Here is a 40,406-nt window from a genome sequence, read left to right on the forward strand (position 1 = left end):
TCAGGAGCTTGTGCTTCCTTAGCTGCAAGGGCACGGAACACCGGGTCCAAGTCATCAACTGTGACGGCCTCTCGCACTACGACTGCCATCGGGATTAATCGGCCAAACAAGCGCAGATGCACTTGCTCGCTGGTCAACAGGAACCATGACACTGCCCAAAACGCCCCGCGGTTTTCTGCCCACAAGCGCGTGAAGTAGTAGTTGATGCTGGGCCTCAAAAAGACCGGACGCGCGGGTTCGGCTGCCAGAAACTCGGCGACTTGCGCTGGTTCGTCCTCGATCAACAGGACGCTAACAGCAAAGTCAAAAAGAATGTTGTGAGCGAACGCCACGCGCTGCCCAGCCGTTCCAACCTGAGTAAGGATTTCCGCGCTGAAAAGGTCTCGCCATACTTCGTCGTCTTCGCGCTTGTACGCCGCGTCAAAGCGTACCGACAGCTGATGGGCTTCCACCATTGCTCTTGCGAGCTCCGTCAACACCGAACGGCGTCGCAAAGCCATCAGGCCCGATGCCACTCGCTGGTGCCAAAACAGTGAAAGCAGCTGAACTTCGGAAGACACATCACTCAGGGTGTCGGGATTGACACCGCCGCCAAGCAACTTCTCCGCAAGCCACAAATTGAATGGAGTCCGAAGCAACCACCGAAATTCTGGCGAGCTGCGCTCAAAGATCCTGTCGAGCCCGGGGATGCTGGCAACCGCTTGCAGCGTCTCGTCATCCGAGAGCGCTGGGACGACGAAGTGCCGGCATAGCACGCCGCGCATCTGGAATTCAGGAGCCGGTGGAGCTCCAGGCGGAAACATTGCAAGCAACATTTCGGACCGCAGTGCATCAAACGTACGGACCGCGACAATGATCCGCCAGCTTGCCTGCAGAACGTTTTGCGCACGCCGAATGAGCGTCCGTACGTACTTCTGAGCGTCTTCGGAGCGCAGCGAGTCGTACGAGTCAATGATCAGCAAGCCTGGCGCCGCCGGTGTAGCGCGGACGTCATCGCGCAGCGTGTCAATCAAATCGCGATCGAGCCCGAGTTCTGTCTGAAGTTCGAGATCGTTGTGAACGGAGTGCTTGTCCAACGACAGCAGATACGCTGGCCGATGATCGGCGTGCGCCGCGCGAAAGTGTGTGACGAGCAAGTGCGTCTTGCCCACGCCGGGAGCTCCAAGCACGACGCCATTGCCCTGGCGTTCGAATTTGGCAAACTCCGTTGCAAGACGATCCCGCCGGATTTCCATTTACAGCTCCTCTAGGGCTCGACGGGCGAGTCGATCAACGGCTGATTCCGCAGGGGCTGTCGCCCCAGCCTTGGCACCGAGATCCTCAATCACTGAAGCCAGCCCAGTATGGTCTTGAAGACCCGTCGCGGGATCACGTGGCGCGTGATAGAAAATGGGCACGAGCCAGGGCGGAAGTCTTTCGCGGAACTTCTGTTTGGCTTCTTCGTGCGCTGCTGCGGGATCGAGCACGCCGGCAGTGGCCGTTAAGTCGACGTCGTAAGGGATGATCGAAAAATGCGCCGGTTCGTCGGTCAGGACGAAGTCGCTCCTCAAAAGATCCAGCGCCTTGTTAAAGAACGGATCTGTCATGCTGAAACCGACGAACAGCACTGGTCGTGTTGCGAGCAGCGTCCAGATGACCTTTCGGGGAAGGGTTCGGAGCGCCGCATCAGGCGCAGACAAATCGTGCCCGTACGCAGCAGCGTAGTCGCGGGCACCCAGTATTAGTCGCTTGGGCAAACTGTGAAAGCCGTGCAAGTGCAACACTCGATCGTGGCGAAGACTCGCACCAAGGTTCCGCAGGAATTCAAAGACGCGGTACGATCGGTCGTCCCTCAAGTCGACCGGCTCGCAGCGATGAACACCAGCCGAGCCCGAATACTCGGCGATGCATGCTTCCTCGAGCGTCGGATCGAAATTTGGGGTGATGAGCCCGGAGAATCCGAGGGAAATCAGCCGCCGATGAAACCGCAGATCCTTACGTGGAGCGCCGTCGAAACAGAAAGTGCGGTCGAGCCGCTTGAAGTACTCGTCGGCGCGACCAACAGCCGCTGCGGCGTCGGCGATCTTGTCGACGTCACCTAGGTAATCGTCTGAAACAGCTAGGGCAGGGGCGAACTCGTCGGCGAGTTGTCTTACCAACCCGCGCCACAGCGGGTAACCCATCACCGCGCTTGCGCCCGCCCCGGCCAAGAGGAGAGGCCGGCGAGCTGCCAGAAGCGGGACGAGAAGCGCAGCACCGTGGCGAGTCGGCGGCATCGACGCCTCATCTTAATCGCCGCCGCCGCGGCGGACCGAACCGGCGTCAGCCAGTGTGACCTATATGTGACCTACAGATCGGAAAAGTGGTCGGGGCGACTGGATTCGAACCAGCGACCCCCTGCGCCCAAGGCAGGTGCGCTACCAGGCTGCGCTACGCCCCGACGCGTCAATTATACGGGTTCAGAGGGACATGGGGCAGCCCCGCCTGCCGACGCCACGCGAAATGTTGCGCAACAAAAAGTGTTGCGCTATCCTGATCGCATGCCCGTCGCCACCGCACGCAAGGTCGAGGCGCTCCGGCATGACTTCCGCTCGGCCGCGCGGCTGGCCGACATGCTCGGCGTCAGCCGTTCGCAGGTCACACGCTGGCTGCAAGGCGCCGGGATCGACCCCCTGAACGCCGAGAAGGTCGACCTGCTGGAGCTGGTCTGGTCCAGCGTGCTGCGCCTCTACGAGCGCGATGCCGCCCTGGAGTGGCTGTTCGGCATCAACCCGCGGCTGGGCGACCGTCGTCCGATCGATCTGGTCCGCTCGGGGCGCGCCGAGGAACTGATGCGCGCGCTCCGCGCGGAACGCACCGACTCCTTCGCGTGATCCTCCACCGCTGCTTCGCCTGGAGCCGGGCCGCGCGCGGCGACGCGCCCGACGGACCGCTCTGGTTCCCCCGCGTGCTCCAGGGCGAAGGACGCCACGACAACCCCGAGACGTACGGCTGCCTGTATCTGGCCGACCGCCCGGTGTCCTGCGTCGCCGAACAACTGGCGGCGTTCCGGGGTCAGCGGCTGATCGCGCCGCTCCTCCGGCGCCGGGGCCTGCCTCTGGCGCTCGCCGACATAGAGCTGGACGACGGCGCGACGCTGATCGATCTCGACGATCCCCTCGTCCTGGGCCGCGAGCGGCTGCGCCCGTCCCGTGTCGCGACCAGGAATCGCTCTGTCACGCAGCCACAGGCGCTCGCCCTCTATCGGTCGCATCCCAGTGCGGCCGGTCTCCGGTGGTGGTCGAGCTGGGAGGCGCTGTGGGCCAACATCACGCTGTTCGACCGCGCGATGCCGCTGCTGCGGCTCGTGGCCGTCCGGGAACTGACGCTCGAGGATCCGGCCCTGCTGGAGGCGGCGGAGTTGTTCGGCCTGCGGGTGGTGTAATCGACGCCTGGCGCGCTTGACCCTCGTCGCCGTTCGTGGATAACATGCGCCCCTTAATCCACCGGATTTCGTTCGCTGCCGCTGCGGCGAAACTCCTGGGGGAGGCGCGAGGATGTGGCAGCAGAGCTCCATCGCTCACTCGCGGTCGGGACAACTGTCCTCCAGCGAGACGGGGTCCTAGCCATTGGCCCAGATTTTCCCCCCCTGGTGGAACAAACTCCCGCTCGCCGCCGCCCTTGCGGGCAGCCTCGGTGCGGCCCTCGCGATCGCGGGCGTCTGGTACTACTTTTCTCCGTGGTACACAGACGTCGGCTACCGTCCCGTTCAGCCCGTCCCCTACAGCCACAAACTTCACGCCGGCGAGCTGGGTCTCGATTGCCGGTACTGCCACGCCTCGGTCGAGATTTCCGCGGTCGCGAACGTTCCGCCCACACAGACCTGCATGAACTGCCATCAGACGGTGAAGAGGGACAGCGCGAAGCTCGCACCGATCCGGGACAGCGCCGCCAGCGGCCGGCCGATGCGCTGGATCCGCGTCCACAAGCTTCCCGACTACGCCTATTTCGCCCACAGCGCGCATGTGGCGGCAGGAATCGGCTGCGTCACCTGCCACGGCCGCATCGACGAGATGGAAACCGTCACCCAGACGACGCCGCTCAGCATGAGCTGGTGCGTCGACTGCCACCGGAACCCCGGTCCCTACAGACGCCCCGTTTCAGAGGTCACCAACATGAAGTGGACCCCTCCCCGGGACGTCCGGATGCTCGCGGCCGTGCTCGGCGACCGACCGGTCAATCCGCCGACTGACTGTTCGGGGTGCCACCGGTGAGCCGGACCTATTGGCGAAGTCTCGCGCAGATCGAGGACCGCCCCGAGGCGCGCGCGTTGCTCGAGCGGGAATTCCCGGAGGGAGCCTCGGAGCTTCCCGAAGGGGTGACCCGGCGCGAGATGATGATGCTCCTGGGCGCCTCGCTGTCGCTTGCGGGGCTCGCGGGGTGCCGGCGCCCCGTCGAAGAGATTGTCCCGTATGTGACCGCTCCCGAGGAGATCGTCCCGGGGATCCCCCGCTACTACGCGACGACCATGCCGTTCCGCCGGAGCGCCTACGGCCTGATCGTCGAGAGCCACGAAGGGCGGCCGACCAAGATCGAGGGAAACCCTTCGCACCCCTCGACCCTCGGGGCCTCGGCCTCCCTCGTCCAGGCGTCCATCCTCGGCCTCTACGATCCCGACCGCTCGCAGTCGGTCATGCTGCGGAGCACGCGGAAATCCTGGAGCGATTTCGTGACGGCCTGGGGGCAGCTCTCCGCGGCTCATGCCGCGGATGGCGGCGCCGGCCTTGCCGTCCTCTCCGAGTCCTTCTCTTCGCCAACCCTGGCGCGTCTCGTCTCCGAGCTTCGTGCCCGCTACCCCCGTTTGCAGTGGGCGACTTACGACGCGGTCAGCGACGAGAGCCGGCTCGCGGGTCTGCGGCACGCCACGGGACGCGACCTCGATCTCATGCTCCGGCTCGATCGAGCCTCGGTGATTCTCGCCCTCGACGCCGACCCGTTCCTCACCGACCCGGAGACGATCCGCCACGCGCGAGGCTTCGCGGACGGCAGGCGTGCCCTTTCGACAAGCTCAGGGCAGGCCTCCGATGCCTCGATGAACCGGCTCTACGCGGTTGAAGGGGTCTACTCGCTGACGGGAGCCATGGCGGATCACCGGCTCCGCCTCGAGAGCCGGCAGATCGCCCCCTTCCTCGCGGCCCTCGCGGCGCGCCTTGCGGCGCCCGGCGCCGGAGCGACGGGCCCGGCCCACGTCCCGGGTGTCGACCCGCGCTGGATCGACGCCCTTGCGAAGGACCTTCTGGCGAACCGAGGCAAGGGGTTGATCGTGGCGGGGGAGCGCCAGCCGCCGGCCGTCCACGCGGCGGTCTGCGCCCTGAACACGTATCTCGGCAACACGGGCAGAACGGTCACCTACTACGAGACGAAGGACGCTGCGCTTCCGAGCGCGAGCTCGCTGGCCTCGCTCGTAGCATCGATTAAAGAGGAGGCGGTCCGGACGCTCGTCATCCTGGGCGGCAATCCTGTGTTCGACGCCCCCGCCGACCTCGACTTCGCAACATATCTCTCCAAAGTCCCTCACACGATCGCGCTCGGGCACGCGGTCGACGAGACATCCTCCAGGGCGGAGTGGCATATCCCTCGCGCTCACTATCTCGAATCGTGGGGAGACGCGCGCGCGGTTGGAGGCACGCTCAGCGTCATCCAGCCGCTGATCCTCCCCCTGTTCGGCGGACGAACCCCCGTTGAAGTGCTGGGGCTGATGGCCGGGGGCAAGGATCGTCCCGGCTACGAGATCGTGCGGGAGACGTGGAAACCGATCCTGGGCGAGGCCGAGTTCGACAAGAAGTGGAACCGCGTCCTCCACGACGGGTTCCTTTCCGGCAGCGAGCTTCCCGAAGTCGTTCCCGATCTGACAGGGGAGCCCATTGCGGACCTCGCGCGCTTGACAGGCGGGCGATCTCCGGACGGCCTTCGACCGGGCTCAGGCCAGGGCCTGGAGATCGTGTTCCTCCCTTCACCCTCGCTACACGACGGCCGGTTCGCGAACGACGGGTGGCTGCAGGAGCTTCCCGATCCCATCACCAAGCTCACCTGGGACAACCCCGCACTCGTGAGCCCGAAGACCGCCGAGACACTCGGTCTTGCGAGCGAGGATGTGGTCCGCCTCGATTACGCGGGCCGCTCGCTCGAGCTTCCCGTCTGGATCCTCCCCGGAATGGCAGACGATGTGGTGGCCCTCACCTTGGGATACGGCCGTCTCCGCGCGGGACGGATCGGGTCCGGCGTCGGGTTCAATACGTTCACCGTCCGGGCGTCCAACGCACCCGGCTTCGACAGCGGCGCCAGACTCACCAGGCTCGGGCGCGCGTACCCGCTCTCGGCGACGCAGAGCCATGGCAGCATGGAGGGGCGCCCCATCGTCCGCGAGTCGACTCTCGCCGAGCTTCGATCGGAACCGGCCTCCGCGCCGGAGGAGGCCCCGCATCACTTCTCCCTCTGGAAGGAGCACGCCTACGATCAGGGGCACCAGTGGGGGATGACGATCGACTTGAACGCCTGCATCGGCTGCAGCGCGTGCATGACGGCCTGCCAGAGCGAGAACAACGTGCCTGTCGTCGGCAAGACCCAGGTCGCGAAAGGGCGCGAGATGCACTGGCTGCGGGTGGACCGGTACTTCTCGGGCGAACCCTCCGGCAGCCCGGAGATCGTCTTCCAGCCGGTTCCCTGCATGCACTGCGAGGATGCCCCCTGCGAGCAGGTCTGCCCCGTGGCCGCAACCGTTCACGACGGGCAGGGCCTCAACGTGATGGTCTACAACCGGTGCATCGGGACCCGCTACTGCTCGAACAACTGTCCCTACAAGGTGCGCCGGTTCAATTTCTTCAACTTCACCAAGGACACACCCGACATTCTCCGGCTCGCGATGAACCCGGACGTCACCGTCCGCGCGAGGGGCGTGATGGAGAAGTGCACCTACTGCACGCAGAGGATCAATCGGGCGAAGATCGATGCGAAGCTCGCGGGGCGCGAGCTTCGTGACGGCGACGTCAAGACGGCCTGCCAACAGGCCTGCCCCGCCTCGGCCATCGAGTTCGGCGATCTTCGCGACCGATCGAGCCGCGTCGTGAAGGCGAAGGCCGACCCGCGCAACTACGCGCTCCTCGAAGAGCTGAACACCAGGCCACGGACGACCTATCTGGCCAAGGTGCGCAACCCCAACCCGGAGATGCCGGCATGAGGGGGCGGAATCGCGTGTTCGCGTTCCTCTTTCTTGCGTCCGCCGTGGGTGCTGCGGCGGGCTGCGCGCGCGGCTGCACGTCGAGCCGCCCTCCCATCCATCTCAATCCGAGCATGGACGACCAGCCGAAGGTCCGCGCGCAGACGGCGAGCAACTTCTTCTACAACGGCGCGTCCATGAGAGAGCCCGTTCCCGGAACGGTCCCGATCGGCGGGCTGAAGGAAGACGTGCCCTTCTTCACCGGAAAGGAGGCGGACGGGCCGTTTGTCGCGACGATTCCCGTTCCCGTGGACGAGACGCTCGTCGAGCGCGGGCGCGAGCGGTATCGCATCTACTGCCAGCCGTGCCACGACGCCCGGGGGGAGGGCAAGGGGATCCTGTTCCAGCGAGGCAACGTCCCCACCGCCTCCTTTCACCAGGACAAGATCCTGAAGTACCCGGACGGGCAGATCTTCGACGTCATCACGAACGGGAGCGGGCTGATGGCCGGATACCGCTGGCCGATCCCTCCCGCGGACAGGTGGGCGATCGTCGCCTACGTGCGGGAGCTCCAGCGCAAGCGGCCGGCAGGCGTCACGGGCATCCAGGGGAAATGAGGGAGGCGTCGTGCTGAACGGCGTGATGAACCGCAAACTGCTCGTCGTTCTCGGTCCCCTCACCGTACTCGTGATGTTCGCGGGGACGGTCAAGATGGCCTCGTTGCTATTGGACCGCGAGTACAAGGAGCCTTACCGGGCTCCTTCCGCGGCCGTTGACGCGACGCCCCGCGCGCAGGGACTCGCCGCCGAGAGGGCCGATGCGGAGAGCAAGGCGCGCGCGAAGCCCTACGCGGAGGCCGAGTACCGTACCTTTCCGGTCGTCGGCAGCCGCGTGGCCATCTGGGCGGTCGCGCAGCTTCACCTGCTGTTCGCGGCGTTCGTCCTGGCCATCCCGATCTTCGCGTTCATCATCGAGGTGATCGGCTACAAGACCGGAGATCTGCGTTACGACCGGCTCGCGTACGAGTTCACGAAGCTCCTCTCCGTCTCCTTCTCGCTCACCGCGACCTTCGGGGCGTTCCTGACGTTCATGCTCATCATCCTGTATCCGAAGTTCACGAACTACCTGATGAGCGTGTTCTCTCCCACCTTTCTCCCGTACGTCCTGCTCTTCTTCCTCGAGGCGTTCTTCCTCTACACCTACTATTACGGCTGGGGGAAGTTCCATCCCCTGGTTCATCTCGGCCTGGGGCTCGGCCTCAACGTCGCGGGCACGGCGATCATGATGATCGCCAATGCCTGGCTCACCTTCATGATGTCGCCGCGCGGGGTCTCGGACACGGGGGCGGTGATCTCCGTCTGGGACGCGGTCACCAACCTCACCTGGATGCCGATCAACGTCCATCGATTCATCGCGAACATCGCGTTCGGCGGGTCGGTCGCCGCCGCGTATGCGGCGTTCAAGTTCCTGCAGGCTGAAACAGACGAGGAGCGGGCGCACTACGACTGGATGGGATACATCGGCAACTTCGTCGCGATCAGCGCCTTCCTCCCGCTCCCCTTCGCCGGCTACTGGCTCGCGAAGGAGATCTACGCGTTCTCGCAGACGCTCGGGCTCATCATGATGGGCGGGGCCTTCTCGTGGCTCTTCATCATCCAGGCCGTCCTGATCGGGAACCTCTTCCTCGCCGCCAACTACTACCTGTGGCTCGGGATGGGGCGGGTCGAGGGAGTGCAGCCGCTTCAGAAGTTCATCAAGTACCTTCTCATCGCGATCGTGCTCTGCTTCATGGTCTGGGCGACGCCGCGATCGATCATCGCGACCGTCTCCGAAATCCGGGCGATGGGAGGATCGTCGCACCCCATTCTGGGCTACCTCGGTGTCATGTCCGCCAAGAACACCGCCGTGAACATCCTGATCCTGACGACCTTCATGAGCTTCCTCCTCTACCGCCGGACGGGGAAGGTCGCAACGGTGGCCTGGGCGAAGACGGGCCATGCGGCGCAGCTCTCGATCTTCGCGGCCGCCGCGTTGTTCGTCATCTTCCTCGGCGTCTACGGGTACTTCGTCGAGGCGACGGTCCGGATCCGGCTCTCGGTGCCCCAGGTCGGCTCGGTCCTGCTCGCCATGGCGTCGATCACCGCCATCGACATCTTCCTCTTCCGCGGGGCGAGGAAGACCGAGGTGCGCTGGGGAAGAATTCCGGCGATCTCGCAATACGTGCTGATCTTCATCGCGGTGACCTTCACCTGGCTCATGGGGCTCATGGGCTACGTTCGATCCGGGCTTCGCCAGCACTGGCATGTGTACGGCGTCATTCGGGACCAGTCGGCCGACGCGTTTACACCCACGCTTGGCTTCGCGACCGAGGTCGTCTCGGTGACCGTGCTCGGGTTCTTCCTCCTGATCGGCGTCGTGTTCTGGATCACGAGCCTGCACGACCGGCCCGATTTCAAACGGGAAGCCGCCCCGCGAGCCCGGCGACGGCTATCCCAAGTGGTGGTCGGGTCGGCCGGCACCAGGGAACAGAGGTGAGCGGTTGTGAAGCAATCCTGCCGCGAGCAAGCGCAGCGAGCGAGCCACGCGACCGGAGCGGGGCCTTGGGGCCACCGCGAGGGAGCGTGTAGCGGGGTCCCCGCCGCGCGGACTGTGCGCGCGACCTGCCACACGATCGGCAAGACGGGGGCGCTCCGGTTCCCCGACCTCGAGGGGGTCGGTGTCCGCGCGAAGACCCGCGTCCCGGGCCTGAGCGACGTCGAGTACTTCGCGCAGTCGATGTACGAACCTGACGCCTTCATCGTGCCGGGATTCAATCGGGGGATGCCCGTCATCAACAAGCCTCCGATCGGCCTCACCGATCAGGAGATCCTCTGCGTGATCGCGTACCTCCAGACTCTTGGCGGCACGCCGACGGTGACGCTCCAGACGACCCACCGTTACCGCGCGGCGCCGGCTGCCTCCCAGGAGGCGGCGCGGCCCGCTGGAGCGGTGGCACGATGAACATTCCGATCGTCCTGGCCGTCGCTGCCGCGTTCGGGCTCCTTCGCCTCCGTCGGGCCAACCTGCTGATATGGGCCGTCGCGTGGTGGGCGGGGATCTACGTCCTGCTCCGGTTCGGATTCACTGCCCCGATTCCCTCCTCCGTCGTCTCGCTTTACATGGGAATCGTCTCGATTGCGATCCTGGCGTACGTGTCCTCCAGTCAGGAGCGGCGCGAGGAAGCCTCCCGCCCGCTCGTCCGGTTCATGACGGAGAAGCGGTACACGGCGCTCCTCGGCGCGACGGTCGTCGCCCTCCCGGCGCTCGCGGCCGCGAACGTCTACGTCCAGATGAGCGTCCCCATCGAGCCCCCGCTCTTCCCGCGAACGGTCCACCCCGCCTCCCCGACGGAGGTGACCGTTCACGAGAAGAGGATCGACCTGGACGCCGGAGACAGCCCCTTCCGGCACCTCGAGTCTTCGAATCCGGAAGAGTTCCGCAGGCACGTCGAGAACGGGCGCCAGGTCTACTACCGGAACTGCGTCTTCTGCCACGGCGACGACCTGTCCGGCAACGGCATGTTCGCCCACGCGCTGGACCCGATCCCGACCAACTTCACCGACCAGGGGACGATTCCGAACCTGCGGGAGACGTTCCTCTTCTGGCGGGTTTCCAAGGGGGGACCGGGACTTCCCGAGGAAGGGGGTCCCTGGGACACCGCCATGCCGGCCTGGGAGAAGTTCCTGAAGGAAGAAGAGATGTGGGAGGCGATCCTCTTTCTTTACGATTTCACGGGCCACAGGCCTCGCGCCAGGGAGGAGGTCGCGAGGGAATGATCTCCCGCCCGATCGGCCCGCGCTGGTCTCTCGCTGCAGGTCTCGCGGTCCTGATTGCCGCGGTGTGTCTCGCGCTGACGGGATCGGCGCGGGTGACGGCTCAAAACGTGACCGAAGCGCAGCGCGAGTCCGGCAGGACGCTCTATCTCAAGTACTGCGCGCAGTGCCACGGCGAGAAAGGGGACGGCGAAGGCTACGCCACCCCACACCTGCGCCCCAGGCCCCGCGACTTCACCCAGGGCAAGTTCAAGGTCCGCACGACTCCCAGCGGGGCGCTCCCGACCCATCAGGACCTCGTCGACATCATCAGGCGCGGCATGCCCTACACCTCGATGCCCGCCTGGCCCAACCTCTCCGGCCAGGAAGCATCGGATCTCGCGCACTTCATCACGACGTTCTCCGCCGACTTCTCCAAGGGCGAGAACGCCCCCCAGCCTGTTCCGCTCCCGAGTGCGCCGAACGCCACGAGGGAGTCGATCGAGCTTGGGAAGAAGCTCTATGTTGAAAGCGGCTGCGTGCGGTGCCACGGGACGCTCGGCCGGGGCGACGGACCTTCCGCGCCAACCCTGGTGGACGACTGGGGGCATCCGATACGCGCGGCGAACCTCTCGCAGAACTGGACCTTCCGGGGCGGGTCGTCGCGCGAGGACATCTTCCGGACGATGAGCACGGGGTTCAATGGGACGCCCATGCCGTCGTTCCTCGAGGCGCTGACGCCCGAGCAGCGATGGGCGATCACCGACTTCATCGTCTCGCTCTCGGGCGGCAAGGGGCCTGGCTATACCAACCTGGTCGTCGCCAGGCACGTCCAGGATCCGATCGATCTGAAGAGGGGGGCTGCGAGCTTCGAATCCGCGCCGGTCGCCCGCTTTCCGATCATCGGACAGATCATGGAGCCCGGACGCGCGTTCCATCCTCCCGCCACCTCCGTGACCGTTCAGGCGATCTACGACGCCGAGTCGATCGCCCTCCTCGTCCGATGGCACGACATGAGCGCGCAGAAGACGGGGAAGAACGGGCCGTCGCTTCCCGTGCCTCCGGAGGAGGAAGAGGAGTCGGCGCCGGGAGCTCCGCAGGAGACCGGACAGAGCCCCTTCGGCGAGGCGGAGTTGCCGCCGGCGGCGGACCCCTTCGCCGAGGAGGAAGCCGCGCCGGCCGTCCAGCCGTCCGAGTTCTCCGACGCCGTCGCGATCCAGATTCCTTCGCAGGTGCCGGCCGGCGCGCGAAAGCCGTACTTCATCTTCGGCGACGCCCAGAACCCGGTGGATCTCTGGTTCTTCGATCTGGCCCGCCCCGATCCGCTTCAGTTCACCGGCCGCGGCAGCGCGGACATCGCGCCCGACGACACCGGGGAGCTCACGGGAGTCGCGAGCTACGACCAGGGAGAGTGGTCGGTCATCTTCAAGCGGCCCCTTCGCGCAGGCTCGGGCGCCTCCTTCTCGCCCGGACAGTTCCTGCCGGTCGCCTTCTCGGTCTGGGACGGGTTGTCGCGCGAGCGTGGCAACAGGCGAGGTCTCACGGCCTGGTACTCCCTCTACGTCGAGCCAGAGGTGGTTCCATCAGCCGTCGGCCCGATGGTGAAGACGGCGTCGCTCATTCTCGCCATCGAGCTGGCCGTGATTGGCTGGGTGCGGCGGCGCTACGGATCTCGCGCCGGCGAGGAGTCCGGCGGTCGGCGGAGGCAGCAGGCGGCCACCAGCGCATGAACGGCCTGGGGCCATCCGGAGAATCCAATGTACAAGAGCATCTACGTTCCCGTCGATAACTCGGACTACTCCAACCGCGCGTCCGCCTGCGCCATCGCGTTGGGCAAGGCGTTCTCCGCGAAACTGGTCGGCTGCCATGTGTACGCGGCAAGCCTGCACGACTATCGCTTCAGGCAGATGGAGTACACCCTGCCCGAGGAGTACCTCGACGAGGTGGAACTGGAGCGCCAGCGGAAGATCCACGACAGCCTCATCACGATGGGCCTCAAGCTCATCTCGGACAGTTATCTCGATGGCATGTCACGCCTCTGCGTGGAGTCGGGCCTCGCCTTCGAGCCGCGGATGATGGACGGGAAGCATCATGTCGAGATCCTCAAGGATCTCGCCGGCTCCGAGCACGACCTGGTCGTGATCGGCGCCCTGGGGATCGGGCGCGCCCGGGACAGCGTGATCGGCTCGGTCTGCGAACGCGTCGCCCGCCAGTGCGATCGCGATGTCTGGGTGGTCAAGCACGTCCCGGAGTCGGGCCCCGAGTTGGGCGATGCCGAGCGGGACACGATCCTGGTCGGCATCGACGGAAGCCCCCAGTCGTTCGGCGCGCTCATGACCGCGTCCGAACTGGCCCGCGCGTTCGGCAAGAAGGTCGAGGCGATCGCCGTGTACGATCCTTATCTGCACTACTCGGTCTTCAACGGCATCGTCAACGTCCTCACCGAGCAGGCGGCGAAGGTGTTCCGCTTCGAGGAGCAGAATCAGCTCCACGAGGAGATCATCGACACCGGGCTCGCGCAGATCTATCAGTCTCATCTCGAGGTGAGCGAGCGTATGGGGAGCGAGATGGGCATCGCGATCAAGAAGACGCTCCTCGACGGCAAGCCCTTCCAGAAGATCCTCGACCACGCGCGCAAGACGAATCCCTGGCTCATCGTGCTTGGGCGGATCGGCGTTCACAGCCCGAAGGACGAGAAGGCGCTGGGGAGCAACGTGGAGAACGTGCTGCGCGCCGCGACCTGCGACGTCCTCCTTTCCACGCGCCTCGAGGTGCCCAGGCTCGACGTGCGCGCCGAGGAGACCGTCCGGTGGACGCCCGAAGCCGAGGAGCGGATGAAGCGCGTGCCCGAGCAGGTGAAGGGGATTGCCCGCACCGGCGTCCTTCGCCTGGCGCTCGAAAAGGGGCATTCGGTGGTCACCAGCGCGGTGATCGACGAGGCGATGGATCGCTTCATGCCGAAGAGCGCCTCGACCGCCACCAAGGCGCTGGCCGAGGCGGTGGCGCTCGAGCGGGCGAAGTCTCGCCCGGTGTCGATGTGCCGGGCGTGCGGCGTTGCGGCCACGCAGAGCGATCCGGTGAGGTGCACCGTGTGTGGCGCCTCGGACTTCGAGGTGATCTCCCCGGAGATGATCGAGAAGATCGCGGCGGTGGAGGGAGGGCTCGAGGAGGAGACCACGTACGACGGGCGCAAGCTCCGCTGGACGGAGGATGCGAGGCGGGGCCTCTGGACCATGAAGAACGCCTATCAGCGGCGCCGCGTCAAGGCACGCGTCGAAAAGCGCGCGCGCATGATGAGGCTCGACGCGATCACGCTCGAGTTCGCCCGCCAGGTGATCGAGGAGGAGACGGGGGCGCCGCTGGAGATTCAGGCACCGTCCGGGGAGAAGGCCGCCACCGGCACAGGAAGCGACGCGAAGCTCGTCGCGCGCGACGACAAGAAGAACCCGCTGATCTCGACGTTCGACTGGACGGACGAGGCCGCGCAGCGGATCTTCCGGGTCCCGGCCGGGTTCATGCGGAGCCAGACGCAGGCGCGGATCGAGGAGCTTGCGCGCGAGCGCGCCGCGGCGACGATCGACCTCGCCCTCGTCGAAGAGGGAATCGAGTTCGGCAAGCGGATGATGGCCGAGATGATCGCGAGCTACTCGGCGCCAGGCGCCGGCGCCGCGACGCCGGCGCGGGATTCGGCGGCCGCGAGCTCGACCGCGAGCGCGCCCGCAGACGGTAACGCGGGCGGCTACCTCAACGAGGTGACGTAAAAGGGGGACAGTCACACTTCTGCTCCGCCCTCCTGACAGCAGAAGTGTGACTGTCCCCCTTCCGAAGAATGCCCGCATACCGTTTCTGCCGCACGGACGACATCGCGCTTCTCGTCGACGCGCTCAATCGCTGCTGGTCTCCGTACTTTCCCGGCGAGCCAGCCGTGACGCCGGCTGCGTTCAAGCGGTCGATCCGCGACCTTCAGGTCTGGTGCAGCAGCTGCATGGTTGCCTTCTCGGGTTCCGACGCGATCGGCGTCCTGATCGGCGCCAAGCGGCCGTCCGGTACCCTCGTTCACACGATCGCCGTCCATCCGGATCATCGGCGACAGGGTCACGGCCGTCACCTGCTCGCCTCGCTCGGGTCGAAGCTCGCGATTCTCGGCCCTCCCCGGATCGCCGCCGAAGTCCCCGAGAGCCTCGCCCCTGCCTGCGGGCTGTTCAGCGCAAGCGGATACGTCCAGGAAGCGCTGCTGACGGACTTCGTCCTGCAGCGCGAAGAGAACGATGCGCGCGAGGCAGCGTCAGAGGATCACCGCGGCCGGTTCGTGATTCCTGTCACCGTTGACGATCTCGCCGCCAACGGTCTCCTCGGGGAGGATCATCCGCAGGTGTGCTGGGAGCGTTCGGTCGAGACCCTCACCGCGAGGAAGGACGACATCGCAGGATTGGCGGTGGCCTCCGACGAGCGAATCGAGGCGTACCTTCTTTATGTAGATTCGGGGGGCTTCGCCCCAGCGGCAGAGATTGTGTCGCTCCGCTCGTTCGTGGAGGACGGTGGAGCCCGTTTGAAGCAACTCCTGTCGCGACTGCGCGCGAAACGCACGGGAACCTTGCAATTCCCGAAGGTTCATCCGGCGGAGATCTCGAAGGAGTGCCTGGAGGCGCTGGGGTTCCGCGCGGCCGGTGCGCATCGACTCTATGCGGCGAGGGCGCGCGCCGACCTCGAACGCCCATTCGGCCGAGACGTCACCTTCCGTGGCCGATGCGGGACGGTGTAAGCTAAGCGGCCTCGGAATAGCGGGTTAGCCGCGGGCCCTTTAGCGAGCGCAGCGAGTGAGCCACGCGAGCGGAGCGGGGCAGTGGGTCCCCGCGAGCGAGCGTGTAGGGGGTCCGGCGGGGCGAAGCCCCCCGGTCCAACAATGAAGCACTACCACGACATCGCCGGCGACGGAGGATCCAGAATCCTCGAGCAGGTCGCCGAGCAGCGCGACCGCATCACCGACGGGCTCGCCGGGGTGCGCCATCTCGTCGCCGTCGGCTCGGGCAAGGGGGGAGTCGGCAAGAGCACCCTGACGCGGCACCTTGCGGGCGCCCTGCGCGCCCGTGGGCTTCGGATTGCGATCCTGGACGCGGACTTCAACGGCCCCTCGCAGGCGCGCATGGCAGGGATCCAGGGGGCCTTGTTCGTTCCCGGCAGCGACAAGGTCCCGCTCCCGCGGACCAGGGACGGGATCGCGGTCTTCTCGATGGGGTCGCTGATCCCGGAGTCGGAGGCGCTCGAGTTCGAGAGCGCGGCGCGCGGAGAGTCCCATACGTGGCGCGCCACGAAGGAGTTCGCGCTCCTCGGCGAGATCCTCGGTGCCTTCGAATGGGGCGCGCTCGATCTACTGCTTTTCGATCTGCCGCCCGGAGCCGAGCGGACCGTCCAGTACGCTGATTTTCTCGGGCCGCGGACCTCGTTCCTGCTCGTCACGATCCCCTCCGAGGTGGCGCGGGGCGTAGTCGCGCGCTCGGTGGCGGCGCTGTCGAAGAGACCCAATCGGCTCCTCGGGTACGTCGAGAACATGAGCGGCTACTACTGCCGCGACTGCGACGCCATCAAGCCGCTCTTTGCGCCATCCTCAGGCCGGGGGGCTTCGCCCCGCCGCCCCCCCCTGCGCGCTCTTGGCGCGCCCGAGCCCTCAGATCTCGGAATCCCGTGCCTGGGGACCGTTCCGTTCGATCCGGAGCTTGCGCGGCACTGCGACGAGGGAACGCCACCCGGGGCACTCGACGAAACGCCCGTGGGTCGGGCGCTGGACGAGATCGCGCAGCGCCTTCTGGAGTCTGTCCAATGAAATTCCTTTGCATCCCGTGCGACACGCCGATGACGCTCCAAACCGTCGGCCCGCCCGAGGGCGGCTCGCTCTCGGTCGTCTACTCGTGCCCCGAGTGCGGCTACGAGATGGCGATGCTGACCAATCCATTCGAGACACAGCTCGTCCAGTCGCTCGGCGTGCGGATCGGCCCCTCGACAATGCTCGGGGCGGGCCCCTCGACCGAAGAGCGCGAGCTCACGTCGGGCGCCAAATGCCCGTTCCCCGCGATGATGCCGGCGACCGGCACCGAGGCGCGACACGTCCGGACCGAAGAGCCGATCCCGATCCGGTGGACCTCCGCCGCCGAAGCGCGGCTCGCGAACATTCCCGCGTTCGTCCGCCCCATGGCGAAGATCGGCATCGAGAAATTCGCCCGGGAGAGGGGGGCAGAGGAAGTGGACGAGAAGATCCTCGACGCGGCGCGCGAGTTCTTCGGCATGTAATTCGATCGAGACGAACATGCCGCTTGTCAACGCCAGCGCGTTCCACCGGCCCTACGTCATCTCCTGGAACCTGACGTACCGCTGCAACCTCGCCTGCGAGCACTGCTACCTCGACGCCGGCGGCACGCTTCTCTCACCCCAACGCGCAACAGACGCGCGCCGGGGGCCCCGGCTGGTCGGCACGGAGAACTTCGCCGATCGGAGCGAGCTTGGCACCGAGGAGTGCTTCAAGGTGATCGACGAAATCGCCGCCTTCGCGCCCGAGTGCCTGACGATCCTGACGGGCGGCGAGCCGCTCCTGCGGCGCGACATCCTCGAGATCGTCCATCGCGCGGCGGAGCGTGAACTCTGGGTCGTTGTCGGCACCAACGGCGTGCGCATCACGGAGAACCTGGCGCGGCGCCTGGCGGAGGCCGGAGCACGCGGCCTGTCCCTTTCCCTCGATGCGCTCGACCCCGATCGTCACGACCGCTTCAGGAAGGTGCGTGGCGCCTGGCGAAACACGGTCGGGGGAGCGGAGATCCTCAACCGGACCGGGCTCCCCTTCATCGTGCAGACGACCGCGGGCTCGCACAATCTCGGCGAGCTCGAAGCGATCGCCGACTTCGCGCACGAACGCCTCGCGGCGAAGGTCTGGAACCTCTACTTCCTGGTGCCGACGGGACGCGGGCAGTTCGTGTCGGACATGACCCCGGCGCAGTACGACGAGGTTCTCGCCTCTCTCTACCGGATCCAGCGGAAGTACGACCGCCGGATGCTCGTGAACGCGAAGTGCGCTCCGCACTACATCAAGACCGTTCTGGAAAATGCCGAGACCGATCCGATCCCGGCGGCTGCTGAATCGTGGCCCGACTTGTCCCGCATCAGGATCTACTCCGGAGGGGCGGGCGGGTGCCCGGCCGGGACGCACTACATGGGAATCCGGCCGAACGGGGATGTCACCCCTTGCCCATATCTCCCGGTCTTCGCGGGCTCCCTGCGCAGCGCAAGTCTCGCGGACCTCTGGACCTCGTCGGGACTGTTCACCGGCATTCGGCGCCGCACCTCGCTCGGCGGGCGATGCGGGGAATGCGAGATGAACGCCCACTGCGGGGGCTGCCGCGCGCGGGCCTACGGGATGACCGGCGATCTGATGGCCGAAGATCCTCTCTGCACCCACACCCCCGGCAGGTTCGCCGGCTCGCCTCTTCTCGTCCTCCGCGACCCTGCCGCCGCCTCCGGGGCGCCCCCTGCCATCTATTACGGCGCCGAGTCGCCGGCAACGATCGCGTGGGACGATGCGGCCGCCGCGCGCATGAAGAGGATTCCCGCGTTCGTCCGGGGGATGGTCGTCCGGGCCGTCGAGGAGTCCTGCCGCAGGAACGGCCTCGACCGCGTCACCGTTGAAGAGCTCGAGCGGATCCGAGCGCGGATGCCCACCCCAAAACTTTTCGGCTAGGCGCGCGGCTTATCCATTCCGGCGGAGTCTCTCGAACGAGTGACGGCAGGCCTCAAAGGCTCGCGCCACAGGTCGAGCGGCGGCCCTACCGCCAGATGGCGTCCGCTTCGCCCTGCTCCTTGAGCTTCGCCCCTTCGGCCTCCATCCACTGCCGGAACTCTTCGGCGCTCTGGACGGTGACGAAGCCCCGCATCCGGTAATGGCCCAGACCGCAGAGCTGCGCGCAGGCGATCTCGTACTGGAACTCGGGATTCCCCGTTCGAGTCCGCATCTCTGCGGTCGTGACGTCGGGGACGAACCAGACGGGGATCGTGAAGCCGGGGATGGCGTCCTGCTTCACGCGAAACTCGGGCACGTTGAAGCTGTGGATGACGTCCTTGCTCCTGAGCTTCACGATGATCGGCTTGTTCGCGGGCAGATAGAGCTGATTGAGCGTCGTGATGTCGTCTCTCGCGGCAGGATCGGAGCGATCGAGTCCAAGGGGGTTCGACTGGAGGTCCATCAGCTTGATGTCCGCGCGGCCGAATACCCCGTCAGGGCCGGCATAGTGGACGTTCCAGGCGAACTGCTCGGCGGTGACCTGAACGACGAGCGCTTCGCTCTCCGGGGGAATGCGATCGACCCTCGCCGCCCAGATCGGAATCGAGAATCCGAACAGGAGAATCCCTTCGACGAGGGCCACGCCGATCTCGAGATAGTTCGATTTGTGCGACTTGACCCCCGTGTAGTTCGCCACCGGATGCCGCGATCGGCGGAAGCGGACCAGGGTGTAGGTGAAGAACCCTCCCCACCCGACGAACAGGATGAGCATGAACAGGTGCGTCCAGCCCATGAGGCCGTCGATTTGCCCGCCGTGAGCCGAGGCGAGCGCCGGGAGCCCGAGCCACTGAGTCATGATGTTCTCGACGCGTTCTGGAGCTCCGACCATTCGGAGTCGGGCTCGACTTCGGCGATGCGCTTCGCGCGCTTGCGGAGATAGAGGAAGAAGCCCACGAATCCGCCCTGCACCGCCAGCGTGAGGGCCAGCATCACGACGATACCGAGCTTCGTCCCGTCGATCATCGAGGTTTCCTCCGCCCCGAAGCACATCGGACAGGCGAGGACGCGCGAGCTGCCGCCGATCATCACGGCCGCCGCCGTCGTGCAGGCCCGTGTCGTTCTTGTCCGCGGGGCTTCGCCCCGCCGGCCCCCCCTACACGCTCGCTCGCGGGGCCCATTCGCCCCGCTCCGCTCGCGTGGCTCACTCGCTGCGCTCGTTCGCGTCTGACGCCGCGTTCCCGCTTTCATCTGAGCGTCCTCGTCTTGCGCAGGAACCACGAGTCGTAGACGACCAGGCCGAACGACACGGCGAACGCCGTGACGGCCGCGAGCAGGCTTGCGATCCCGTCCTCCCGCCCGTACAGGGCCAGGCACCAGACGCCGAACAGCACGGCGAGGGCCGCGGAGAGGAGGATCAGCAGCGCATGGAACCACCTGAGGTTCATTCGTGAATCCAGTAGCCGCTGCTGTGCGTGACGGCGGGAAGGGCCAGCAGCGCGGCGAAGAACACCGCGGTCAGCACGAGGACCGCGTAGATCAGCTTCTTCTCGGAGATCAGGTGCATGAAGTAGCACGCGACAAGCGATCCCTTGACGGTCGCGACGAGCAGCGCCACGGTCACGGCAATCGGCACGGGAAGGTGGAGGTATGAGACCGCCACCGTGATGATGGTCAGGGCCATGAGCGCGACGAAGACGGTGATGTAGACCCTGACGTGCCTGTCGATCTCCGCTGCGTGATCGCCCGCCATGGCTGCGTGGTCGCTCGTCATTGCCGCCGCCTACAGAAGATACAGAGTGGGGAAGAGAAAGATCCAGACCAGATCCACGAAATGCCAGAAGAGGCCCGAGTTCTCGACCCGGTTGGTGAGCCACACCGGATTCGTCTTCCAGAGCTTCGCGCCGGGGCCCCACAGATAGGCGTTCACCACCATCCCGCCGAACACGTGGAGCATGTGCAGGCCGGTCAGGGTGAAGTAGATGGCCAGGAAGTTGCTGGTGCCGGGATACAACCCGTCGTGGAACTTGTGGCTGTATTCGAAATACTTGACGACGAGGAAGACGAACCCGAGCAGGATCGTCGCCCCCATGTATATCCGATACGTTCCGAAGCGGGCGCGCATCAGCGACGCCCAGGCCATGACCATCGTGACGGAGGACGAAATCAGGACGATCGTGTTGAACGTGGCCAGCGGGACGTTCAGAATCGTGTCTCCCCGCGGCCAGCTCGGCGCCCCCGATCGGATCAGGATGTAGCTCGCGAAGAGGGCTCCGAACAGCATGACCTCCGACGCGAGGAACAGCCAGATGGCGATCTTGCCGTTCGTCAGACCCGTGTCGCGGCGAACCTCCACGGTGTAGGGGATCTCCATTACGCCTCGTGCTGCGGCGTGAAGTCCCTCGCCGCGCCGGGAACGCTGTACTCGTAGGGCTCCCGGTACGCCTCCGGGGCCACGCGGAAATTGCCGTGCGGGGGAGGCGAGGGAGCCGCCCACTCGATCGTCGTCGCCTGCCACGGGTTCTCCCCGGCCTGCGCCCCCTTCCGGATGCTCCAGAAGAAATTGAAGATGAAGGGAATCTGGAAGATCGCGAGGATCCACGCGCCCCAGGAGGAGACCACGTTCAGGTGGAGGACCGGCTGCGCGAAGGCGTAGGTGGCCCCACCGTCGAACAGGCGCCGCGAGACGCCGGCCAGCCCCATGAGGAACATCGGCATGAAGATGACGTTCATGCAGACGAGCGAGCCGAAGAAGTGGATCTTGCCGAGCGTCTCGTTCATCATCCGCCCGGTGGCCTTCGGAAACCAGTAGTAGATCCCCGCGAACAGGCCGAAGATCGTGCCCGGCGCGACGACGTAGTGGAAGTGGCCGATGACGTAGTTCGTGTCGTGCAGCGGGATGTCCGTGACGTTCAGCCCGAGCGGAAGCCCCGTCAGCCCTCCGATGCCGAACATCGGGAGGAAGCCCAGCGCGAAGAGCATGGGGGTGTTGAAGCGAATCGACCCGCCCCAGAGCGAGATGATCAGGGCCGTGAGGATCACGACCGACGGGATCGAGATGATCATCGTCGTCGTCTGGAAGAACGCCGCCATCGCGGTCCCCATGCCGGTCATGAACATGTGGTGCGCCCAGACGATGAACGACATGAAGCCGAGGAAGATGACCGAGTAGACCATCGCGCGGTAGCCCCACAGCGGCTTGCGCGTGTTGTTCGCGATGATCTCGGCCACGATGCCCATGGCGGGCAGGATCAGGACGTAGACCTCCGGGTGCGCCAGGAACCAGAACAGGTGCTGCCAGAGGAGCGGGTTGCCGCCCCCGGCCACGGTGAGGGCCTGGCCGCTGACCACGAGGCCGCTCGGCAGGAAGAAGCTCGTGCCGGCCACACGGTCCATCAGCTGCATGACCGCCGCGGCCTCGAGCGGCGGAAATGCCAGCAGAAGGAGGAACGACGTGACGAGCTGGGCCCACACGAAGAAGGGGAACCGCAGGAACGTGAGCCCCTTGGCGCGGAGCTGGATCGTGGTCGTGATGAAGTTGATCGCGCCAAGCAGCGACGAGGTGATCAGGAAGACCATCCCGATGAGCCACCACGTCTGGCCCGTGCCCGCCAGGTTGGCGAGGGGCGAGTAGGAGGTCCATCCGGATTGCGCGGCTCCCCCGGGGACGAGAAAGCTGGCCAGCATCGTCACGCCGCCGAGGAAGAAGAACCAGTAGCTCGCCATGTTCAGCCTCGGGAACGCCATGTCCGGGGCTCCAATCTGGAGCGGCAGGACGAAGTTCCCGAATCCTCCGACGGCGAGCGGCACCACCCCGAGGAACACCATGATGGTGCCGTGCATCGCCCCCAGCTCGTTGTAGAACTCGGGGAGCATCGTCCCGCCCGGCATGCGCGCATCGCCGAGGAGCCCGCCGAGCAGCGGCAGCGCGGCGCCCGGGTACGCGAGCTGCCAGCGCAGGAGCATCATCAGCGAGAAGCCAAAGAGGAGGAACAGCAGGCCGGTGACGGCGTACTGGATGCCGATCACCTTGTGATCGGTGGAGAAGACGTACTTGCGCCAGAAGCCGGGCTCCTCGTGATGGGCCTCGTGCGCAACGTGCGGCGTGGGTGCGGCGACGCCTGCCGGCTCACTCATGGGGCTTCTCTCCGGACCGCTACTTCGCGGCGGGCGTGGCGAATTTGAAGTTCTGGGTCTTCGTGTCGTTGGCGCCAACCGTGACCGAGGCCGTCTGCGTCCCCAGCTTCTCGTGCCAGGCGGTGATCTCATAGGTGCCCGGGTCGAGGCCGGAGATCGTAAACTTCCCGTCCGTGCGCGTCACCGAGAAGAACGGATGGGTGAAGACGCCGACGTACGCGCTCATCCAGGGGTGCACGTCGCACTTGATCAGGAAGAGCGCCTCCGGCTTGTCGAACGTGGCGCTCGCCTCCTTGACCGTCGGCGGCATCGCCCGGTTGAAGGCCTTGTTGATCCTGGGAAGCGCGTGGACGTTGTGGAGGATGCCGTCGGAGTTGAAGATCCTGTAGGCCTGGCCGACCATGATCCCCATCACGTGCGGCACGTACACACAGCCTTTCTGATCGAGAGTCACGGGAGTCTTGGGAGCGGGCCAGGTCTTCCCTGCCGGGAGCCCCTTCGAGACCCAGACCATGATGTTCCCCATCGTGTTGCCGCTGCCGAGCACCAGCATCTCGTTCGCCACGGGCCCCGAATGCTTCTTGGCGCACGCGGGGTCGGCGTCCATGGCGAGCGGCCTGAGGGTGGGGGCTTTGCCCGCGAAGGTGACGGTTCCGGCGATGGATGATGCGGCGAGAGCCACTCCAGGCCACACCGCCGCTGTTACCAGCCCAGCCGCCAGGCACACCCGTGCCGTCCTGCGCACACTCCTTGGGTTCGTCATCGGAAACCTCACTCCTCCGTCATCGTCCCGGGCGGCTGCATTCCGCCCATGCGGGAATTGGGCCGAGACTCTACACCCGACGCGGGGATCCGGGCAACCCGCCTTCGCGCGGCCTCAGGCGTTCTCGAACGCGATCGATTCGGCGAGCCTCGGGTCGCCGAGCGGTACGAGCGCCTGCCGGCGCATGAGCCAGCTCGCCGCCGCCACGAAGCACCCGCCGACGGCGGCAAACGCGGCCACGTCCAGCGCCGAGGGACGGACCCCTTCTGGATGGAGCGTCGGCATGACCTGCCAGTAGAGGTCCACGAAGTGCATGGCGAGGAGCCACATTCCTCCCACGGCCAGGGTCCATCCCCTCCGCTTGACGGCGCGCCCCATCAGGTAAAAGAACGGAGCCCCGAAGTGTCCCGCCATGAGGAGGACCGAGACCATCTTCCAGGACCCCTCGATCCGCGTCTTGTACCAAATCGTCTCCTCCGGGAGGTTGGCGTACCACATGAGGAAGAACTGCGAGAAGGCGATGTAGGCCCAGAACGCCGTGAACGCGAAGAGGAGCTTTCCGATATCGTGCAGGTGCTCGGGGCTGATGACCGTGTCGAGCAGCCCCGCCCGGCGCATCGCCGCCGCCACGACCGAGAGCAGCGCGATGAACCCGACGAAGGAGCCCGCGAAGAAATAGACGCCAAAGATGGTCGAGTACCAGTGCGGCGTGAGCGACATGATCCAGTCAATCGAGGCGAAGGTCTGGGTCAGCGCGAGGACGATGATGGCGGGGCCGGCGAGGCGGCGCAGGCGGGCGGAGACCGCAGGATCCCCCGTCGCGTCCTGGCCGCGCGAGAGCCGGTAGTAGAGCAGGGCGATGAAGGACCAGCATCCGAAGTAGAGGGCTGCCCGGATCAGGAAGAACGGCACGTTGAGGAACGGCGCCTTCCAGCGAAGCAGCGCATCGTGCTCGGCTGCGCCGGGGGCGCTCCACGAGTAGAGATCGCGCAGGCCGAGGAGCAACGGGAGGAAGAGGGCCGCCATCACGGGGAGCGTCGCGAAGATCGTCTCCCCGATCCGTCGCAGCACGATCCCCCATCCTCCCTGGGCCGCGTACTGGATCAACACGAAGAACAGCGCGCCGAGCGCCAGGCTCAGGAAGAACAGGAACGACACGAGCCACGAGAAGAAGAACTGCTTCGGATTTGCCGCCCCCAGCATCGCGCAGGCCCCCACGCCGAGCAGGGCGCAGACCGCGCCGATCGCCGGAAGTCGGTTCCACGAGTGCCCCGGGGGGATCGTGGCCTGTTCGGGCCTGAGCGCCACGTGGTCGCGTTCGGAGGTCATCGTCCAACCGAGGGGCTTCGCCCCTCGGGCTCCCCTACACGCTCATTCGCTCGCCGCGTCGCCGGCTCGCTCCATTCGCGTGGCTCACTCGCGTGCGCTCGTTCGCGCGTCGGATTGGTCATTCAGGACTCCAGGAGCTCGACGCTTCGTGCGCCCAGCGACTCCAGCAGTTTCCGCGTAGCCGCCGGATCGAACCGGGGATCCCACGATTCGATCGAGATGAAGAAGGCGTCGTCGGTGACGCGCTCGAAGACCTTGGATCGGAAGAGCGGATGGTGGTGCATGGGGAGCCGGTTCAGGCCGAGCATGCCGAGGACGGCGCCGAGCGCGGCGAAGAGGATTCCCACCTCGAACGCGATCGGAACGAAGGCGGGCCAGGCGAAGTACGGTTTGCCGCTGATGACAAGCGGGTAGGCGGCGGCGTGGACCCACCACTGCAGGATGAAGCCGAGCGCGGCCCCCGTCAGTCCCGTGCCGAGCACGATCCAGGGAAGCGGGGAGCGCCGGAGCCCCATCGCTCCCTCGATGCCGTGGACGGGGAACGGCGTGTGCGCGTCCCAGCGCGTGAAGCCCGCGTCACGCACCCGCTCGCACGCGTGATAGAGGTCCGCCGGCGTCCCGAACTCGGCGAGGATGCCGAAGTACGGCCCCTTGGGGAGCTGGTTGACCAGCAGCCTTGGCCTGAGCGAGCGAAGCGAGGGCATCAGGCGGCTCCCTCGGGAGTGGGCTCGTGCGCGCCGTGGGCCGGAAGCTGAGCACGGTGGTCCCTGATCTCGCGCTCGGGGCCGCGCTGCCAATGCGGATCGGCCTGCGGCAGGACGGTCTTGACCTCGGCGGTTGCCACCATCGGAAGAAAGCGCACGAACAGGCAGAACAGCGTAAAGAACAGCCCGAAGCTCCCGACCAGGCACGCCACGTCCCAGATCGTGGGAGTGAAGTAGCCCCAGGCCGACGGGAGGAAGTCACGGTGCAGGGACGTCACGATGATCACGAACCGCTCGAACCACATGCCGATGTTGATGACGATCGACAGCGCGAACAGGACCGGGATGCTCGTGCGCGCCCGCCTGGACCAGAAGATCTGAGGGCTGATCACGTTGCAGGCGACCATGATCCAGTAGGCCCAGGCGTACGGTCCGAGCGCGCGGTTCATGAACGTGAAGAACTCGTACGGGTTGCCGCTGTACCAGGAGGTGAAGAACTCCGTGGCGTAGGCGTAGCCGACCATCGACCCGGTCACGAGCATGATCTTCGCCATGTAGTCGAAGTGCCGAAGGGTGATGATGTGCTCGAGACCGAACGCCTTGCGGCAGATCACCATGAGCGTCAGCACCATGGCGAACCCGGAGAAGATCGCGCCCGCGACGAAGTAGGGCGGGAAGATCGTCGTATGCCACCCGGGGAGGAGGGAGACCGCGAAATCCATCGAGACGACCGAATGAACCGAGAGGACGAGCGGCGTCGCGAGGGCTGCGAGGACGAGATAGGCGGATTCGTAATGGTGCCATGGCCGCACGGAGCCCCGCCATCCCAGGGCGAAGAAGCCGTAGGCGAGCTTGCGCGCGCGGCTTTTCGCCCGATCGCGCGGCGTCGCCAGGTCCGGGATCAAGCCGACGTACCAGAACAGGACCGAGACGGTTCCGTACACGCTGACCGCAAACACGTCCCAGAGAAGCGGGCTCCTGAAGTTGGGCCACATGCCCATCTGGTTCGGCACCGGGAACATCCAGTAGGCGACCCAGACGCGTCCCACGTGGATCCCCGGGAACGTCATGGCGCAGATGACCGCGAAGATGGTCATCGCCTCGGCCGCGCGGTTGATCGACGTGCGCCATTTCTGCCGGAAGAGGAAGAGGATCGCCGAGATGAGCGTCCCGGCGTGCCCGATGCCGACCCAGAACACGAAGTTCGTGATGTCCCACGCCCAGCCGACGGGAACGTTGAGTCCCCAGATGCCGATCCCCTCCCAGAAGAGCCACGAGACGGCGACGCCCAGAAGGCCGAGGAGCGCGAGCGAAGGGAGGAAGAAGAGCCACCACCCGATCGGTGCCGGCCGCTCGACCGGCGCCGCGACGACCTCGGTGATGGAATGGAAATCGGGCGAGCGCAGGATGAGCGTGGGACGGCCCGCGACGGGGTTGTCGAGCAGTTCTGCTTCGGTCTGGGCCACGCCTGTCCCCCGACTGCCAGCGTGAAAAACGGCTGGCTGAATTATCGCGCATCCGCCTCCGCGCGTGACGCGCGTCAGGCGCGCACAGGCGCGACCGTGAGACCGATCTGCCCGAGCAGCGGCTCGAGGTCGTCGCCCGACGCGGGCATGCAGGCGAGGATCCTCGCCGCGTTCTGCCGGATCCACGGATCCGCCCCCGGAAGCGCGCGCACCGTCGCACCGGCCGGGGTGAAGGCGTCGAGGAGCCATTGCCACGCCTCGTGCGTCCCTGTCCCGAACTCCTGGAGAAGGGAAGGCGCTCCCCCCTCGTGCTCGATCCGCGAGATGCGCGCCGCCAGCTCGCACGCTTCGACCAGCCCCGAGTTCATGCTGTGCACGCCGACCGGAGCCGCCTGGTGCGCGGCGTCGCCGGCGAGCCAGACGCGTCCATGGCCGAAGCTCCGCGTCAGGCGCCGCTCGAACAGGCCGAGGGTCGACCAGTAAATCCGGGTCGGTCGCGCCGTGCACCAGGGAGCCCTCTCGGCGATCAGCCGCTCGAGCCGCTCCATCGATGTCGCGTGTTCCGAAGCGTCACCTATCTGGAATCCCCAGCGGCATCGGCCCTCCTCGAGGGGCCAGTACACGCTCGTCAGGCCCGGATCGAGGATGACGCGCACTTCCGCGGGAAGCTCCCCCGCGGCCTCGATCTCGTAGACGGAGAAGATCTCGGCCGCGCCATGCTCCTCCATCTCGATGCCGGACATCCGCCGCACGGCCGAGTCGTACCCGTCGGCGCCGATCACGTAGGCCGGCCGGATCGTCTCGCTTCCTACGACGACCCACTCGCTTCGCGCGACGGGGTAGCCGGTCGCGACCTGGTCGAGCTTCGCCACCTCCGCCCGAACGCCGCCGCCGTCCGCGGCGAGGGATTGGAGCCGGTGTCCCCAGAGGACCTTGAGCTTCTTCTTGCGGAGCGCCTCCTCGGCGGCCCTCTCCAGCAGGCTTTGGCGGACGAGGAGGAGATAGGGATGTTTGGAAGCGAGAGCTGAATAGTCGATCTCGGCGTGCCGCTCGCGTCCCTCGTAGTAGGCGACGGTCGTCAGCTTCCGCCCCGCGCCGATCAGCCCTTCGGAGAGTCCGGCCTCGTCCAGAATCCGGAGCGTGCGCGGATGGATCGCAAGGGCGTAGCTGTGCTGGGTCGTCCGCTGGTGCATGTCGACGATCGCCACGCGGACCCCGCCCTGCTGGAGGAACAGGGCGGCGGCGAGACCGACCGGGCCGGCGCCGACGATGAGGACCTCAGGATCGGGCGTCATCAATCCGTGCAACGCGGCCGCCCCACCAGATCGACGAACTCCTGCGGGCAGTCCGAGTCGAACGCGACCACGAAGTCCTGGTCCCGCTCGGGTCGAGGTCGACGGAGGGGCCGCGTCGGGGCGGCGCACCGGTGCCCTCTGGGAGGGTGCTCCATGCTCATATGGGTCGCGGCCAGCGGCTGAAGGTCGCGCGAACACCGTGCCTGGACGCGGTCGCACTCGACCTCGCCAGCCACAAGAAGGGGCAACGTATGATCCTGCCCATCAGTTGTCAAGGTGTAGTGGTCACTGACGAGAGCGATAGGATTGCGAAGGCGGGCGCCGGCGGCCGGCGCGTGCGTGCGGCCACGGAACGCTGAGAATTCGCTGGAATCGCGGGGCGGCGAGTGGCACACTGCCGAAACGCTGCGTCGGAGCCTTGGACATCCGGGAGGCCCGCCCCATGAACTTCGCCCTGGTCGACCTCGTCGTCGTCACCGCCGCGGTTGTGTGCGCAGGCGTTGGTTTCACCGTGTGGAGGTTCAGGGCACGCACGCCGCACGATGATGCCACGACGACGCTGTTGATGCGCTTCTTCAACGGCAAGGCGTGCGCGATCTGCAAGCAGCCGATTCCCCCGGTGCACCGGATGGGATCGAAGCCCGGCCTCCTGAATCCCAAGACACACGAAACCCATTCGTGGGAAGAGATTCCGGATGTCGATCTGTCGAAGGCCCTCGAGACCGAGCTGCCCGTGTGCTTCGCGTGCGAGGTCGCCGAATCGTTCCGGCAGCGCTTCCCGAATCTCGTCGTCGACGGCGACCGATCGCTTCAGGACGCGCAGCCGCAGGACCGGCTCCGTACCAGTTCGTGAACGACGGCGTTCTGCAGTCTTTCAATCGCCCGCGGGATTCGCCCTGCCCCTTTATCGCCCAATAAAAAGAATCCATTGGACGGCGGACTCCCGACGCCCTATCGTCCGCGAATGCATCAAACCCGTCGGGACCTGCTGCAGCAGGGTGCGTGTGCCTTGCTGGGCGCCGGACTGATCTCCCGTATCGACACCGTCGCGGCGATGCAGCCCTCGCCGCCGGCGGCCACAAATGCCTCGCCGACGCTCAAGGACTTCCTCGACCGCCAGGCGACGCGACAGAGCGAAGCCCTCTTCGTCAAGCCAACCCCCGGCGAGGAAGGCCCGCCGGCGCCGGCCGCGTACGACCGGCTGCCGCTCGAGTGGAACAAGAAAACCGTGCAGCGGTTCAAGAGCGCGCTCGCCGAGCGCGGCATCGACGCGTTCCTGGTGCGCAACCCGCTGAACATCATGTACCTCACCGGGTACATGCACACGGTGACCGAGCGGCCGCAGGCCGTCTTCATGAACAAGGGGCAGGCCGACCCCTGGTTCTTCTACCCGTCGCTCGACCGCGACCTGGTCACCACGTGGTGGTTCGGCGGCGGCCTGAAATACTTCGACGTCCAGGACAACGGCTCGTTCCCGGAAGAGGGGAGCGTCAAGAAGGGAGAGAAAGTCGACCTCTTCACGTTGATGCTCAACGCGCTGAAGAAGCACGGCATCCAGGGAACGAAGATCGCCCTCGACGGAGAGCTGTATCCGTCGGAAGCCGCGAAGGTCCGCGAGGTCCTGCCGGGAATCGAGTTCGTGGACGTCAACGACGTCCTGCTCGGGATGCGCATGGTCAAGACGCCGGAGGAGCTGGCGCTCTGGCGGCGCGCCTATACGTACTTCGACCGCGCGCACGCCTTCGCGCGTGACTACATCCTGACCCACGGCACGGACGTCACCGACTACGAGGTCGGCACGGCAGCCACGCTGTGGATCAACGACGTGCTCTACCGCGACATCGATCTTGCGAACGGCGCCGGCCCGCTCACCGCCTACCCGCACCCGAACCAGCCGCGCTTCAACCGCATCGGCCGCAACATGGCGATGCAGGTCTCCGGCGTCGGCCGCATCGGCGGCTGCGGCGGCGAGAACTACCGCATGTACATCATCGCAGACGCCGCGGGGCGGTTCGATCCCCACATGCAGAAGCTGTGGGACGTCAGCCAGCGGTGCTGCGACATGCAGGTCGAGCTGTCGAAGGAAGGAACCACCTGCGCCGACGTGGCGTACCCGATCCACAAGTACCAGGTGGAGCAGGGAGTCCAGAAATACGTCTATCACCGGCCCGGTCACGGCGAAGGCACCGAAGGCCACCAGCCGCCCTACATCGCGCTCGGCGATCACACGGTGCTGAAGGCCGGGATGTGCTTCTCGGAAGAACCGGGGCTCTTCGATCCGGAACACGGATGCGGCTTCAACTGGAGTGACACGGTTGTCGTCGGGCGGAACAGCGGCTATCGCATGAGTCGCGTGCCGTACACCAGGGAGTGGTGCTTCATCTCGCTTTAGAAAGCGGAGGAATTTGATATGAAAGCCTGGCGCAGGGTCTCCGGACTCGCATTATTCATCGTCTTGGCGGCCGCTGCCGGTGTGCGCGCGCAGGTGCAGACCGGATCGATCACGGGGACCGCGACTGACGCGAGCGGCGGCGTGCTGCCGGGCGTCAGCGTATCCCTGTCAGGTGAAAAGCTGATTGGCGGAACCCAGACGGAGGTCACCGACGCGAGCGGCACGTACCGTTTCAGCCGGCTACCCCCCGGCGACTACCGCCTCAAGTTCGAGCTGGAGGGGTTCAAGGCGGTCGAGCGGGCCGACATCCGCGTCAGCGCGTCGTTTGTGGCGACGGTCAACGCCAAGCTCGAAGTCGGACAGCTGAACGAGACGATCACGATCACCGGTGAGTCGCCGACGGTCGACACCCGGTCGAACGTGCAGCAGGTCGTCATGAACCAGGAGATCCTCGAGGGGGTGCCGACGGGTCGCGACCCATGGTCGCTCGCGAAGATCATCCCGGGCGTGCAGATCTCCACCTACGACGTCGGCGGCACGCAGTCGATGCAGGCCAGCCAGCTTTCGGCGCACGGCTCGAGCACGAACGACGTCAGCTACAACATCGACGGCAACACGGTGAACTGGCCGGGCAGCGGCGGCGGCGCGACGATGCTGTACTACGACCAGGGGATGTTCGAGGAAGTGAACTACCAGACCTCGGCAATCCCGGCGGAAGTCATGGCCGGCGGCGTCTCGATCAACATGGTCACGAAGGAGGCGGGGAACGCCTGGCGCGGCAGTGCGCGGTTCTCGTACGCCAACGAGGACCTCCAGGCCGACAACTCCGATGACGCGTACCTGCGGCGCTTCAACTTCATCGGCAATCCCACCAAGCGGCTCTACGACTTCAACATCGGCGGCGGCGGGGCGATTGTCGATCGGGTCTGGGTCACCGGCACGATGCGACGCTGGGTGGTCGACCGCATGACCAGCGCGAAGAACCCTGACGGCAGCCGCGCGATCGACGACAACACGATGACCAACTACTACGCCAAGGCGGTGTGGCAGGCGACGAAGACGCAGAAGCTGTCCGCCTCCTACAGCCGGAACAACAAGGTCCGCGGCCACCGCCGCGACACGCCGCCCGACTTCGTGCCGGACATCGCCGCGCTGCTGCAGCGCAACCCCGCGAACACGACGCAGGTGAAGTACACGGGCATTCGCAGCAAGGCGGTCGTGGAGTCGTCTTTGAGTGCGATGATCGGCGAAACGCTGTATCACTACCAGCCGGGAACGCCCGAGAACGCGATCCGCGTGATCGACCCGGTGCTGTCGACGGCGGACGTCGCCGCGGCCCGCCGCGAGGAACTGCCCAATTCGCGGATCCAGTTCGACAACAGCCTCTCCTACGGGGTCAATGGCCTGGGGGGCGAGCACCTCTTCAAGGTGGGCGTGCAGTTCGCGCGCCTGCACATGAACGACCAGTTCTGGGTGAACGGCGACATGTACCTCGTCTACAACAACCGGCGGCCCACCGCGATCCAGATCTGGAACACGCCGACGCATCACGTCAGCATCGAGAAGCTGTTCGGCGTGTTCGCCCAGGACGCGTGGACGATCGCGCGCCGGCTCACGCTCAACATCGGCGCGCGCTTCGACATGAACCGCGGGATCATTCCCGAGCAGTCCAGCGGCGCCGGAACGTGGGTGCCCGAGCGGTCGCTGCCCGAATCGGAACCGATCGATCAGAAGCTCGGCGTCTGGCGGGTGGGGGCATCGTACGATCCCACCGGTGGCGGCAAGACGGCCGTGAAGGCCAGCTACAGCCGGTACGGCCTGCAGGTGGGCCTCGACCGCGTGCAGAACGTCCATCCCTTCCAGTTCACGTCCGCCAGCTGCCCGTGGTCGGATCTCAATGGCGACGGGGGGGCGCAGGCCAACGAGATCGGCAAGTGCTCCGGGTTCCCCGGCCTGACGGTTCGGTATGCGCGTCCCGACGGACCGAAATGGCCCTACTCCGACGAGGTCACGCTCGGCGTCGAACAGCAGGTTGCGAGAGATCTTCGCGTCGGCCTGATGTACTACTACCGCACGAACCAGGATCAGATCGGCCTGCGGAACGAGGCGGTGCCGACGAGCGCCTACACGCCGGTCACCGTCAACGTTCCCGGGGACCCCACGGGGCCCGGCGGCACCGCGACGTTCTACAATCTCAACCCGGCGTTCTTCGGCCGGCAGGACAACGTCCTCGACAACAACCCGTACCTCGATACGACCTACAAGGGGTTCGAACTGACGGTCAACAAGCGGTTCTCGCACCGGTGGCAGATGCTCGCGGGTCTCACGGTGGGCGAGAACACCGGCGGGCTGAACACCGCGGCCGGCACCGGCCAGTCGGCGACGGCGGACCTGAACGATCCGAACAACACGCTCTACACCGATGGGATCGTCGGCAACGACTCGAAGGTGGCGTTCCGCCTGGCGGGCAGCTACCGCGCGCCGTGGGACATCTCGATCAGCGGCAGCCTGATTTCAAACGGCGGGTATCCGTACGTGTCGACGTACTCGGTCAACCGAAACATCTTCCCCGGGCTGACGCGCTCGTCGCAGGCGGTGGCGCTCAGCTCGCGCGGCGACGAGCGGCTGCCCACCGTGACGATGTTCGATGTGCGGCTGTCGAGACCGATTCGTCTGGGCGTGAGCCGGCAGATCGTCCCGCAGTTCGACATCTACAACATCGGCAACGCGTCGTCGATCGTCCGCTACAACGCGTCGGTCGGCGGCGCGTATCTCGCGCCCGCCGAGATCGTCGCGCCGCGGATCATCCGGCTCGGATTCACGATTGACTTCTAAGAGGAGACGTTCATTGAAGCGATCGATTGCACACTCCGCGTTTGCCTGCGCCGTCGCCGTCGCCGTCGTGGCGGCGGCGGCGCTGTCCGCGCAGGGGGCCGCGAGCGGCGCCCGCGCCGCGGCGCCCAAGGCCGTTCACGCCAAGCAGGTGAAACGGCTGCTCATCGCCAACGCGATGGTGATCTACGGCAATGCCAAACCGCCGTTCGGTCCGGTGGACATCCTGAGCGAGGACGGCCTCATCGCGCGGATTGGCGATTCGAAGTCGGGCAACTGGCCGGCCGCCGACATGGTCATCGATGCGACGGGCAAGTACGTGATGCCCGGCATGATCAACACGCACATGCACTGGCACGAGGACCGCGTGCCCGGCATCCCGATGCCGATCCAGTACGAGCGCAATCTCTACCTGGCGTCCGGCGTGACGACCACACGTGAAGTCGGCAACTCGTCGGCCGACGGCATCCGCAAGGAGGCGCTGAGCAGCCTGGAAAAGGCGAAGCGCTGGCAGGCGGAAAGCAACGCGCACACGATCGTCGCGCCCCGGATGATCGAATACCCGTTCGTGGTCGTGGAGGGCGCCACGCCAGACGCTCTGCGCGCCCAGGTGCGCGAGCTGAAGAAACAGGGGGCCGACGGCCTGAAGCTGGCGGGCCTCGATCGCGACCAGCTGGCGGCCGTGCTGGACGAGGCGCGCAAGCAGGGACTTCGGACCACGGCGCACATCGCCGTTGAGGAGACGACCGCCCGCGACTACGTGGACCTGGGCGTGGACTGCATCGAGCACTTCTACGGTGTGGGCGACGCGGCGCTCGACGGCATCCAGGACTTCCCGCCGGAGCACAACTCCTACAACGAAATCCATCGCTTCGGCCGTGCGGGCGAGCTGTACATCCAGAACAACTTCAACCCGGCTAAGCTCTCGGCGGTGCTCGACGACATGGTGAAGAAGGGGATCGCATGGAGCCCGACGCTCTCCACCTACGAGGCGTCGCGCGATCTGATCAAGGCGCAGAACCTGCCCTGGTACAAGGACTACCTGCACCCGTCGCTCGAGGCGTACTACGAGCCGAGCATGGCGCGCCACGGCACGTTCTGGATCGGCTGGAGCGAGGCGAACGAAACCAAGTGGCGCAAGAACTACCAGGTCTGGATGGACGCGCTCTACGAGTTCGGCCGGAAAGGCGGAATCATCACGACGGGTGACGATGCCGGGTACCTGTATGGATCGCTGTACGGATTCGGCGTCGTGCGGGAGCTGGAGCTGCAGCATGAAGCGGGCTTCCACCCGCTCGAGGTGTTGAAGCATGCCACAGTGAACGGCGCGAAGGTCCTGGGACTGGAGGATCGGCTCGGGCGCGTGCGGCTCGGGTACGTCGCCGACCTGCTCGTGGTCAACGGCAACCCGCTCGAGAACCTGCGCCTCCTAGTGGACGATCAAGGACGGCATCCCGTACCACGTGCCGACCCTGATGAAGGAAGTCAAGGACATGGTGGCGACCGCGCGCGCCGCGCGCAGCCGGTCGACCACGTCGCAGCCGTAGAACCTGAGGACTCACATGACACGCATACTCGCGCGCGCAGCAATCGTCGGCCTGCTCATGGGCCTGACCTCCGTCGTCGCATCGACGCAGGCGCCCGCCGGCGCGCCTGCCAAGGCAGTCCACGCGAAGAAAGTGAAGCGACTGCTGATTACCAACGCCATGGTGATCTACGGGAACGCCAAGCCCCCCTTCGGTCCCGCGGACATCCTGACCGAAGACGGCCTCATCGCGCGGATTGGCAATTCGAAGTCCGGGAACTGGCCCGCCGCGGACATGGTCATCGACGCCACCGACAAGTACGTGATGCCCGGCCTGATCAACACCCACATGCACTGGCACGAGGAGCGCGTCGGGCCGTTGCCGATCCAGTACGAACGGAACCTGTACCTCGCTTCCGGAACGACGACGGCCCGGGAAGTAGGAGGGAATCCCACCAAGACCCGGCAGTGGCGCACGGAGGCGGCGGCGCACACGATCATCTCGCCCCGGATCCTGGATTACTCGCGCCCCGACCTGGGGCCGCAGCGCACGCCCGAGCAGATCCGCGCGGGCGTCCGCAAGGCGAAGGAGACGGGAGCCGACGGCCTGAAGATCGGCGGCCTCGATCGCGATCAGCTGGCGGCGCTCATCGACGAAGCCAAGAAGGTTGGACTCCGGACGACCACGCACATCGCGGTCGATGAGACGACGGCGCGCGACTACGTGGACCTGGGCGTGGACTGCATCGAGCACTTCTACGGTGTGGGCGACGCGGCGCTCGACGGCATCCAGGACTTCCCGCCGGAGCACAACTCGAACAACGAGATCCATCGCTTCGGCCGCGCGGGCGAGCTGTACATCCAGAACAACTACAACCCGGCGAAGATGTCGGCGCTGCTCGACGACATGGTCAAGAAGGGGGTGGCGTGGAGCCCGACGCTGTCCACCTACGAGGCGTCGCGCGATCTGATCAAGGCGCAGAACCTGCCCTGGTACAAGGATTACCTGCATCCGTCGCTCGAGGACTACTACGTGCCGAGCATGACCCGCCACGGCACGTTCTGGATCGGCTGGACCGAGGCGAACGAAACCAAGTGGCGCAAGAACTACCAGGTCTGGATGGACGCGCTCTACGAGTTCGGGCGAAAGGGCGGGATCATCACCACGGGTGACGACGCCGGGTACCTGTATGGATCGCTGTACGGATTCGGCATGACGCGCGAGCTGGAGCTGCAGCACGAGGCGGGCTTCCACCCCCTCGAAGTGATCAAGCACGCCACGGTCAACGGCGCGAAGGTCATCGGAATGGAGGATCGGCTCGGGCGCGTGCGGCTCGGGTACATCGCCGACCTGCTCGTGGTCAACGGCAACCCGCTCGAGAACCTGCGCCTCCTGAACCCGGCCGGCACCGACCTGATGTCGTACAACGGCCGCATCGTCAACAACTACTCGGGGTTCGTGAAGCCGGGGGATCCCAACGCCATGACGACCGCGCGCGCTGCGCGCACGCGGCGCTCGACCACATCCCAGTAGCCCGATGACCATCGGCGGCGTCTACTCCGTCGTCCCGACGCCTTTCGACGAGGCAGGGGAGATCGACCACGCGAGCCTGAAGCGCGTCGTCGATCTCTTCCTGTCCGCCGGCGTGGACGGCGTGACCGCGCTCGGTGTCACCAGCGAGGTGGCGCGTCTCAACGAGGTCGAACGCGATCGCGTGCTGGAGGCGATCCTGGCGCAGGTCAACGGCCGGGTGCCGGTCGTCGCCGGAACCACGGCGGAGGGGCTGCGGCTCTGCATCGAGTACACGCGGCGCGCGAAGAGCGCGGGCGCGACGGCGGTGATGATCTCGCCGCCGCGCATGCTGAAGATCAACTCCGACGCCGTCACGCGGCACTTTGCCGAGGTGGCGGCGGCGGTGGACGTTCCGATCGTCGTACAGGACTACCCGCCGATTTCCGGGTACGCCATGGAGCCGGCGCTGCTGGCGCGCATCGCGCGCGAGGTCGCGGCCGCCAGGACGATCAAGCTCGAAGACCCGCCGACGCCGTTCAAGACGGCGCGGATCCTCGAGGCGTCGGCCGGCGTCGACGTCCGGATTCTAGGCGGGCTTGGTGGCGTGTTCCTGATCGAGGAGCTGCTGGCGGGCGCGGCGGGCGCGATGACCGGCTTCAGTTACCCGGAGATCCTCGTGAAGGTCGTCGCGCTGTTCCGGTCGGGCCGCGTCGACGAGGCTGCCGACGCGTTCTATCGCGCCGTGCCGCTCATGCGCTTCGAGTTCCAGGAGGGCATCGGCATGGCCATTCGCAAGGAAGTGCTGCGGAGGCGCGGCGCCATCCGCCACGCGGGGATCCGCGCGCCCGGCGGGACGCTCGATCGCGGAACGCGCGAGGCGCTCGATCGCGTGCTGGCCTGGGTGAAGTTGCCCGCATGATTCCCGGGCTGAGCGGAAAAGTGGCGATGGTGGGGGGCGGCAGCCGCGGCCTTGGATACGCCGTGGCGCACGCGCTGGCGCGCGAGGGGGCGCACGTGTCGCTCGCCGCACGCAACGCCGACGCGCTTGCCGGCGCGGCTTCCCGCCTCGTGCAGGAAACCGGCGCGGAGGTGGTCGCCGTGCCCGCCGACCTCAGCGCGGCTGACGGCATCGAGCGGTGGTACAACGCGACCACCGAGCGCTTCGGCGGCGTGGACCTGCTGCTGTCCAACACGGGCGGCCCGCCGGCCGGTCCCGCGCTTGCGTTCGACGACGCGGCGTGGAACGCGGCGTTCGCGCAGCTCGTTCTGAGCGTCATCCGGCTCGTGCGCCTGGTGGTGCCGGCGATGGAGCAACGCGGCGGCGGCAGCATCCTGATGGCGACTTCGTCGGCGGTGAAGGAGCCGATCGCGAATCTGGCGCTGTCGAACGTGCTGCGCGCGCCGGTGAGCGCGCTGGCCAAGACGCTGGCGCTCGAACTGGCGCCGATGAACATTCGCGTGAACCAGATCATTCCGGGACGGATCGACACCGATCGGGTGAGGCAGCTCGACGAGGTGAACGGCCGCCGGAACGGGCTCACGGCCGACGAGCAGCGAAGCCGGTCGATGGGGACCATCCCCATGGGACGTTACGGGACGCCGGAGGAATTCGGGATGGTCGCGGCCTTCCTGCTGTCGGACGCCTCGTCGTACATGACGGGCGCGTCGGTGCTGGTGGACGGAGGGCTGACCCGGAGTGTCATGTGAGCCTCGCGAGCCGCCGGCCGGCCGCATCTTCAACATTCAACGTTTCGCCATTCACGACGGACCCGGGATCCGGACGACGGTCTTTCTGAAGGGATGCCCGGCACGGTGTGTGTGGTGTCACAACCCCGAGAGCCTGTCGCCGTGGCCGGAGTTGCTGTACCTGCGCGAGCGTTGTCTCTCGTGCGGCACCTGCATCCGCACGTGCCCGAACGGAGCCGACGCGCGGCTCTGCACCGCGTGCGGTGCCTGCGCTCAGGCCTGTCCGACGGGCGCGCGCCAGTTGGCCGGCCGTCGCATGGCGGTCGCCGAGGTCCTGCGCGAGGTGCAGCTCGATCGCGTGTTCTTCGAGGATTCCGGCGGCGGCCTGACCGTGTCCGGTGGCGAGCCGCTCTCGCAGGCCCGCTTCGTTCACGCACTGTTGCGGGGCGCCCGGGAGGCGGGAATGTCCACGGCGGTTGACACGTGCGGCGCCGGATCGCGCCAGGCGCTGCTCGCCATCGCGCCGCTGGTGGACGTGTTTCTCTACGACCTGAAGATCGCCGACGACCGGCGGCACGCCGAGTACACGGGCCTGCCGCTCAAGCCGATTCTCGCCAACCTGGAGGCGCTCGGGGGCGAGCATCGGAATATCTGGTTGAGGATTCCGATCGTGCCGGGGTTCACCGATGACGAGCGCTGCCTCGAGACGGCGGCCGGCATCGCCGCCGCCAACCCTGGCGTGCGCCGCGTGCACCTGCTGCCGTATCACCGGACCGGCAGCGCCAAGTTCGAGCGTCTCGGGCGACCGTATGCCCTCGCGTCGGTGACGCCGCCGGATCCCTCGCGCATGCGCGACCTGGCGACGATCTTCGAGCGGAAGGGCCTCGATACGATCATCGGAGGATGAGATGACGTCCCGTACTGAAACGTTGCGTTGCCGAAGCCTGGAGGCGAAGCCAACGATTTCCTCCGAGCGCGCCGTCCTGATGACCGGGTTCTCTCGCGGGCACGAAGGGCGGTATTCGCCGCCCGTCATGCGCGGCCTGGCCCTGCGCCACCTCGTCGAGCACCAGACGATTTTCATCGGCGAGGGGGAACTCATCGTCGGCGAGCGCGGACCGGCGCCCAAGGTGGTGCCCACGTTCCCCGAGCTGACGTGTCACAGTCTCGAGGATCTGCGGATCCTCAACTCGCGGCCGAAGACCTGGTACGTGGTGCCGGACGAGGTGCTCGCCGACTACGAGCGGATTGTGATCCCCTACTGGCACGGGCGATCGCTCCGCGACCGCATGTTCGAGGCGCTGGCGCCCGAGTGGCACACCGCGTACGAGGCCGGCATCTTCACCGAGTTCATGGAACAGCGCGCGCCGGGCCACACGGTGCTGGACGACAAGATCTACAGCCGCGGCCTGCTCGACTTCATCGCCGACATCGATCGCGTGGCGGCGTCGATCGACGGCCTGCGCGACCCCGAGGCGTGGGAAAAGCGCGAGGCGCTCGCCGGGATGCGCCTCGCGGCCGCCGCGGTCATCCGGTTCGCCGAGCGGCACGCCGACCGCGCGCTGGCACTGGTCGAACAGGAGCGAAGCCCGTCGCGACGGAGCGAGCTGGAACAGATTGCCGCCGTGTGCCGGCACGTGCCTGCGCACGCGCCGCGCACGTTCTGGGAAGCGCTGCAGGCCTACTGGTTCTGCCACCTGGGCGTGATCACGGAGTTGAATGGATGGGACGCCTTCAACCCCGGGCACCTGGATCAGCACCTGCTCCGGTTCTACGAACAGGGCCTGGCCGATGGCACGCTCACGGCCGACTCGGCGCGCGAGCTGGTCGAGCACGCCGTCAACGTGCCGCTGGGCGACCCGGCCGCGGTGGCCGCCCTGCGTCCCTTCGTGGTCCTGGCCGACCGCCTGGGCCGCTTCAGCGTCCAGCTCGACCCCGGCCGCCTGGAGCGCGTGGACGTGATGGTGGCCGGGGCCCTGGCCGGCAGCGACCCCGAGCTCCTGGCCCGGGCCGTGCTGGCCGGCCTGCTGGGCCCGGTGA

At 66.6% G+C, this 40,406-nt stretch carries 35 protein-coding genes and 1 tRNA gene; 23 read left to right on the top strand and 13 right to left on the bottom strand.

Translation table 11 applies throughout. The features are described 5' to 3' along the window. The 3 genes from HYU53_07390 to HYU53_07400 all read right to left on the bottom strand — a co-directional run. On the bottom strand, positions 1–1,235 hold a 1,235-nt coding region (locus tag HYU53_07390; GenBank protein MBI2221018.1), incomplete at its 3' end, for an ATP-binding protein. After that, a complete protein-coding gene (locus HYU53_07395) occupies positions 1,236–2,162 on the bottom strand; it encodes an SIR2 family protein (protein MBI2221019.1) in 927 nt (308 codons plus the stop codon). A gap of 180 nt (positions 2,163–2,342) precedes the next feature. Continuing rightward, positions 2,343–2,419, bottom strand: a tRNA-Pro gene (locus tag HYU53_07400). A gap of 100 nt (positions 2,420–2,519) precedes the next feature. On the opposite strand from HYU53_07400, the gene HYU53_07405 reads away from it, so the two are divergent. The 14 genes from HYU53_07405 (at position 2,520) to HYU53_07470 (ending at position 18,688) form a co-directional block, all read left to right on the top strand. Continuing rightward, positions 2,520–2,852 carry a DUF2384 domain-containing protein gene (locus HYU53_07405; GenBank protein ID MBI2221020.1) on the top strand — a complete coding sequence of 111 codons (333 nt, stop codon included), beginning with the start codon at positions 2,520–2,522 and terminating at the stop codon, positions 2,850–2,852. Next, the gene (locus tag HYU53_07410) at positions 2,849–3,403 is read left to right on the top strand and encodes an RES domain-containing protein (protein MBI2221021.1); all 555 of its coding nucleotides are present in this window, start codon (positions 2,849–2,851) and stop codon (positions 3,401–3,403) included. Before HYU53_07405 ends, HYU53_07410 begins: the two co-directional genes overlap by 4 nt. 184 nt (positions 3,404–3,587) lie before the next feature. Then, entirely contained in the window at positions 3,588–4,232 is a 645-nt protein-coding gene (locus tag HYU53_07415; GenBank protein ID MBI2221022.1) for a cytochrome c3 family protein, read from the top strand. Beyond that, entirely contained in the window at positions 4,211–7,195 is a 2,985-nt protein-coding gene (locus tag HYU53_07420) for a TAT-variant-translocated molybdopterin oxidoreductase (GenBank protein ID MBI2221023.1), read from the top strand. Before HYU53_07415 ends, HYU53_07420 begins: the two co-directional genes overlap by 22 nt. Continuing rightward, a complete protein-coding gene (locus tag HYU53_07425) occupies positions 7,192–7,791 on the top strand; it encodes a cytochrome c (GenBank protein ID MBI2221024.1) in 600 nt (199 codons plus the stop codon). The genes HYU53_07420 and HYU53_07425 overlap by 4 nt, the downstream gene beginning before the upstream one ends. A 10-nt stretch (positions 7,792–7,801) precedes the next feature. Next, the gene (locus HYU53_07430; GenBank protein ID MBI2221025.1) at positions 7,802–9,709 is read left to right on the top strand and encodes a cytochrome ubiquinol oxidase subunit I; all 1,908 of its coding nucleotides are present in this window, start codon (positions 7,802–7,804) and stop codon (positions 9,707–9,709) included. A 114-nt stretch (positions 9,710–9,823) separates the two neighbouring features. Continuing rightward, complete coding sequence (locus tag HYU53_07435; protein MBI2221026.1) at positions 9,824–10,174, top strand: cytochrome c; 351 nt, start codon at positions 9,824–9,826, stop codon at positions 10,172–10,174. Beyond that, positions 10,171–10,989, top strand: coding sequence for a cytochrome c (locus tag HYU53_07440; protein ID MBI2221027.1), 819 nt, complete (start codon positions 10,171–10,173; stop codon positions 10,987–10,989). Before HYU53_07435 ends, HYU53_07440 begins: the two co-directional genes overlap by 4 nt. Further along, positions 10,986–12,695, top strand: coding sequence for a c-type cytochrome (locus HYU53_07445; protein MBI2221028.1), 1,710 nt, complete (start codon positions 10,986–10,988; stop codon positions 12,693–12,695). Before HYU53_07440 ends, HYU53_07445 begins: the two co-directional genes overlap by 4 nt. Before the next feature lie 27 nt (positions 12,696–12,722). Further along, positions 12,723–14,726 (top strand): universal stress protein, encoded by a 2,004-nt coding sequence (locus HYU53_07450; GenBank protein MBI2221029.1) that lies wholly within the window; start codon positions 12,723–12,725, stop codon positions 14,724–14,726. A 68-nt stretch (positions 14,727–14,794) separates the two neighbouring features. Continuing rightward, positions 14,795–15,727 carry a GNAT family N-acetyltransferase gene (locus tag HYU53_07455; protein ID MBI2221030.1) on the top strand — a complete coding sequence of 311 codons (933 nt, stop codon included), beginning with the start codon at positions 14,795–14,797 and terminating at the stop codon, positions 15,725–15,727. 141 nt (positions 15,728–15,868) lie between these two features. Continuing rightward, positions 15,869–16,786, top strand: a complete 918-nt coding sequence (locus tag HYU53_07460; GenBank protein MBI2221031.1) for a P-loop NTPase — start codon at positions 15,869–15,871, stop codon at positions 16,784–16,786. Between the two features lie 299 nt (positions 16,787–17,085). Next, positions 17,086–17,250: a PCP reductase family protein gene (locus tag HYU53_07465; protein MBI2221032.1), complete on the top strand. Its 165-nt coding sequence runs from the start codon at positions 17,086–17,088 to the stop codon at positions 17,248–17,250. 16 nt (positions 17,251–17,266) lie between these two features. Next, complete coding sequence (locus HYU53_07470; GenBank protein ID MBI2221033.1) at positions 17,267–18,688, top strand: radical SAM protein; 1,422 nt, start codon at positions 17,267–17,269, stop codon at positions 18,686–18,688. 85 nt (positions 18,689–18,773) lie between these two features. On the opposite strand, the gene HYU53_07475 is transcribed toward HYU53_07470, so the two are convergent. The 10 genes from HYU53_07475 to nrfD form a co-directional block, all read right to left on the bottom strand. Then, positions 18,774–19,583, bottom strand: a complete 810-nt coding sequence (locus HYU53_07475) for a hypothetical protein (GenBank protein ID MBI2221034.1) — start codon at positions 19,581–19,583, stop codon at positions 18,774–18,776. Next, positions 19,580–19,750 carry a hypothetical protein gene (locus HYU53_07480; protein ID MBI2221035.1) on the bottom strand — a complete coding sequence of 57 codons (171 nt, stop codon included), beginning with the start codon at positions 19,748–19,750 and terminating at the stop codon, positions 19,580–19,582. Before HYU53_07480 ends, HYU53_07475 begins: the two co-directional genes overlap by 4 nt. A gap of 221 nt (positions 19,751–19,971) precedes the next feature. After that, positions 19,972–20,172 (bottom strand): hypothetical protein, encoded by a 201-nt coding sequence (locus HYU53_07485; GenBank protein MBI2221036.1) that lies wholly within the window; start codon positions 20,170–20,172, stop codon positions 19,972–19,974. Continuing rightward, entirely contained in the window at positions 20,169–20,498 is a 330-nt protein-coding gene (locus tag HYU53_07490; GenBank protein ID MBI2221037.1) for a cytochrome C oxidase subunit IV family protein, read from the bottom strand. The genes HYU53_07485 and HYU53_07490 overlap by 4 nt, the downstream gene beginning before the upstream one ends. A 9-nt stretch (positions 20,499–20,507) precedes the next feature. Continuing rightward, positions 20,508–21,098: a cytochrome c oxidase subunit 3 gene (locus HYU53_07495; GenBank protein MBI2221038.1), complete on the bottom strand. Its 591-nt coding sequence runs from the start codon at positions 21,096–21,098 to the stop codon at positions 20,508–20,510. Continuing rightward, the gene (locus HYU53_07500) at positions 21,098–22,861 is read right to left on the bottom strand and encodes a cbb3-type cytochrome c oxidase subunit I (protein ID MBI2221039.1); all 1,764 of its coding nucleotides are present in this window, start codon (positions 22,859–22,861) and stop codon (positions 21,098–21,100) included. Before HYU53_07500 ends, HYU53_07495 begins: the two co-directional genes overlap by 1 nt. A gap of 19 nt (positions 22,862–22,880) precedes the next feature. Next, positions 22,881–23,543 (bottom strand): carboxypeptidase regulatory-like domain-containing protein, encoded by a 663-nt coding sequence (locus HYU53_07505; protein MBI2221040.1) that lies wholly within the window; start codon positions 23,541–23,543, stop codon positions 22,881–22,883. A 195-nt stretch (positions 23,544–23,738) separates the two neighbouring features. Beyond that, positions 23,739–24,953, bottom strand: a complete 1,215-nt coding sequence (locus tag HYU53_07510) for a quinol:cytochrome C oxidoreductase (GenBank protein ID MBI2221041.1) — start codon at positions 24,951–24,953, stop codon at positions 23,739–23,741. Between the two features lie 122 nt (positions 24,954–25,075). Then, on the bottom strand, positions 25,076–25,657 hold the full coding sequence (locus tag HYU53_07515) for a DUF3341 domain-containing protein (protein ID MBI2221042.1): 582 nt from the start codon (positions 25,655–25,657) through the stop codon (positions 25,076–25,078). Then, positions 25,657–27,372, bottom strand: a complete 1,716-nt coding sequence (gene nrfD / locus HYU53_07520) for a polysulfide reductase NrfD (GenBank protein MBI2221043.1) — start codon at positions 27,370–27,372, stop codon at positions 25,657–25,659. Before nrfD ends, HYU53_07515 begins: the two co-directional genes overlap by 1 nt. 1,488 nt (positions 27,373–28,860) lie before the next feature. On the opposite strand from nrfD, the gene HYU53_07525 reads away from it, so the two are divergent. The 9 genes from HYU53_07525 to HYU53_07565 all read left to right on the top strand — a co-directional run. Continuing rightward, positions 28,861–29,271 carry a hypothetical protein gene (locus HYU53_07525; protein ID MBI2221044.1) on the top strand — a complete coding sequence of 137 codons (411 nt, stop codon included), beginning with the start codon at positions 28,861–28,863 and terminating at the stop codon, positions 29,269–29,271. A 111-nt stretch (positions 29,272–29,382) separates the two neighbouring features. Continuing rightward, a complete protein-coding gene (locus HYU53_07530; GenBank protein MBI2221045.1) occupies positions 29,383–30,810 on the top strand; it encodes an aminopeptidase P family protein in 1,428 nt (475 codons plus the stop codon). An 18-nt stretch (positions 30,811–30,828) separates the two neighbouring features. Beyond that, the gene (locus HYU53_07535) at positions 30,829–33,645 is read left to right on the top strand and encodes a TonB-dependent receptor (protein ID MBI2221046.1); all 2,817 of its coding nucleotides are present in this window, start codon (positions 30,829–30,831) and stop codon (positions 33,643–33,645) included. A 67-nt stretch (positions 33,646–33,712) separates the two neighbouring features. Further along, entirely contained in the window at positions 33,713–35,872 is a 2,160-nt protein-coding gene (locus tag HYU53_07540) for an amidohydrolase family protein (GenBank protein ID MBI2221047.1), read from the top strand. Positions 35,873–35,903: 31 nt separating this feature from the next. Continuing rightward, a complete protein-coding gene (locus HYU53_07545; protein ID MBI2221048.1) occupies positions 35,904–36,701 on the top strand; it encodes an amidohydrolase family protein in 798 nt (265 codons plus the stop codon). Between the two features lie 4 nt (positions 36,702–36,705). After that, on the top strand, positions 36,706–37,599 hold the full coding sequence (locus HYU53_07550) for a dihydrodipicolinate synthase family protein (GenBank protein MBI2221049.1): 894 nt from the start codon (positions 36,706–36,708) through the stop codon (positions 37,597–37,599). Beyond that, positions 37,596–38,387 (top strand): SDR family oxidoreductase, encoded by a 792-nt coding sequence (locus HYU53_07555; protein MBI2221050.1) that lies wholly within the window; start codon positions 37,596–37,598, stop codon positions 38,385–38,387. The genes HYU53_07550 and HYU53_07555 overlap by 4 nt, the downstream gene beginning before the upstream one ends. After that, positions 38,377–39,273 carry a glycyl-radical enzyme activating protein gene (locus HYU53_07560; protein MBI2221051.1) on the top strand — a complete coding sequence of 299 codons (897 nt, stop codon included), beginning with the start codon at positions 38,377–38,379 and terminating at the stop codon, positions 39,271–39,273. The genes HYU53_07555 and HYU53_07560 overlap by 11 nt, the downstream gene beginning before the upstream one ends. A 1-nt stretch (position 39,274) precedes the next feature. After that, positions 39,275–40,406, top strand: a 1,132-nt coding sequence (locus HYU53_07565; GenBank protein MBI2221052.1) for a hypothetical protein, incomplete at its 3' end; no start/stop codon positions are given.

The organism is Acidobacteriota bacterium, assembly GCA_016184105.1.
In the GTDB taxonomy this organism is placed as follows: domain Bacteria; phylum Acidobacteriota; class Vicinamibacteria; order Vicinamibacterales; family 2-12-FULL-66-21; genus JACPDI01.

Bases quoted from the DNA above. Each gene is read 5' to 3' on its own strand.
- HYU53_07445 (MBI2221028.1), top strand. From the start codon at position 10,986: ATGATCTCCCGCCCGATCGGCCCGCGCTGGTCTCTCGCTGCAGGTCTC.
- HYU53_07555 (MBI2221050.1), top strand. From the start codon at position 37,596: ATGATTCCCGGGCTGAGCGGAAAAGTGGCGATGGTGGGGGGCGGCAGC.
- HYU53_07530 (MBI2221045.1), top strand. From the start codon at position 29,383: ATGCATCAAACCCGTCGGGACCTGCTGCAGCAGGGTGCGTGTGCCTTG.
- HYU53_07455 (MBI2221030.1), top strand. From the start codon at position 14,795: ATGCCCGCATACCGTTTCTGCCGCACGGACGACATCGCGCTTCTCGTC.
- HYU53_07395 (MBI2221019.1), bottom strand. From the start codon at position 2,162: ATGGGTTACCCGCTGTGGCGCGGGTTGGTAAGACAACTCGCCGACGAG.
- HYU53_07490 (MBI2221037.1), bottom strand. From the start codon at position 20,498: ATGACGAGCGACCACGCAGCCATGGCGGGCGATCACGCAGCGGAGATC.
- HYU53_07475 (MBI2221034.1), bottom strand. From the start codon at position 19,583: ATGACTCAGTGGCTCGGGCTCCCGGCGCTCGCCTCGGCTCACGGCGGG.
- HYU53_07450 (MBI2221029.1), top strand. From the start codon at position 12,723: ATGTACAAGAGCATCTACGTTCCCGTCGATAACTCGGACTACTCCAAC.
- HYU53_07405 (MBI2221020.1), top strand. From the start codon at position 2,520: ATGCCCGTCGCCACCGCACGCAAGGTCGAGGCGCTCCGGCATGACTTC.
- HYU53_07515 (MBI2221042.1), bottom strand. From the start codon at position 25,657: ATGCCCTCGCTTCGCTCGCTCAGGCCAAGGCTGCTGGTCAACCAGCTC.
- HYU53_07525 (MBI2221044.1), top strand. From the start codon at position 28,861: ATGAACTTCGCCCTGGTCGACCTCGTCGTCGTCACCGCCGCGGTTGTG.
- nrfD (MBI2221043.1), bottom strand. From the start codon at position 27,372: ATGGCTCCTCGACGCCTTCACCCCGGCCGGTGCGACGGTGCGCGCGCT.
- HYU53_07500 (MBI2221039.1), bottom strand. From the start codon at position 22,861: ATGAGTGAGCCGGCAGGCGTCGCCGCACCCACGCCGCACGTTGCGCAC.
- HYU53_07535 (MBI2221046.1), top strand. From the start codon at position 30,829: ATGAAAGCCTGGCGCAGGGTCTCCGGACTCGCATTATTCATCGTCTTG.
- HYU53_07440 (MBI2221027.1), top strand. From the start codon at position 10,171: ATGAACATTCCGATCGTCCTGGCCGTCGCTGCCGCGTTCGGGCTCCTT.
- HYU53_07495 (MBI2221038.1), bottom strand. From the start codon at position 21,098: ATGGAGATCCCCTACACCGTGGAGGTTCGCCGCGACACGGGTCTGACG.
- HYU53_07550 (MBI2221049.1), top strand. From the start codon at position 36,706: ATGACCATCGGCGGCGTCTACTCCGTCGTCCCGACGCCTTTCGACGAG.
- HYU53_07470 (MBI2221033.1), top strand. From the start codon at position 17,267: ATGCCGCTTGTCAACGCCAGCGCGTTCCACCGGCCCTACGTCATCTCC.
- HYU53_07485 (MBI2221036.1), bottom strand. From the start codon at position 20,172: ATGAACCTCAGGTGGTTCCATGCGCTGCTGATCCTCCTCTCCGCGGCC.
- HYU53_07425 (MBI2221024.1), top strand. From the start codon at position 7,192: ATGAGGGGGCGGAATCGCGTGTTCGCGTTCCTCTTTCTTGCGTCCGCC.
- HYU53_07480 (MBI2221035.1), bottom strand. From the start codon at position 19,750: ATGATCGACGGGACGAAGCTCGGTATCGTCGTGATGCTGGCCCTCACG.
- HYU53_07510 (MBI2221041.1), bottom strand. From the start codon at position 24,953: ATGACCTCCGAACGCGACCACGTGGCGCTCAGGCCCGAACAGGCCACG.
- HYU53_07460 (MBI2221031.1), top strand. From the start codon at position 15,869: ATGAAGCACTACCACGACATCGCCGGCGACGGAGGATCCAGAATCCTC.